Origin of the sequence: Erythrobacter colymbi, assembly GCF_002155685.1 — a bacterium.
GTDB classification, from domain to species: Bacteria; Pseudomonadota; Alphaproteobacteria; order Sphingomonadales; family Sphingomonadaceae; genus Erythrobacter; species Erythrobacter colymbi.
In genome coordinates, this window is sequence record NZ_MUYK01000008.1 from 1 (window position 1) to 54,773 (window position 54,773).

Here is a 54,773-nt window from a genome sequence, read left to right on the forward strand (position 1 = left end):
TGTCCGTCGTCAGAACATTTGGCACAGGTCGCGGCGTAAATTAGCGGAGTGCGGGCCTCGTCTGTTGTTGGGTTTTAGGCGGCGAGCTTACGGTGTTGCAAGCGCCGATGTTCAATGGTCTGTCGCTTGATCCTTTCGCGTTGTTTGATGATGGCTGGTGCCCTGCCGAAGTAGGCGTCTGCGGGCGTCACGTTGTTTAGGCTCTCGTGGTATCGGCGGTGGTTGTAGTGCTCGACGAAGGTCTCGATCTGGGCCTCAAGGTCGCCGGGCAGGAAGTAGTTCTCGAGCAGGATGCGGTTTTTAAGGGTCTGGTGCCAGCGCTCGATCTTGCCCTGGGTCTGGGGGTGCATCGGGGCGCCGCGCACGTGGCTCATCTTGTTGGCCTCGATGTATTCAGCCAGTTCGCCCGCGATGTAGCTGGGACCATTGTCGCTGAGCAGCCGGGGCTTGTGCAACACCGTGGCGCTGTCGCATCCGGATGCGACCAACGCTACATCCAGCGTGTCGGTCACATCCTCGGCCCGCATGTTGGTGCACAACTTCCAGGCGATGATGTAGCGCGAGAAGTCGTCGAGCACGGTGGAGAGATACATCCAGCCCCACCCGATGATCTTGAAGTAGGTAAAATCGGTCTGCCACATCTCGTTCGGCCGGGTCGTCTTGGTATGGAACGCATCAGCCGCTTTCACCACGACGTATGCCGGGCTGGTGATCAGATCGTGGGCCTTGAGCAGGCGGTAAACCGTAGCTTCGGACACAAAGTATTGGCGCTCATCGGTAAATCGCACCGCCAGTTCGCGCGGTGACAGCTCGGACTGCTCCAGCGCCATTTCGACGATCTGGTCCTGCACCTCGGGCGCGATCCGGTTCCACACCCGGCCTGGAGCCGATGGCCGATCCGCCAACGCCTCCGGGCCGCCTGCGAGGTAGCGGTCATACCAGCGGTAGAACGTCCGCCGGGCGATGCCGAGTTGGTCCAGCGTTCGCTTGGCAGGCAGGTGGGACTGCTCGACGATCCTGATGATCTCGAGCTTCTCGGATGCGGGATACCTCATTCTTCGTCGCCCCCATCCGCGATCATGCTTTTTTTGAGCAAACGGTTTTCCAGCGTCAGGTCGGCCACGCATTCCTTCAGGGCGCGGGCTTCGCGGCGCAGATCCTGCACCTCGCCAGTGGTCGCGGCACGGGCGGTATCACCGGCCAACCGGCGCTTACCTGCTTCCATAAACTCCTTCGACCAAGTGTAATACAGGCTCTGGGCGATGCCTTCCTTGCGGCACAGCTCTGCGATGCTGTCCTCACCACGCAGGCCGTCCAGCACGATGCGGATCTTTTCTTCGGCAGAGAAATGGCGCCGGGTTGCTCGGCGGATATCCTTGACCACCCGCTCAGCTGGGGCCTTCTTGGGAGGGGATTTTTTCACGGAGGGTTGGGTCTTCATCTTCGTTCCTTCGTCACTACGACGAAGCCCCAACCCTCCTTAAATCACAACCTCAAATCTGTGCCATTGGTGCTGACGGGGGACAGTTCGCGATATACTCCGCGCAATGACCCGCGCTTAGGTAAGCGTCTGAAAGGCGGGCACCATCATGGGCAAGCGCATCGATAATCAACTGACACCCGGGAGCGATCCGAGCTGCCCAAGATGGATGGCGACCGTAACCCTGAGGTCAGATGTAAGCGATGAAGAGTTCAACTTCTATGAGGCGGCCGATCGGAAATTTCTGACCGAATGCTGCATGGCCGGTGTGTTTCAGCAAAGTATCGGACCACGCGACTCCGACCTTCTTTACATGATTTTTGGGTCCACCGAACTCGCCGCCACAGCTCTGCTGGATCTTCCCGCAATTGCGGCCGATATAGCGGAACTGGCAGTAAACCGGTTGCGCTTTTTTGCGCAGTATGATGCATCCTCTCCGACAGAGGCTCGTCGGACCGGGGATGTGACGGGGCATGGGATTACCTGAACTGCAATGGCCGGGGCTCCGCGCTGCCGGTGACGTCGTCAGCAGCACGGGCGACGTGATCATCAGCCACGGCTTTCTCGATCATGAGGCAATGTCCGAGGTTCAGGCTTGTCTGCCGGAAAGGACTTTGCTGGTTTGCGTTCACCTTTCGGGCCGGATCTGGGTCGAAAATCAATATGAGTCTACTCTTTACAACGGCTGGGGAACGCCGGGTACCGCGAACATGGGTCTGGGCGGTATCGACTATGCGATCCGTTATCGTGCCGAGAATTGTCAGTTCGCGCGCATCCTGCTGTCCGAAAGAATGTTCGAACTGGCGCTTGGTGATGACTTCCGCCGAGGAGCGGTAGAGTTCATCGATCCGCAAAACGCCGCCGCGCCTGGCCTTGCGAGCATTGCCCGTCGCGCAGTCCTGCTCAAGGACGAGCTGCCAACCAACCGGCTGCTGGCGGATTCGGTCGGCTTTGCGGTAGCCGCCGAACTTCTCCATTCCTGGTCCAATGTCGATCGCCGCCAAGCGCAGCGCCGGATCCCGCACCATCCTCAACGCGAAAAAATGAGGCAGGTCGCAGACTATATCGAGGCCAATCTCTTCGGCCCGTTCGCCCTTTCGGAACTGTCAGCCGTCAGCGGACTGTCGCTTCCCCATTTCATGCGCGTTTTCAAAGCCGAGTTTGGCATGCCGCCCTATCGCTGGATCATCGAGCGCAAGATCGCTCGTGCCAAGTCACTGATCCGGGATAAGCCGATCTCGCTGACCGATCTGGCGCACTTGCTTGAATTCTCGTCGCTTCAGCATTTCTCGGCAGCATTCAAGAAATCGTGCGGGATGTCGCCCTCCGAGTATCGTGCGCAGGTGCGCAGAACCCACGATGATCGGATCATGTAACCCGATAGGATGATGAACGCGTGTCCGGGCGGCAGGCGATAAGCTGGTGACGGGGTCAGAGGGATCAGTCACCATGCAGAACAACTTTGAAGACGGGATTGCGGTCAGTTCGCTTGTCGCCCGTGAGGGCGCTTTGGCGTGCTGGGAGAGGGAGCGCTTCGGGCCGAGACCGCATGATGATGCGCAAGGTTGGTTGATTGTCGCCGCGCGTCGCAGCGCCGTGCTCCACCGGAGGACAATCGCAGGCACGGCAGAGCTTCACATGCGGGCAGGTACGGTTTCGATCCTGCGCCTTTCGCTCGGCGAGGATATCATTCTTCCTCCGGTCCCGCTCGGGCTTGTGACGGTTTTTCTCCCGGACGCAGCGGTACCGACGATCCTCCGGTCTGGCTATTCCCATAGCTTGCATGAAGTGTTCGGCCATCGCAGCGCGAACCTGGTGGCCGTGACGGCTTACATCGCAGATGGGCTGCTCAAGTCCGAGCCCGCGACGCCGCTGCATGCAGGCCTGCTCAAAAGTCTGATCAGCTGCGTTACCATGAGCGGCCTGCCCACGCAGTCATCTATGCTGGGGAACCAGCAGCCCGGGCGGATCCACATTACCCGGCGCAAGTTGAGCGATCTGGAACGGTTCGTGGCATCACACCTCGACCAGCCGATTGACGCGCTCGATCTGACGCGGGTGGCCGGCATGTCGATCGGGCATCTGTGCCGCGTCATGAAGAGCGACACGGGACTCACGCCGTATCAGTTTGTGCTCAGCATGAGACTGAAGCGCGCGCACGAGCTTCTTGCGACGAGCAACATGCCGCTGGTTGAGGTGGCGCTGTCCTGCGGATTTTCCAATCAGGCGCATTTCAGCGCGACGTTCAAGAAGAAGACCGGGCTGACCCCGGGGCAGTTCCGGAGAATTTCTTTCGCGGGCATGAGTGCCGGCGACACGCCAAACGAGAGCATGGCGGTGTTTGCCGCAGAATCCGCTCCGGCAATGGGTCATTCCCCGCAGGCATAGATGCTATCGCTGCAGGCGGTCTGCCGGAAAGCGCCTCGGCGCGGCATCTGAAGGTCACGGCAACACGCCGGGCCAACGAAAGGATGCTCCCGATGACAAGCTTCACCGTCCCCACCCGCGAAACCGTCAGTCAGGGCAATCAGGCCTTGTTCGACGCGCTCAAGGGCCAGCTCGGCTTCGTGCCCAATCTCTACGCCACCTTCGCGCTGTCGCAGAACGCGCTCGGCACCTATCTCGCGCTGCAATCGGCGAAATCGTCGATCAATGCCAAGTCGCGCGAGGTCGTGAACCTGGTGGTGAGCCAGTACAACGAGTGCCGCTACTGCCTCGCCGCGCATACGATGCTGGGCAAGATGAACGGCTTTTCCGACGCGCAGATCATCGAGATCCGCAAGGGGGCTGCGAGCTTCGATCCCAAGCTCGATGCACTCGCCAAGCTGACCCTCGCTCTGGTCGCCAACCGCGGCCATGCCGAAGACGCTGCGAAGGACGCGTTCTTCGCCGCCGGGTGGAGCGAGGAGAACCTCGTCGACGTGATCATGACCATCGGCGACAAGATCATCAGCAACTATCTGCACGCGGCGACCGACATTCCGGTCGATTTCCCCGCGGCCCCCGAACTGGACGTGGCGCTGGCCGCCTGACGCCCTGACCTGCCCCCTGCCGCCCGCGCTCCCCCTCCCCCCTCCCCGCGCGGGCGGCCCCCTCTTCTCTCTCCGACCCGAGCTGCCCGCGCGACCCTCCTCTCCCGGCGCGGGCAGCCGTCCCCCTGGAGCCCTGCCATGACCGCCACTCTCTCTCCCCCCGTCGCGCGGCATGGCAGGGCCCCTTTGTTTTCCCTTTCCCCGGTCGCCAGCGGCATCGCCGCAGGGCTATTCGCCGCGCTGGTGTGGTCGACCTTCATGCTTTTCGCCAAGGCCGGCACCACTGGCGGCCTTTTGCCGCAGGACTTCATCCTGCTGCGCTTCGGCACCGCCGCGCTGATCATGCTCCCCTGGCTGCTGCGCCACGATCCGCTGTGTCTCGGCGGGATCGGCTGGGGCCGCGCGGGGGTGCTGACGCTGCTGGCGGGCCCTTCGTTCATCCTGCTCGGCACCGGCGGCTATCTCTACGCTCCGCTCACGCATGGCGCGGTGATCCAGCCTTCGACCATCGCGCTGGCCTCGATGCTGGCCGGTGCGGTCCTGCTGCGCGAGCGTATCACCGGGGCCCGGCTGGTCGGGATCGCCCTGATCATCGGCGGCCTTGCGCTGATCGCCGGCCATGCCGATGCGATGGGCGGTGGAATGGTGTGGATCGGCGACCTCTTGTTCATCGCCGCCGGGCTGTGCTGGACAGGCTTCACCATCCTGATCAAGCGCTGGGAGCTCGATCCCCTGGCCGTGACGGCTGCGGTTTCGGTGCTCTCGGCACTGGTGGTTGTACCGACTATGCTGGTCGCAGGTGATCTCCACCGCCTCGCAGCGCTCACGCCCGGCATGTTGGCCGCGCAGGTGATCGTGCAAGGCGTGGCATCCGGCGTGATCGCGGTGATCGCCTTCGGCATCGCGGTGCGCCGTCTCGGAGCCGCGCGCGCCGGGCTGTTCCCGGCAATCGTCCCCGCGTTGACCCTGCTGCTCGGCAGCCTGTGGAGCGGCACTTTGCCTCAAGTTTTCGAAATCGCCGGGGCCGCGCTTGCCTCGATTGGTCTTCTCGTCGCAGTCGGGCTGCATCGCCCGGCCGCTCCCTCACCTGCTGCCGGAGGAACCGCGCAATGACCCATGACCCCCTGTTCCAACCGATCCGTTACGGTGCCATCGAAGCACCCAACCGCATCGTCATGGCCCCGCTGACCCGCACCCGCGCCAATGCCGACGACGCGCCGCACGAGCTCCAGCAGACCTACTACACCCAGCGTTCGACCGCCGGCCTCATCATCTCGGAGGCAACCCATATCTCGCAGCAGGGCAAGGGCTATGCGGGCGCGCCGGGGATTTACTCCGACAAGCAGGTCGAAGGCTGGCGCGGGGTGACTGAGGCCGTCCACGCCGCAGGCGGGCGGATGATGCTCCAGCTGTGGCACGTCGGGCGGCTCTCGCACCCCTCGCTGCAACCGAGCGGCGCGCTGCCCGTCGCACCGAGCGCGGTGGGCCTCAGCGGCCACGCCTTCACCTATGAAGGCCCGCAGGACTTCGTCGTCCCCCGCGCGCTCGAGACCGACGAGATTCCCGGGATTATCGAGGATTACCGCCGCGCCGCGATCAACGCCAAGGCCGCCGGGTTCGACGGGGTCGAGGTGCACAGCGCCAATGCCTACCTGCTCGACCAGTTCCTCCGCGACGGCACCAATCACCGCACCGACCGCTACGGCGGCAGCATCGAGAACCGCACGCGGCTGACACTCGAAGTGACCGACGCGGTGATCTCGGTATGGGGCGCGGACCGGGTGGGCATCCGCCTTTCGCCCTCGCTCACCATCAACGGGATGAGCGACAGCAACCCCGCGCCGCTGTTCGGATACTTGGCCGAGCAACTCGGCAAGCGCGGGCTCGCCTATCTCCACTGCGTCGAGCCGAGCGACCCTCGCGGCGATCCCTTCGACCGCATCGTCGACCCGCAGGTGGTGCGCAAGGCCTTCGGGGGCAACTACATCGCCAATGGCAGCTACACGGGTGAGCGGGCGCGGGCGGCTTTGCAGGCGGGCGAGATCGATGCGGCCTCCTTCGGGCGGCTGTTCATCGCCAATCCCGATCTGCCGCGCCGCCTGGCCGAGGACCTGCCGATGAACCCCCTCAACACCGCGCGCATCTACAGCGGCGGCGGGGACGGCTATATCGACTATCCCTTCCACGACTGAGATGGCGCCGCCGCGCCTCGTCACCCCGGCGCTCGCCGTGCTGGCGGTCGCCGCCTTCGCGGGCAATTCGCTGCTGGCGCGCGCGGCGCTGGGGGAGGGGGCGATCGGGGCAGGGAGCTTCACCGCGATCCGCCTCGGCGCGGGCGCTGTGGTGCTGCTCCCGTGGCTCCTGCGCGGGCCGCGCGCCGCGGCCTTCAGCCTGCGCGGCGCGCTCGCGCTGTTCGTCTACTGCGCGGCCTTCTCGTTCGCCTATGTCGAGCTCGGCGCGGCGACCGGGGCGATGGTGCTGTTCGCCGCGGTGCAGGCGACCGTGCTGGCGAGCGGCGCGCTGACGGGCCAGAAGGTGCGGAGAACCGACATTGCAGGCATCGCGCTGGCGCTGGCCGGTGTGGCGCTGCTGCTCGGCGCGCACCTTGCGCCCGGGCCCTTGCTGGCGACCGCGAGCATGATCGCGGCGGGGACCGCCTGGGGGCTCTATTCGGTGCTGGGCCGCAGCGCGCCCGATCCGGCGCGACGCACTGCCGGCAACTTCGTGCTCGCCGCGCTGCTCGCCGCCCCGCTGCCGCTGCTCGATGGCGGGACGGGGGTGACGGCGAGCGGAGCCGGGCTGGCGATCGTGTCGGGCGCGCTGACGTCGGGGCTCGGCTACGTCGTGTGGTACCGGCTGGTGCCACGCCTGCCCCACGCCGCGGTCGGCGCGGTGCAGCTCGCGACCCCGGTGGTCGCGGCGCTCGCCGCCGCCGCCCTGCTGGCCGAGCCGCTGACATGGCGGCTCGCGCTCGCCGCCGCGCTGATCCTGGGCGGCATCGCACTCACTCTCCGGCGCGGCTGATCAGCCCTCTTTCAGCACCTCGCCCACGAAGTCGGCAAAGGCGCGCGCCTTGGCGCTCGTCAGCCGCCCGCTCGGGAACAGTGCCCACAGGTCGATCGGCGGGAGCGCCCAGTCGGGCAAGACCTCGACCACCGCGCCGCTGGCAAGCTCGCGGGTGAACATCCACTCGGATGCCACCGCGAGCCCCATGTCGGCGAGCACCGCCGCGCGCAGGCCCTCCGCGGCTGTGACCCGCAGCCGGCCACCAACGCTGACCGAGGCCTCGGCCCCACCCGCGTGACGGAAGGTCCAGTGCGCGGCTTCGTATCGCGTATAGACCACCGCCTGATGGCCCGCGACATCGGCCGGATTTGCAGGCGTGCCCGCCCTGGAGAGATAGTTCGGCGTGGCGACCAGCGTGCGCCGCCCGGTGGCCAGCTTCCTCGCGATGGCAGAGGAATCCGGCAGCGCACCCATGCGCAGTGCGACATCCACCCCCTCTTCGACCATGTCGACGACCCGGTCGTCCATGATGAGTTCGAGCTCAAGATCCGGATGCTGGTCCATGAATGCTGGAAGCCGCGGGACGATGTGCAACCGCGCAAAGGTCGTCGCTGCGGAGATCCTGAGCCGCCCGGTCAGACCCCTGCCCTCGCCGCGCGCAGCAATCTCGGCCTCGTCCGCCTCCTCGAGCGCGCGCCGCGCCCGCTCGTAGTAGCGCTGTCCCGCCTCGGTCGGCGAGAGGCCCCGGGTGGTGCGCGTCACCAGCCTCACACCGAGCTGGTCCTCGAGCTGCGCGATCATCTTCGAGACCGCCGGCTGCCCGACATTGCCAAGCCGCGCGGCGGCCGAGAAGGACCCCGTGTCGATCACCCGCACGAAGGTCGCCATCGCCTGGAAACGGTCCATCCTCATTCCCCCCTGGAATAGATCATAGTGCCACGCCCCGCCTGCCCTGTCGCGCGGGAAATCGGCATCTGTCTTGTCAGAAGGCAGCACAACACGGCGCTGCCGAACACAAGGAACCTCCGGACATGATGCGCCAGGCCATTCAGGACGCTGCCTACACCTTGCAGATCACCGGCAGCATCACCGCCGCGATCCTCGTCGCCGCGGCCCCCATCGCCCACCGCATCTTCCATCGCTGACAAGAGGAGCACGACCATGATCGAAGTCTACGCATTCGCCACGCCCAACAGCGTCAAGGTCCCCATCGCGCTCGAAGAGCTCGGGCTCGATTACGCCCTCACCGGCGTCAACGTCCGCAAGGTCGAGCAGAAGGTGCCCGAGTTCGTGGCATTGAACCCCAATGCCAAGGTGCCGGTGCTCGTCGACGGGCCGCTGGTGCTGACCGAGAGCGCGGCGATCCTGATCTACCTCGCCGAAAAGACCGGCCAGCTCCTCCCCGCCGCAGGAGAGGCCCGCGCCCGGGTGTTCGAGCAGCTGTTCTTCCACGCCTCGGGCCTCGGCCCCGCTTTCGGCCAGGCCGGGTTCTTCAAGAAGCAGGCCGCCGAGCCCCAGCCGCTCGCCATTGCCCGCTTCGAGGCCGAGGCTGCACGCACCGCCGGGATGCTCGACCTCGCCTTGTCGCGGCACGAATTCGTCGCCGGCGACAGCTTCACCATCGCCGACATCGCCCATTTCGGCTGGCTGTGGCGCCGCGCCTTTGCCGAGGTCGACATCTCCGGCCTGCCCAACCTCAGCCGCTGGGTCGCCGCCACCGAAGCCCGCCCCGCGGTCCAGCGCGCCATTGCGCGCGTCGAAGCCCTCGTCCCCGCTGCCTGACCGATTTCCCCGAAGGAGAACTCCCATGAGCCTGCAAGACCGCCTCGATGCCTTCAAGGCAGAGTTCATCGCCGCCCGCCCGCCCGAGGTGCGCGCCACGATGGAACGCGCGACCGCCGAACTGATCGCTTCGGGCGCCGCCGGACGCGCATTGAAGGCCGGCGACCGTGCCCCTGCCTTCGCGCTGGAAGCCCCAGATGGCACGCCCGTCAGCTCAGCCGATCTGCTTGCGCAAGGCCCGCTGGTGGTGAGTTTCTACCGCGGGGTGTGGTGCCCCTATTGTAACATGGAGCTGCAAGCACTCGAGGCGGCGCGCGCGGAGTTCGAGGCGGCAGGCGCGAAGCTTGTCGCGATCTCGCCGCAGAATCGCGTTAACAGCCGCAAGTCGCTGCGCGAGAATGCGCTCGGCTTTCCGATCCTCTCGGATACCGGCAATACCGTCGCCGCCGCCTTCGGTCTGCGGTTCGCGCTGCCCGGCTATCTGGTCGAGCTCTACAAGTCGCTGGGCAACATGCTCCCGCTGTTCAACGGCGACGATAGCTGGACCCTGCCGATGCCCGGCCGCTTCGTGATCGGCTCGGACGGCGTGATCGCCTATGCCGAGGTCAATCCCGACTACACCCGCCGCCCGGAACCTGCCGACATGCTCCCCGCAATCCGCCGGGCGGCAGCAGCGGTCGCTGCATGATGGTCGCGCCCCGCACCTTCCTCGTTACCGGTGCCAGCAAGGGTATCGGCCGGGCGCTGGCAGAGCAGCTTGCCGGGGTCGGGCACCGGGTGGTGGGCATCGCACGCACGGCGGATGACCCCGGATTTCCCGGCACGCTCGTCCCGCTCGATCTCGCCGACAGCGCTGCAAGCGCGGAGGGATTGGCCGCGCTGGCTGAGGAATATGCCTTCGACGGGGTGGTCAACAATGTCGGTCTCGTCCGCCCGCAGCCCCTGGGAGCGATCGACCTCGACACGCTCGACGATGTGTTGCGGCTTAACCTCCACCCCGCGCTGCTCGCGGCGCAGGCGCTGCTGCCGGGCATGCGCGCGCGTGGCTGGGGACGGATCGTCAACATTGCCAGCCTGGTGGTGCTCGGCGCGCCCGAGCGCACCGCTTACGCCGCCGCCAAGGCCGCGCTGGTGAGCTTCGCGCGTAGCTGGGCGCTCGAGCTTGCGGGGAGCGGGATCACCGTCAACGCGGTTGCCCCCGGCCCGACCGAGACCGAGCTGTTCCGCCAGAACAATCCCCCGGGCAGCCCCGGCGAAGCGCGCTACCTCTCCGCCGTGCCGATGGGCCGCTTCGGCCGGCCGGAAGAAATCGCGGCGGCGGCCGGATTCCTGCTGTCGGACGACGCGGGTTTCATCACCGGACAGACCCTGTTCGTGGACGGCGGTGCCTCGATCGGGCGAAGCAGCCTTTGACCTCAGTATCGATAGCGAAGTCTCACGCGCTTGCGGACAGGCGCCCCTGTTGCTTGAGCCGACGACAGATCCTGCTCAATGCCACTGGTGTGACCCGAAGGTATGATGCGATTTCCAACTGCTCGAGACGATCCACCAGTGGCGCTTCGTCCTCGATCAGTGCGAGGTAGCGCTGCGCGTGACCCACTGCATCGCGGTGTCCCTTTTTGGAAAGGGCAGACGCCTACTTGAAAACATCCGCTCAGAACGCCGTGAGGCCCGAGCGGGATGCTAGGCAGCCTGCCCGAGGAGCCTCGACATATGGCTGCCCCGCCTGCGCAGGAATTCTGCAAGCCGTGCCGGGTACTCCGGCGACACCGCACTCTGCACCGAGGGGCGGCTTGCAAGGCGCATCCGCCATTCGCCGAGCATCTCAAGGCCGCAGACGAGATCCATCCCAAGCAGCGCCTCGAATGCATCGAGGTATCTGAACACGGGCGCGAAGGCGGCGTCGACAAGGCCGAACCGCTCCCCTCCGAACCACGGGCCGGCATGGGCCGCGTCGACCCTGGCGAACCGCAACCTCAACGCCTCGACCTTGGCTCCATAGCCGGCAGCATCGGGCGCAGCATAGAACCCCGCGATCTCGGCGAGCGTGCCCGAAGCGAATTCGACCCAAGCCCGGTGGCGAGCCCGCGCGAGCGGATCGTCAGGGAGCATGCGTCCCGGCGCGATCTCGTCGCAGAACTCGGCGATGACAGCGCTTTCGAAGAGGATGTGCTCGGTGCCCTCCCCGTCACGCACGCGAAGCAGCGGGGTCTTGCCCGTCGGCGAGATCGCGAGAAACCAGTCGGGCTTGGCGGAAAGGTCGATATCGACCCGGGTGAAGTCGATCCCCTTTTCATGGGAAACAATGGCAGCGCGCTGCACGTAGGGGCACAGATGATGGCTGACGAGCGTAAGGTGCATCATGGCAGAGCCTCCTTCAGGCGGTGCGCTGACCGAGATCGTGACCCCGGTCGAAGTGTTGCGAGAGCGCGAAGGCGCCGTCCCCCAGCAAGGCCTGGGCAACAGAGGCAACCAGCAAGAAAGCCGGATACTCCCAGCCTCCTCCCGGCGCGCTAAATACCCAACCATTGCCGAAGTGAACGAAGACGATGGCACCCGCGAGGAACGGCGTGAGCGCCGGCACCACGAAGCGGGTGCCAATACCCAGCACGAGCAGCACGCCTCCGATCGCCTCGGCCGCAAATGTCACATATGCGAGCGGTCCCGGCAGGCCGACGGAGTGGAAGAACGCGCTCGTGCCCGGCAAGCCGAAGGTCAACAGCTTCAGCAGGACCGAGTGCGCGATGAACATGATCCCAAGGCTGATGCGCAGCAGCGCGATGCCGTAGGGCTGATATGAGATTGATGACGTTGTCATCATGAGACTCCTGTCCAGTTACATGGCGGAATCTAGGGTCGGTGTTTCTGCAATGCTCATGGTGATTTCACCAAGCGGGCTTGCATGCCTGCAATGAATGCCTACCCTCTCCAGATGCTTGATGATTGGAACGACCTCAAACTGGTGCTTGCGGTTGCGCGAGAAGGTGCGCTGACCCGCGCAGCGACATCGCTGCAGATCGATCACTCGACCGTGTACCGCCGGCTGAAGGCGGTGGAACAGCGGCTCGGCACCAGACTCTTCGAGCGCAGCCCGGGCGGCGACTATTGCCCGACGCCCGCCGGCGCGCAGGTCGCTGCCGCGGCCGAACGGATCGAGGCCGAGACTCAGACACTCGATCGCGCAGTCTCGGGCCGCGACCAGCGGCTTTCCGGACGGCTGAAGGTCACTTCCTCCGAGACGCTCGCCTATCGCATGCTCACCCCCGAGATCGCCCGCTTCCGCGCCGCGAATCCCGGTATCCAGGTAGAGCTCGCCGTGGACAATCGCGTGCTCTCGCTCTCGCGGCGCGAGGCAGACATTGCCTTGCGGCCCATTCGCCCGCGCGAAAACGAGCTTTGGGGGCGAAAGATCGCCGACGTGGCCTGGGCCATCTACGCCGCCAAAAGCCTTGCGCCGACGGATCCGGCCGATCCTTTCGGAGGGCATCCGGTCATTGGCTGGGGCGAAGAGGTGAACAACATCGGCGCTGCAGACTGGGTGAACCGATCTGCGTCGAGCGAGCGAATCGTCTTTCGTTCCTCGAGCCTGGTGAACCAGTTTGTCGCCGTGCGTGCCGGGATGGGTGCTGCACTTTTACCCTGTTACCTTGGCGACGGCGAGCCGGACCTCCAGCGTATCGGCTATCCGCTGTCCGACCTGCGGGGCGAGATGTGGATCGTCACCCATTCAGATCTGCGGACAACCGCCCGCGTGCGAGCTTTCTTCGATCTCGTAGGCGAAGGATTGCTTGCAAAGCGTGCGATGTTCGAGGGGCTTACCGACACGATAACGGACAAGTGACCCCTTTCCGCATGGCGCGGACAACGCAAAGAGATACGCCATATCGCTGTCCGATCATCCACTCGGGTTCGATAGCTCTCTGCCCAAGGCCAGGAGTTCGAGTCCAAGAGCATCAACAGGTCCGATTCCGGCAGAGGCTGCCAGACTGGCCGACAATCGGGGTACCGGAACGCACTCGACCAACTCAATTGGTCGAAAGGGAGCAAGATGCGATCAAGCCACCGGCAACGGTGATCCGGCTTTCATTGATCGACAACAGACAGGCAAGTCACCCCAGCCTCGGCCTTGGCAAATTCACTTACGTCGACGAGCACAATGGCATCCACAAGGTTCGCGACGATCTCGGCGGTCCTTGAATGGGCAATCGGCATGATCGCCGTCCGATCGACGAGCAGGACATTCCCGGCAAAGGGTTCGGTATCGGCGATGTCCACGAACTGCATGGGACTGAAGATGGACGGATCCACCCATTGCCGGTTTCCGACGATAACGCCCGGGGCGACACACGTCACCGCTGTCTTGAGGTGCAACGCCTTCGTCATGGGAACGGCAACGACGTCATAGCCGAAGCAGCCGACCAGGGCTTTGAGTTGGTCGATACCCGCCCGGTTGCTGCGTGACGACAGGCCGACATAAAGCCGCTTTCCGACGCGCAAGATATCACCGCCCTCGAGGGTTCCGGGGGCCTCGATCGATGCGCTTTCGCGATCCAGGCCGAGTTCGCCGACGGTTGCGCCCCCCTCTGCTTCCCGCGATGCGACACCAAGGCGCATGGCGATGACGATCTCGGGCAAGCAGAGCAGCGTATCCTCGATGAACGCGCAATCGGGATGGCCCTCAAGCGCCGGAAACATGATGACGTCGGCGCCGGCATGGTGCAGCGCATCCGCATAGCTTTGGTGTTGCCGGACAGCGAGTTCCATATCGATGGGAGCGCGATCCATGAAGGTGAGTTCGCAGGCCGAGGCCATGTCAGGCGATGGCGTGCGAAGATAGGCCGTGATCCGCCGGGTCATGCGCAGCGCAACCAGTTGGCCCGGTCGAGCGCGGCTGCCGACCCCCGCGAGAGGGGATTGTCCGGCCGCTCGATCTCCCAGACAAGATGGAGCACCTTCCAGCCCGGCTCCGTCCGTAAAAAGGTGTAGTAGTTCACGCCGCGCTCGAAGATGGCTCCCCCGGGTTCGTGCCGGGACACGTAGGGACTGACCGCTGTCGCCAGCATGCCGCCAGTTTCATAGCCGGATATCACACCTTGATCGTAGAAATCGATCCGCCGAAACCGCTCGGATGCCCGCGCGAACCATTCCTCGACACTGAGGTTTCTGAAGTCGAGCGGGCCGCTGCGGCCGGAATAGACCGTCTGGACTCTGGCATCCGGCCAGAACAGCGATCTTGCGTCATCCCATCGCCTCGGACTGTCGGCGGGGCCGGAGACGATATCGTAGAGTGCAGCTATGATGTCCGCCGGATCCGGGCTTGCAGCGGGGGCGCGGCTCGTCATCGGTGGCTACCTGTCGTCATGATCAGCTTGCCGCCCGCATGCCCCGTCGCCAGGAGCCTGTGCGCCTTGCGCGCGGTATCGGCGGACAGCACCCCCATGTCCTGAATGCGCGGCGGCCGGATTAGCCCTGCATCCACTTGCGTACCCAGCCAGTCGAAACCCTTGCGGAAGAAACAAAGGGCGTCCCGGCCGACAAGGCGAGCGCCTGCACTAAGCTCGACGAAGTGGAAGGATAGCGAGCGCATGGACATCGGGCTGGCTGTCTCGTCCCACAGGTTCAGCGGGAAATCCGCAGGTTCCTCGACGATCGAGACGACATGGCCATCCACCGCAACGGTATCGAATGCCAGCAGCTTCATCGCACCGCCCACCGTGTCGAACGCAATGTGCGGGCGATGGCCTCCCGCGCGATCGAACACCGCCGCCGCGAGCTCCTTGCGGCTCAATCCGCGATATCGGACGATACGATCCGGATCGAGCCCCAGCTCATCGACAAGATAGGCAGCACTGCGATCGCTTCCCGCGGTTGCAACGATGGGGGAGGCTCCGGCGTGCTGCGCCAGCTGCACGATCATCGCGCCGACACCGCCGGCAGCCCCGGTCACGAGCACCGGCATGCCAGCCGCGACTTGGGCCTTCTCACACACGCACTTGTAGGCGGTCAGCCCGACGACGGGCATCGCGGCGGCCTCTAGTGCCGAAATCGTACGCGGCCGCTTGGCGACGAGCAGCGAGGGCAGACACAGATATTCAGCATAGCTGCCGTTGCTGGCAAGGCCGGCCTGGTAACCCCAGACCCTGTCACCGGATGCGAGATCACAGATCCCCTCGCCGATAGCGTCGATCGTTCCGGAAAAGTCGCGGCCCAGAACCGCAGGGAGTTTTTGTCCCAACTCGCCCCGCCGCCAGGCCAGATCAATCGGGTTGACTGACGTCGCCTCGATCCTGATCCGCACCTCGCCGGGGGCGGGATCGGGGATCGGCCAGTATCCGTCCTCCAGCACATCCGGCCCGCCGAACGCGCGGATTACGACAGCTTTCATCAGATCGTCCATATCCCGATCCTAAGGATGCCGCCCGTCACTCCCAAACGAGTAATCTTGCAGTTCAGATTAGTTTTGGTTATCTGAAGCGATGCGCGAAACAGCAAAGTCAAGGCTTCAATCGGTCTCGCTGGGTGCGCTGCGGACCTTCGAAGTCGCGTCGCGCCACCTGAGCTTCAAGGCAGCGGCAGGCGAATTATCCGTCACGCCGGCTGCCGTCAGCCAAGGGATCAGGACGCTGGAAAACCAGCTCGGCCTCCTCTTGTTCGAGCGTTTCAACCGTGCCTTGCGCCTGACTGATGCAGGCGCCTTGCTCGCGCGCGATCTCGGCCCCGCCTTCGAGCGGATCGAGGACATACTCTCGCAATTACCCCCCCGATCGTGATGCACCCGGCCGCCGGAATACCGTCCATCTGGATGTGCTGCCCTCATTTGCAGCGAAATTTCTCGCGGCAAGGCTTGCGGACTTTCACGCGTCGCACCCCGGTGTCGGGCTCAGCATCGAAGCGTCCGACCACTTGTCAGCGGACGGCATCAATCGCGGCTTCGATCTCGCCATTCGCTACGGGCCAGGGCCCTATCCTGGCGTTCATGCCGAACCGCTCGTGTCGGGCGGGAAAATGGTCGCCGTGTGCGCACCCCACATGATCGAGGAGGCCACGAAGGCCCTCGAAGGCCCCATCCAGGCCAATGCGCCGCTGATCCACACGTCCCGGCCGGAGGGTGCCGATCCCGATACATCCGCCTCCTGGCCGTCATGGTTCAAGACGCACGGCATTCCCCTGGCCGGGTCACTGGATTGCTATCCTTCATTCAGCAACGCGCATCTGGCGATCGACGCGGCGATCGCCGGTCAAGGCATACTGTTAGCGCCATACTTCCTGCTTGCCGACGATCTGACAGCAGGGAGGCTTGCTCTCGCGTCCGACAAGAGCATGACCGATCCGAGCACCCTGTGGCTGGTGCGACCGATTGAAAGGCGAGCGAAATCCGCCGTACAGGGCTTTATCGATTGGCTGACCCTGCGCCTTTCGACGGCCCTCGGCGTGTCTGGCCAGTGACGTCAGCGTGAACGCGCGGCCAGGATCGCCCGGTTGCGCTTGTCGAGCGCCATGAAGGACTTGAACGGCACCGCAGCCTCGTTCGTGTGTCCCTCGTGGCCGAGGCTCCAGAGCTGTTCGTAGAACCACGCCATCCCGGCAAATCCGTTGATCGCCTTCATCAGTTGTAGGCGCTTGAGGAAACCGAGCCAGCCCGGGATCACTTCAAGCCGGTCCTCATAGCGCGGCAATTGGGCAAGCCCTTCGATCAGGCGGCGCGGGGCATCGGTCATCACGCACATCGGGCGGCCGATGCCGATCACGTCCGCTGCCCCGCCCTCGATCGCCTGCGCCATCGCCGCCCGGCTGCGGAAGCCGCCGGTGACCATCAGCGGGATGCTGACTTCGGCCTGCATCGCCTGCGCGAAATCGACGAAGTAGGCCTCGCGCGCGGCGGTCGAGGGGGCGACGTTCTGTTGTTCGACCGCCTCCATCCCCTCGATCCCGAGCAGCTTGGGCTGTTCATAGGTACCGCCCGAAATCTCGATCAGATCGACCGAGGCGGCCTCCAGCCATTTGACCACCGTCAGGCTGTCGGCAAAGTCGAAGCCGCCTTTCTGGAAATCGGCGCTGTTGAGCTTGACCGCGACCGGGAAGGCCGGCCCGACCGCAGCTCGGACCGCAGCGACGATCTCAAGCAGGAAGCGCGCGCGGTTCTCAAGGCTCCCGCCGTAGTCGTCGGTCCGGTGATTGGAGCGCGGGCTGAGGAATTGCGAGACGAGGTATCCGTGCGCGGCATGGATCTGGACGCCGGTAAAGCCCGCGTCCTGACAGGCCTTGGCGGCAATCGCCCAGCGCGCGACAAGATCGCCGATCTCGGCAGTCGTGAGCGGCACGGGCTTGCCGAACTGCCCGCCGGGAAGCGCCAACTGCACGGCAGAGGCGGACTTCGGTGCCGGATTGACGGTCTTCTGCACCTGCCGCCCGCCGTGGCTGATTTGCGCCCACAGGTGGTTGCCGCCACGCGTCCCGGCCCTCGCCCAACCCGCGAGCGCGGCCGCCATCGCCGCGTCGGGGACGCGGTCGATCACGACATTGCCGGGGCGTTCGAGGTGGTCGCGATCGACAATGACATTGCCGGTGATGAGCAGCCCCGCCCCGCCATCGGACCACAGACCATAAAGCCGTTCGAGCTGCGCCGTCGGGATACCGTCCGGCGTGGCAAGTCCTTCGGTCATGGCCGCCTTCGCGAGTCGGTTGGGCAAGGTGGCGCCGCAGGGTAGCGTCAGGGGCGATTCGAGCATGCAAAGCCTTTCGAACAGGGCCGAACTGGCATGAGCTAAAGCGCTTTCGGCATCGGGAAAAGTGTTACTGGCCGGTCTGCTCGATGCTGTCGACAACTTTATGTAGCGAGCGCTTCACCTTGATTGTGATGGTTAACGGGCCTTCGGCAAGCCTTTCCAAATATTGCGGAAAAACTCGCGCGTTTACCCAAGATTATCCGTGAAATTCCGAGTTTCGCCCTGATCGATGCAGCTGGGCGAAAGGATGGAGCATGGCGAAGCGGACAGTTACGGCACGGATGCAAGAAATGACGGCAGCGCTGGTGGCCTGCCTGCTGCTCGCCGGCTGCGGCGGCGGAGACGAGGCCAGCGCGCCGCCCACGGCCGGTGCGGCGCCCGCGCCCACGCCTTCGACCCCGCCGGTCGCAGCGGCCGCGCCCATCGGGCAATGGCGCGAACTCATTCTCAACAACGACGGGTCGATCAACGCGGCTGAATATCGCCGCGTAGCCAATGCGTTCAACACGCCCGAGATCGTCAATTACCGGCTCGGCCCGACTGCCACCGACTTCGGGACGGCAGCAGAAACATCGACCGTCTTCTAGCCAGAGCCGAACGGGCTGTGGAAGGGCGGGGTCAATCAGGCGCTCGCCGATCGCTTCTGTGTGACCCCGGACAAACTCCCGCGCAGCGATGCCGAGGACCGGGCGCTTTACGGCGAGGGCTATTCCGGAGGCGGCGGCTGGCAGATGGCCGGGCAGATGCTGTTCAACCCCGATGCGAACGCACCGAGCGATTTCAGCGCAGGCGTCGCCAACATGCGCGCCTTCGATGGTGCAAGGGCGATCCGGGGCATCATCCCCGGAGTCGAGGCAACGGGGGGCGGCCAGACCGAGGCCCTCTGTCTGCGCATGCGGGCGGAATGGACGCCCGACTGGTGGAACCGCAACGGCATCTCCACGCCGACGTCAACGGCGATCCCGGGTCTGCGGCAACGATACCCTGACCTTCCGCTGCCCGCAGTTGCCACGGCGCGCGGCCAGATCCAGACCTCCGTGACCGGGTTTCTGGCCTTCCGCAATGGCGTGATCGCCGCCGCCGGGACGGGCAACGACAGTTACACCGGGATCGGCAACGAGGTTCTTCCCGTGCTGCAATTGCCCCCAGGCAAGGTTCCGACCGGGCTGGCGCTGTCCGGAATGAACGAGTTCCTGTTCGTGACCGTGTGGGATACCAACGCGGTCAAGGGCCAGCTGGCGGTGATCGCGGTCGGCCCTCAGGATCCCGCCAACATCGGACCTGCCGATACGGGACGCTTTGGCTGGGGCGTGCAGAGCTGGCCGACGATCCGCGGATTAAAGCTGCTCGGCTTCGTCGACCTGCCGATGGCGGCACCGACGAGCGTTTCGGTGGCGCTGTCCTCCGGCACGAAATCGTTCCGCGGCTACAACACCTGGCGCGGCCCCGAGCTGACAACGGATGCCGGCCGCGCCGAATGGAACGCGCGCAGCGTGCTCGATTACGACGCGTTCCTGCCGCAAGAGACGCATTGGAAGAACCTCGCCGCCGCCGGCTACGTCGCGGTCGGCTCCCGCGCGGAAAACAAGGTGGCGATTGTCGACCTGCGCCCGCTCCTGACCTTCTACCGCACCATGTATCTGACGACGCAGGCCAACTGGAACCAGACCGCGAACAGCAACCAGGGCCCGGGCGACAACCAGTGGCCCTATACCTTTGCCGCGCGGCCCGAGCAGATGCCGAAGGTACTTGGCACGATCGAGGTCCAGCAGCCCACCGCCGTCTTCGCCCGCCAGAAGCGGCTCGGCGCGAACGCGCGGTCGGGCCGGGTGGTGCAGGAGCGCTGGAATGAGCTCGGCAAGCGCCTGACCATCGCGACGATGGACGGCAAGATCCGCCAGTATGACGTGACCTCGCTCGTCAACCCCACTCGCACGCCGCAGATGCCGACCGCGACCATCGCGGAATGGCAGACCGGTGCCAATCCCGTCCAAGTTACGGCACCCATCGCGGGTGACTTCCTCAGCGACGATATCTTCGTCGTCAGCCGGGGGACGCGGCGCATCTATGTCAACGACTGGCGCGGCCAGCCGCTGGCGACCTTGCAGGATTCGCGGCTCGTGGACCCGGTCAACATCGCGATCGGCCCGAACTATGCCGGCTACGCTGGCAGCGGCGCCAACAACGCCCTCAACGTCCGTGCGCTCGCGGTGCTCGATTACAACGGCAAGATCGTCCACAGCTACGGCATGAACATCGGCAATTCTGCCGGTTGGCCTGCCGAGCAATGGCCCTTCCGCCCGCCAAGCGGCACGCAGGCCCAAACCTTTCAGTACGGCTTCGGCAACAGGCTGGCAGGCAAACCCTTCATGTTCAGCTTCGACGAAGTGATCTGACGCCCATGAACAGTATCGCGCAGCGTGCCGGAGCATGTATTGCAGCATTCGCCCTGACCTTTCTTCGCCCTGACCTTTCTTGCTGCCTGCGGCGGGGTCGACGGTGGGGGCGCACAATCGACCGCATCCGTCGGTGGAGCGGGCATGGATACCGGGAAGCAGGATTTCCTTCTGCTTTCCGGCAGCCCCGTGATCGCCGCCGCGCGTAGCCTCGGCAGTCCGGCGCGCGATATCGCCGGAGCGCGCCGGCCGCAGGGCGCGGGAGTCGATATCGGCGCTTTCGAAAGCTTCTCGGAAGGGCCGCAAGGGGGGACCGATCATCATGGCACGCGAAACCAACCGGGCAGGCTGTCCCGACCCGGACAAGGAACCGTCGGTCGTGGCCCTGCCCGGCGCCGCGCGCCAGCGGGTCCGGCAGGGGCCGCTTGCCAACACCTTTGTCGCCCGCACCAAGCTGTTGGCGGCGCGAGCCCGGTCAGAAATCGACTCCCAGGCTTAACTGCACCGCACGCGCATCGATGAAGCCGTAGACGCCGCTGCCAAAGACGTCCCAACCGAAGGTATTGGCGAGGTTGGTGGCGCTTAGTCGCGCCTGTGCAGGCACATCTCCGAGCCGGAAGCCGTAGCGCACGCCCGCATCGAAGACGGCCCGCGCCGGCACGCGCACGACATTGCTGCTGGTCGCCACGACCGAGGATTGCGCCCGCACTCCGGCGGACAGGGTGACGCCCTCGGCAACGGGCGGGCGCCAGTCGACAGCGAGGTTGAAGCGGCGGTCGGGGCGGCCCACCGCCTCGGTCCCTACCAGCCCCGCCTCCACCGCCGGGCCGCGCACCCTGGAATCGCCTATGATCGCGCCGCCCACCACATCGAGCCGCGGCGTGATCGCGCCCGACAGACTCACCTCGATACCCCGGTTTGCCGTGCTGCCGAGCTGGCTGAACGCACCCTGCGGGTCGAACTGGAAATAGGGGCGGCTCAGATCATAGGCTCCCACGATCAGGCTGAGACCGGGCTTCAGCTTCCAGCGCAAGCCGATATCGTATTGGCGGGTCCGGCTGGCGGGCAGCGGCGCGTTGCGGTTGGTCGCGCTGCCCGGCGCAGCGCCGCTGTCCTCCAGTCCCTCGGCATAGCTGGCATAGGCCGACAACCGCTCACCCAGCCGCACTGATCCGGTCGCGGTGAGCAGCACCGGGCTCGCCCTGCCGACCAAGGCCGCGCCGTTGCCGGGAACGGCGCGCTGGCGGTAAGCGGTCTTCTGGAGGCCGAGATTGAAGTCGACACCGCCCCGCCAGCTGAAGGCGTATCCTGCCGCGATCGTGCCCTGCCGGATCTGGTTGAGGTCCTGTGCTCCGAACGCGGGGGCCGGACGCGGCGCAGGCTGCGGCGCGCCGATTACGATCCGGCCCAGATCGACGAACTGGCTCCCGCCGAACAGGCGCTCGCGCAGGCGCCCGCGCAGCGACAGCGTGAAGGTGTGTCGCACATCGCCGCTGCCGAAAGCGCGGTCGAGCCGCAGCTCACCGCTGGTCGATCCGTTGCGCGCAGGCGGATCGGTGACGATCAGCTGGCTCGCGGTCGAATCGGGAGTGACGTCGAGATAGAGATTGGCGAAGCTCGCCGGGGCGTTGGAGACCGACCGGAATATCCCTGCCCGCAGCCGCCAGCCACCCTCCTGCCATTTGACGATCGTGCCAAAATTGAAGCGGTTGCGCGAATTCTCGGCCCAGTCCGGCCCGGTGAACAACAGGCGCGGGACGCGCGGGGGCAGGTATTCGCCCGAGGTGATATAATCGGGCGGGCTCTGTGCCTCGCGCATCGCCAGATAGGAGAAGAAGGGCACCACCTCGAGACTGTCCGAGGGTTTCCATTCGAAGGTCGCGCTTCCCGAGGCGATCCAGTCGGTGGTGCCGTTGCCATAGGCCTCGCGATAGGCCCCCGCGCCCAGCGCCGCGCCCAGGCGCGGGGAAAGCCGGACATCGGCGGTCGCTTCCGAGACCAGGAAGCCAAACGTGTCGGTCGAGGCGAACAGGCTGCGCCCCGGGTCTGCCGCAGGTCTGCGCAACCGGATGTCGACCACACCCGAGGGCGCAGGAAAGGCAAAGCCCTGCGCCGCGATCCCGACGCGGATCGTGGTGGTCGATCGCAGCAACGAAGAGGGCAGCGTGACCGGGTCGAAATAAAGATCCTCGAGCCGCACATTGCCCGCGTCCACGGCCGAAAATCCGCGCACATCATCCGAGCCGTAGAGCCCGATATTCTCGCGCCCGATGCTGGTGCCGAAGGCATCCTCGGCGGCCTGCAGCGCATTCTCGGTCGCGCGCTGGGCGTGGAGCGGCGCTGCGGCGACACCTGCGAGCAGCGCGGCGGCAATTGTTGATTTATTCATCGGAGAGGGATTCTGGCCTGTTGAACGAGGCGCTTGTTTCCCTCGCAAATCCTGCGATGACTATCGAATTGGTTCGCGATACATATGAAGAAAACTCAACGATGAACTCGCGTGCTTCGCTCAGTGTCTCGCTCAACGCACTGCGGGTGTTCGAAGCTGTGGTGCGGCTCGGCGGCGTGAACCCGGCCGCCGCCGAGCTGGGGCTGACGGCCTCGGCGATCAGCCACCAGTTGAAGGCGCTCGACGCGGCGATGCCACTGCCGCTGCTCCGGCGCGAGGGACGAAGGGCAGTGCCGACCGTCCAGGGTGCAAAGCTCGCCGCGCACCTGGGCGCTGCCTTCGCCGCGATCGACGTTGCCCTCGACGAGGTGCGCAGCGCACGGCAGGTGATGACGATCAGCGCCTATGACAGCTTTGCGGTCAACTGGCTGCTCCCGCGCCTTGCCCGCTTCACCGAATCCCGACCCGAGATCGATGTCCGTCTGGCGACGTCGCCGCGCCTGCTCGATCTCGAGCGTGAGCGGATCGATTGCGCGATCCGGCTCGGCCCGGGCGGATGGCCGGGGATCGAGGCACAGCTGCTGGTGCCACAGTATTTCGGCCCGCTGGTGCGCAGCGACCGGGCGGACGGTGCAGCGGTCCCGCGGATCGTGTGGGTGGGGAGCGAAGACGATTGGGACCCTTGGCCGCAATGGCAGCGGGGCGGTCAGGAAATCCGGGTGATGTCGCGCGAGCTGGTGATCGGAGCGGTGATGTCAGGCACGGGCATGGGCGTGCTCGACCTGGTCCTTATGTCGGACCGGATTGCCAACCGGGAGGTCACCGTGGCGGGTCCGCGTCATGCCTCGCCGTGGAGCTATTACCTCGCCCTCCCCGCCGGCCGCCCCACCCCGCCTCACGTCCGGGCCTTTGCCGAGTGGGTGCGCGAAGAGATGGCGCAGACCGAGCGGTTCCTGAGCGAAAATGTCGGGTGACGACGGCTTGATCATGTAACGGCGATGCCGCTGCGCCGTGCCGCATCGGTTCAGCCCGCGGGAAGCTTGAGGTAGAGCTCGCTCGATCCGATGTTGATGATCCCGGAAAAGCCGCTGAGGATGTCCTGCCCGACAACCCCGTCGATCTCGGTGCCCGTGGCCGCTTTCAGCCGCGCGACCACGCTGTCGAGATTGGTGCTGTAGACCTGCGTCAAGGGCACGGCCCGGCCGCCGAGCGCGATACTTTCGATCGGATGGCTGGTGATAGCGATATTGCCCCCGGCGCCCGCGCCCTGCTCTTCGTCGGTCGCTGCGCCGAGCCCGAACTTCGCCAGCCGGTCATGCCGCACCACCGTCGCACCAGCGCCGGAGTCGAGCACGAAGGTGCCAGCCTGTCCGTTGATCACCACATCGATGATCTCGTGACCAGTGGGCAGCTTGGTGAGCTTGAGGACCGTGAAGCCCTGGCTCGCGAGGAAGCGGCCGACTTCGCTCGGTTCGGGCGGTGCAGCCGGTGCGGGCGCAGGCAGGACCATGGCAAGGGCGACGAGGACAAGGGCAAAGGGACGCATGAAGAATACCTCACAAATAGGGAAGGAAGAAAGGATGGCCGACCGGCGGCACGGAGTGGTCAGATGATCTTGCGCAGGCTGAAGCTGATCACTCTGCCGAGCGGATCGAGATAGGCCGGCTGGTAGCTGAGCGGCACGGTGCCTGCCGCATCGCGCACCTGCGGGCGGGTGTTGAACAGGTTGGTGACCCCGAGCGACAGGCGGGTGCCCTTCAGCCATGCAGGGGGCTTCTTGCCGCCGACCGCTTCGGAGAGGTTGGCGAAGAGGTTGAAGTTGACGATCGCATAGTCGTCGAAGCGTAGGTCGCTCGCGGGCTGGCCCGGATCGCGCACGGCAGTCGCGCTGCGCCAGTTGGCAGAGACCCGCGCGCCCCAGCCGTTCTTGAACGCGCCCGCCTGGAGATCGACCTCGTGCCGCCGCCTGCCGCCGAGAAAATCGACCGCGCCGCCATCGAGCAGATCCAGCCGCGGGCCGCCGCGGCGCAAGGTGAGCTCGTCCTCGAGAAACCAGTTGTGATAGAGGCTGAGATATAGGCGGCTCGTCAGGTTGGCCGCCCCTTGCGCGGTTTCGCTTCCGGGTTCGGCGCGGACCACGGTGGCGTTCGGGAACAGCCGCTTCACCTCCGCCTCGCTGGTCACCACCTTCACCCGCGCATCGCGCAGGAAGTCAGGCACCTTGCCGAGCGGGCGGGTGAAATTGACGCCCCAGCGCAGCTGCTGCTGGCGCGCCTCGGCAAAGTTGACCGCGCGGGCATCGATCTGTTGCAGGCCGCCCGCCTGATCGCGGATAAAGCGCTCGGGAAAGGCCGTCTCGATCAGCGAAGTAAGGATTGGAAAGGGGGAAACCGGATTGTCGGTTCGGCTGCGCACGTAATCGGCGCTGATGCTGAAGTCGGTCTTGTCCAGTGGCCGCAGCGTCACACCGAGCCGGAACAGGCGGCGGTCGTCATTGGCAAGTGCAGGGTTGCCGCCGGTGACGCGGTTGATGTCGACCACTTCGCGGCGGACGAAGTCGAAGGTGCGAAGGTTTGGCGTGACCAGCGTCGGCCCGCCCAGCTGCTCGAGCGTCGGCGCACCCTCTTCGCGCGTGAACGAGGCGACGAGATCGATGGCCTTGGCCGGCGACCAGTTGAGACCGAAGCCATAGGTCCACAGCGTTCCCGCGTCCGACAGTCGGTCGTAGGCGACATTGGCACTGAGCGTCAGATTGCCAAGCGGCGATGCCTTCTCGTCGGTGCGGCTCAGAATGGGGATGGCGACATCCGCCTGCACGCCGCCCCGGTCGCGCGACAGATCGGCCAGCGTTGTGGCGCCGGCAAAGTTGGCCTGGCCGGTGAAGTCGCGGAACTCTCCCCCGATCCGCAGGCTTGCCGACAGCGGGCCCGCTGGCAGCGTCGCAACCGGCCCCGAAGCGAGGAAATCGGCATTGAACAGCGTATCGGTCGAGAGCGCAGCGTCGCGCCGTGACGGCGTATCCGCCGCATCGGTGAGCACCTCGCCCTCGGCCCGGTCGAAATTGCCGAGCGCGGTCCATTGCCACCGGCCAAGGCGGCCGCCGATGGTGGTGCCGAAATGCACCAGCGTCTGGTCGCTGTCGCGCCGCAGGATCCGCCCCTGCCCGCGCCCGAGCAAGCTCTCGTTGCGGCTGACGTCGACCCGCCCGTTGAGGGTTGCCGAGATGTCCTTGAGGACATGCCCGCTGAGCACGCCGTTGACGCCGAAGCGCTCGTTCTCGGGGAGCAGCGTGCGGACCTCGGCTAGCTCGGGGGTTGCAGCAAACTGCTGCACGTCGCGCTCGCTTTCGCGCAGGTTGTCCGCGTGCGAATAGGTCGCGCCGAGCGCGATGCGCGTGTCGCCGGCGATCCGCAGATAGTCGGCGTTGCCAATGGCGGTTTCCCGCCCGCCTTCGCCCGGGGTCAGAAAGCTCGCCTGCCCCACTTTCGACTGGTAGCGGGGGAAGGTGACGATGTTCACCACCTTCTGGTCCGCCCGGTAGCCATATTGCAGCGCGAGTTCTTCGGGGAAGATCTCCATGCGCTCGATCGCTTCGGAGGGGATCCGTGCGATCTCCGCGAAGTCGGAGACGCGCCTTCCGTTGAGCAGCGTCACCGGCGGTGCGTCACCCCGGCCGCGGTTGCTGGCGGTCTGCGAAGCGATGGTATCGAGCAGCGCGCCGATGTTCTCGGCCCCGAAGGCGCGGATGTCGAGCTGGCTGAAGCTGCGTTCGGGCGGAATATCGCTGTTCACCGAGCCACGCGGGCGCTCGCCCGACACGACGATGCTGTCGGAATTGGCCGACGCATCGCTTGCCGTAGCCGCGCTCTCGTCAGCCTCCGCCGTGCCCGCCGCCGCTTGCGCGGCCTCGCGCGCTTCGGGGGGGAGCTGATCACCAAATTGTTCGAGCAGCTTTTTGGCGAGTTCTGGCGGCAGGGGCTTGCCGTCAAGGGTCTGGACCCGCACCGTCGGCTGCGCTCCGGAGGTGCCGGGCGGGGGGAGCTGGTCCTTCAGCCGCTCCTCAATATGCTTTGCGAGCTCCGGGGGAAGCGGCTTGCCATCGGGTCCGTAGAAGACCCGCTTCGGCGGAGCTGTGGCTTCGCTTTCCCCTTCCAGCTTCGCGTCGCTTGCCGCCGGTGGCGCCTTCGTCTCTTCAGCCGCCTGCGCCAGGACCGCGCCCGGCGCCGTGCCCACCAGCAGTCCCGCCGCAATGCCGCACCATCTGCCTGTCACACCAAATCTCCAAGTTTGTGAACCTGGCGGGGACAAGAGCAGTCTTGCGTATCGACCGGATGGCGCGGGTGTAACGGCTCGTGATACGCCAATGCTACAAAGCCCTGCTATCCCGGCCGCCATGACGCCCCTGCCCGATTCCCCGAGCGCGATCCTCGTCGTCGACGACGATGCGAGCATTCGCGATGCGATCGCCGATTTTCTCGGGATGCACGGCTATGCGGTGCGCGCGGCGGAGAATGCGGCGGCCTGCGAGCGCGCGCTGGCGGCAGCGCCCGCGGACCTGATTGTGCTCGATGTCATGATGCCGGGCGAGGACGGGCTGTCGCTGTGCCGGCGGCTCGGCGCTAGCGGCACGCCGATCCTGATGCTCAGCGCGCTCGATGCCGTGACCGACCGGATCGTGGGGCTGGAGGTCGGCGCATGGGATTACATGACCAAGCCCTTCGAGCCGCGCGAGCTCTTGGCCCGGGTGCGGGCGCTGCTGCGACGTCCTACCACTGAACGCCTTGAGCCGATCGGTGGCGCTGGCGATGCTCTGACGTTCGCAGGCTGGTGGTTCGATGTCGAGCAACGACGCCTGCGCGATCCGTCCGGGTGCGCGCTTGTTTTGACCGAGGGCGAGCACGCGCTGCTCGCCGCCTTCGTCGGGCGGCCGGGGCGAATCCTGTCGCGCGATGTCCTGCTCGATCTTGCCCGCGGGGTCGATGCCGCGCCTTATGACCGCGCCATCGACATCGCTGTCAGCCGATTGCGGCGCAAACTCGCCGAAGCGGACCCGGCCCCGCTGATCGAGACCGTGCGCGGCGCGGGTTATCGGTTCCTTCCGACGGTGCAGCGGGCATGAAGCGCGCACCCAGCGCCCTCGTGTCGATCGGCGGCTTCGGGATCGCGGTGGCGGTGCTGAGCGTCACCGCCACAGCGGTCATCGTGCTCGCCGCGCCGCCGCCTCCGGCCACGCGGATCGTCGCGTCAGAGGCGGTTATGGCGCTGCGCAGCGAGACTACCGGGTTCGAGCGGCGCATCGCTGCCGCGCCGCCTTCGGGCGCTCGCATCCCCATGATCGAAGGCCTGCTTGCCGCCGAACTCGGCAGGCCCGCCGATGATCTGCGCGTGACACGGCTCGACGCGGCACCCGACGTCGCGGTCAGTGTCCGGACTATGCCGAAGGAGGAGGCAGTGCGCATGTTCGGCAAGGACCTGCCCGATACCATCGTTCTGCGCGAACGCGATATGGCGAAGCTCAAGGTGGTCGAACCAGCGGCCGCGACGGGGGCCTTGCGGCAGGTGCTGCTCGATCTGCCCCTGCCGGCCTATGCCGCCAGCCTGAAACAGCCCGACGGCCGTTGGCTCGTGGTCCGGCCTGCCGAGCCGTTCCTCGGCGGATGGCAACGCAGCATCCTCATCGCGCTGGCCGTGAGCCTGCTGCTGCTGGCCCCTCTCGCCTGGTTCTTTGCGCGGCGGCTGACCCGCCCGTTCCGCGCGCTGGCGGGCGCGCTGGGGAGCGATGCCTCGCTGATACCGCAGGAAGGCCCGCGCGAATTGCGCGAAGCGGCGGCCGCGATCGCCGTGATGCAGAACCGCCTGGCCGAAGAGGCGACCGAGCGGGCGCGCATGCTGACCGCCATCGCCCATGACCTGCGCACTCCTCTCACCGGTCTGCGCCTGCGGATCGAAGGCGTGCCCGAGCCGCAACGGGCGCGCATGGTGCATGATGTCGAGCGGATGCAGGCGATGATCGGCGAGGTGCTCAACTTCGCCCGCGACGCAGCCGCACCGGCCGCGCTGATCGACGTGCGCGCGGCACTCGAACTGATCGTGGACGAGATGGATGCAGGGCGAGGGATAATCCGGCTCGAACCGGGCGAGGACGGGCAGATCCGGGTCCCCGGGCCCGCCTTCCGCCGGGCGATCGAGAACCTGCTCAGCAATGCCGTGACCTACGCGGGTGGCGGCACGGTCGGTATCGCGCATTCGCAGGGTGAAGTTGCCATTTCGGTGCGCGACGAAGGACCGGGCATTCCCGAGACGGACCGGGAGCGGCTCCTGCGCCCCTTCGAACGCGGTGAAGCCTCGCGCAATCGGGACACCGGCGGGGCAGGCCTGGGGCTGAGCATCGTGCACAATTTCGCGGCGCAGCATGCTGGCGCCTTCGAACTACGCGATGCACCAGGCGGTGGAACAACAGCGATACTGCGTTTGCCGGCGGCGTGAACTCCAATCGCGGATCGGATTCGCGGATGGGGCCATCGGCCGATGATCCGCCTGCCTGCCGTTCACGGGAGAGAAAAGTGGTAGCGGAGGAGGGACTCGAACCCCCGACACGCGGATTATGATTCCGCTGCTCTAACCGGCTGAGCTACTCCGCCCCAAGGGCATCCGGCGGGTGGTCCGGCCGGATTCGGCTCCGGGTGTCGGCCCGGGCGAGGCGCGCACTTAGGGCGGGCGGCGCGCGGGGTCAAGCCCCGTTGGCGCGCGGGTTCTACAGGCGCGCGCTGCCCCGGAAGGCGCAGGCCTTGACCCGTTCCCACGGGCCGCCGCGATAGTGCCACAGCTCCAATGCGGGAAAGGCGAAAGGCGGCTTGGCCAGCCAAGGCGCGAGCAGCGCAGGAAGGCGCGACTGGAGCGCCCGCGCCTCGTCCTTCGTCACCTTGTTCTGGATCGTGATGTGCGGGCGCGGCTCAACCAGATCCTGCGCGGTGAGGCTGCCGTGGAAATGTTCGGCAATGCCTTCACGAAGCGCGAGAAGCTGCGGCGCCTCGAGCGCGATGGCCGTGCCGGTGCCGAGATCCATCACGCCCTTCACCGCCCCCTCGGGCGCGGCGAATTCGGCGGCGATCTTCGGGAGATAGTCCGCCAGCTCCTCCCGCAGCGAGGGCGCGAAGGCGTGGAACAGGGTCACGTGGGCGTGGAGATGGTTGCGCTCGGGCGGATAATGCGCGCGGCGCAGGCCCTCGGCAAAACCTGCAAGGTCAGGCGGCAGCGCGGCGGTGACGATGAACGGCTGGGGCATAGCCAGGTGGTCTGGTCCGCAAGCGATCCCGGATCAAGCCAGGGATCGCGGCCAGAGCCTTACATTTCGCCGCGATCCCTGCGGATGGCGTACCACTTGGCGACGTTGGCGTTGTGCTCTGCGAGCGTGTCGGCGAAGGCGTGCCCGCCCGTCCCGTCGGCGACCATGAACAGCGCGGCGGTCTTTTCCGGATTGAGCACCGCGGCGATGCTGGCGCGGCCCGGGTTGGTGATCGGCCCTACGGGCAGCCCGGTGCGGGTGTAGGTGTTGTAACCATTGACCGCGGTGATCTCGGACTGGTTGATCCGCCGCCCCAGCGGCTTGCCCTTGGTGATCGGGTAGATGATCGTCGGGTCCGCTTGCAGCTTCATCCCCGTCCGCACGCGGTTGGAATAGAGCCCGGCGACCATGCGGCGCTCTTCGGGCTTGCCGGTTTCCTTCTCGACGATCGAGGCGAGGATCAGCGCGTCGCGCATCGTGTCGACCGCGATGCCGGGCGCGCGCTTGGCCCATTCCTCGGCCAGCGCCTTGTCCATCGCCGCCTGCATCTGCTCGACGAGTTCCTTGCGCGATTGCCCGCGCTCGAAGCTGTAGGTGTCGGGCAGGATCGAGCCTTCGGGCGGCACGGGCACCTCGCCAGTCAGCAGGGGCTCGGCCATCAGCCGTTCCCACACGAGGATCGAGGGCATGCCTTCGGGGATGGTGACGAAGCGGCGGATCACGTCACCCGACTGGAAGGCGTCAAGGATGTCGCCTTGGCTCATGCCGGGCTTCAGCAGGAACTCGCCCGCCTGGATCGGGGCGTCGGAGCCGAAGATGCGCGCCTGAAGCGTGAAGCCGGAGGCCGAGGAGATCAGCCCCTCGGCCTCGAGCTTGGCGGCGACCGTGCCCACGGAGGCGCCTGCGGGGATCGTGAAGGGCGTGTCCTTCGTGATGGTGGCCGATCCGAGGAACGTCCACGCCAGCACCATCCCTGCCGCGGCAAGGCCCAGCACCAGCAGCACGAGACCCCGCACATCTTTCACGTTGTCAGTCGACCTTCTGCATGATGATCGAGGCGTTGGTGCCTCCGAAGCCGAAGGAATTGTTGAGAACCGCACGCACTTCCCTCTTCTTCGCCTTCAGGGGAACGAGGTCGATGCCCTCGGTGCCGTCATCGGGATCGTGAAGATTGAGCGTCGGCGGAACGATCCCGTCGCGCATCGCGAGGATGCAGAAGATCGCCTCGACTGCGCCCGCTCCGCCGAGAAGGTGGCCGATAGCGCTCTTGGTCGAGGACATCGACGCCCCGCCGAGATCATCGCCCAGCACGCGCTTGATCGCGGCGAGTTCGATGGTGTCGGCCATTGTCGAGGTTCCGTGGGCGTTGATGTAGTCAATGTCGCCCGGGCCGAGGCCGGCCTTTTTCAGCGCCATGCGCATCGCCAGTTCCGCGCCGCGGCCTTCGGGGTGCGGGGCGGTGACGTGGTAGGCATCGCCCGACAGGCCATAGCCGGTGACTTCGGCGTAGATCTTGGCGCCGCGCGCCTTGGCGCGCTCGTATTCCTCGAGCACCACCACGCCCGCGCCCTCGCCCATGACGAAGCCGTCACGGTTGCGGTCATAGGGGCGGCTCGCCTCGGTCGGGCGGTCGTTCATGCTCATGTTGAGCGCGCGCGCCTGCGCGAAACCGGCGATGCCGAGCGGGTTGATGGTGCTTTCCGCCCCGCCCGCCAGCATGATGTCGGCATCGTCCATTGCGATCATGCGCGCGGCATCGCCGATCGAGTGCGCGCCGGTCGAGCAGGCGGTGACGACCGCGTGGTTCGGGCCCATGAAGCCGTACTTGATCTGCACCTGACCGGTGATCAGGTTGATCAGGCGCCCGTGTACGAAGTGCGGGCTGACCCGGCCCGGGCCGCGTTCGTGGAGGTTGACGCTCTCGATCTCGATGCCCGGCAGGCCGCCTATCCCTGAACCGATCGAGCAGCCGGTGCGCTCCTTCTCGGCATCGGTCATGTCGGTGAGGCCCGCATCTTCCAGCGCCTGCCCGGCGGCGTCGATGCCGTAGACGATGAAGGGATCGACCTGGCGCTGGACCTTGTGGTCGACCCGCTTGTCGGGATCGAAGCCCCAGGGGTGGTCCTTGCCCTTCACCTCGCAGGCGATGGTGCACTTCTGGTTCGAGGCATCGAAGCGGGTGATCTGGCCCGCCCCGCTTTCACCGGCAATGAGGTTCGCCCACGAGGTCTCGACGTCCCCGCCGAGCGGGGTGACAAGACCGAGGCCGGTAACAACCACACGGCGCATATCATTCTCCAAAACGCACAACAGGCTCAACCCGTCCGGGCTGAGCCTGTCGAAGCCCCGTTCCGTCTTCCCGGCCCTAGGGCCGGAAAGCACCCTTCGACACGCTCAGGGCAACGGGAATGGTCGGGCAATCAGCCCTTGTGTTCTTCGATGTACTTGGTCGCATCACCGACGGTGGTGATCTTCTCGGCCGCATCGTCGGGGATTTCGACGCCGAATTCCTCTTCGAAGGCCATCACCAGTTCCACGATGTCGAGGCTGTCCGCGCCGAGATCGTCGATGAAGCTTGCATCCTGAGTGACCTTGTCAGCCTCGACGCCGAGATGCTCGACGACAATCTTTGCCACCCGGTCGGCAGTATCGCTCATGGTATTCCCTCTTGAAACTGGGGTTAGATAAGTCGCCCCCGCCCTAAAGAAGGGCGCGGGGATGTGCAAGTGGGCATGACGTTCACCGTCCACCGTCACCGTAATGAAGGACAAGTTGCTGCTCGGCCCTGAGGCGCGAGGCGATGCGGCCGAGGCCTTCCTGCGGTTCGAGCTTGCCGGGCTTGAGGTCGAGCGCGGCGCGATAGAACCGCTCGGCCAGCTCCAGCTCGCCCTCGCCCTCGCGGCACAGGCCGATGTTGAACAGGATGGTGATGCTCTGCGGATTGCTCGCCTCGAGCGCTGCGAAGGCGCGGCAGGCCCCTGCCACATCGTTCTTGGTGAGGCGCAGCGCAGCCTTGAACGCACTCTGGTCCGCCTTGCTCATCCCCTCGCGGCTTTCGAGCACGCGGATCGCCTCGGCACGGTATTCGGGCGCGAGATCGTGGCGCACCGCATCGGCAAAGCCGCGCGCCAGTTCCTCGACCATCGAATCGACCGAGGGGCTGCCCTTCTCGTCCTTGCAGAAGCGGCGGCCGGTGGTGGCGGTGTCGCCCTTGGCATAGAGCAGATCGCCCTCGCGCGCGACGAGGCGCACCTCGGGCCGCAAGGTCACCTCGCGCATCCGGCAGGGGTAGGTGACGGTCTTCTTCTCGCTGCACTTGCCGCGGTCGTCGCGGGCGGCGCATTCCTCGACATCCTTGGTGCCGTCGTCGCGGTCGCGCCATTCGACCTCGGCGATCCCGCGCATCACCGCATCGGGGCCGGCCTGCGCGGCGGGGGCCTGCGGGTTGCCATCGTAGGTGTAGCTGTCACCGAAAGCGGGCGCGGTAAAGGTCAGGGCGAAATAGGGCTGCCCCTCAATCACAGCAGAGCGCAAGGCGCTGTCGATGGCAAAAGCCAGCCGCTCGCCCCCGCGCCCCGAAAAGTCGGCAATCGCGATCGAGCGCGCGCGCGAAGGCGCATCGGTTCCGGCAGCATAAATGCCGGCAACGGGAAGCGTCTCGGCCTGCACACCCGAAGCGCCTAAGACCGCCGCCGCACAGAACACGGCACTGCGCACACCCGGCCGCATCACACCATCACCCGCAGCGCCATCGCGACGGTGCTCTTGTTGTAGACCTGCGTCAGCCGCACCAGCATCAGCGCTGCCTTGTTCTCGACCTGCAGGGGCATGGCGGAAATTTCGGTCACGAGGTTCTCCGGCGAGGTGCGCACGAGATCGGCATGGCACACGACATTGCAGATGCCCGGCAGCAGATCGACCACCTTCTGCGGATCGAGCTTGGCCAGCAGCAGCAGCAGATCGGGATCGAGCGGGGCGGCCGAGCGGCTGACATTGCCGAGCGCCTTCACCGCCGTGTCCAGCGTGTGCTCGCCCACGATGTTGAGCAGCGCGAGTCCCAGCACCAGGCTCTTGGTCTCGGCCGGGATATCGGTGCGGGCGTCGAGGTGCTTGATCTGCTCGGCCAGCGCCGCCTGCTCCTCCTCGGAGACGTTCTGCATCAGGTTGAAGCAGATGGCCGGCAGCGCGCCCTTGCAATCGTCGAAGGCGAGGCCGCGCATGATGTCATTGGTGCGGGTCGCGCGTGGAACCGCGCGGGCGCGGTCATAGGCACGGTCGAGCGCCTGGAGCAGGATCTGGAGAATGAGATTGGGGCCGACCGCCACGTCCTCGTCCCCGATCCGCACGGTGAACAGGCCCGAACGGAACAGCGCCATCGCCCCCAGCCCGGCGGTCAGCACATGGAGTTCGTCCGAGAGCCCGAGCTTCTCGGCCGGCACCAGATAGAAGGCGAGCGCCGCCGCCCCGCCATTGACCGCGATGTAGATGACCCCGGGCCAGCTTGCGAGCGGGGCGAAAGGCCGGTCGCGATAGCGTGCCATCATCTCGGTCGCGCCGACCGCGACACCGACCAGGGCGGTGAGCAATTGCAACGGATCGACAGGGGCCGGGTTCGCAGGCGAAAACCAGCCGAGCAGCGCCGCCAGCGCGCCCACCAGCACCACAGCAAGCACCCCTGCCACCACCGCAGGCGGCAGCATCGGTTTCTTCGCCTGTTCGACCGCGTCCATCATTCCCCCCCCGAGGCGAAAAGACTACATCTTGGCAATCTGCGAATATTTGAACGCGCGCTGGCCGATCGCGGTCAGGATCATGCGCTTGTCCTGTCCGTGGCATTCGAGCAGCGCTTCGTCCTGCATGGTCTGCAAGGGGGCTTCGAGAGCGTCCTGCTCGACCCCCAGTTCCTTGCCGATGGCGTCGACCGTCAGTCCGCCCTTGCGGCCGATCAGATCGAGGATCTGGGTCCAGGCGACGCTGTCATCGGCGGTTTCGGCCGCCGGTTCTGCCGCTTCGGCTGTGGCGGATTGCTCGGGCCGCAGCGGCGGAACGATGGGCGGGTTGCTGGCCGGATGCTTCAGAAATTCGGTCGAGCCCTTGGTCGCGCGCTTGAAGATCGACATCACATGTCTCCTTCCCACGAGGATAGAGCGCCCTCGGGAAGAATCCAAGCGACTTGTCGCGCGCTAAGGCTTAGCCCGCGGGCTTCGCCTGAGGCTCGACCACGCGCAGGTGCAGCTCGCGAAGCGCCCGCGGCTCGGCCGGGGACGGTGCGCCCATCAGCAGGTCCTCGGCGCGCTGGTTCATCGGGAAGAGCGAGATTTCGCGCAGGTTCTTCGCGCCGCACAGCAGCATGATGATCCGGTCGACGCCCGCAGCCATCCCCCCGTGCGGCGGCGCGCCGTACTGGAAGGCGCGGTACATCCCGCCGAAGCGCTCCTCGACATCCGCCTTGGACAGGCCGACGATCTCGAAGGCCTTCACCATCGTCTCGGGCTTGTGGTTGCGGATCGAGCCGGATGCAATCTCGTAGCCGTTGCAAACGAGATCGTACTGGAACGCCTTGATGGTGAGCGGGTCCTGCCCCTCCAGCGCCTCGATCCCGCCCTGCGGCATCGAGAAGGGGTTGTGGCTGAAGTCGACCTTCTTCTCGTCCTCGTTCCATTCGTAGAACGGGAAGTCGACGATCCAGCACAGCTCGAAGCGGCTCTCGTCGATGAGGCCCAGCTCCTCGCCCACGCGAATGCGCGCGGCACCGGCGAGCTTGGCGGCGTCGGCTTCCTTGCCCGCGGCGAAGAACAAGCCGTCGTTCTCGCCAAGGCCGAGCTCGGCATAGAGCTGCGCCATGCGCTCGGGCCCGTGGTTCTTGGCGATCGGGCCGCCGAATTCGCCGCCCTTGCGGGTCACATAGCCGAGGCCCGCGTAGCCCTCCTTGCGCGCCCAGTCGTTCATGTCGTCGAAGAACTTGCGGCTCTTCTCGTGGGTCGCGGGCGCGGGGATGACGCGCACGACGCCGCCGCCGCCGACGATCTTTTCGAACAGGCCGAAGCCCGACTGCGTGAAGTGCGAGGAGACGTCGCTGATGATCAGCGGGTTGCGCAGATCGGGCTTGTCGCTGCCGTACTTCAGCATCGCCTCGTCATAGGGGATGCGCGGGAACTGGCCCGAGGGGGTCACGTGCTTGTCGCCCGCGAAGGCGGCGAAGGAGCCCTGGACCACGGGCTCCATCGTCTCCCACACTTCTTCCTGGGTGACGAAGCTCATTTCGAGGTCGAGCTGGTAGAACTCGCCCGGCAGGCGGTCGGCGCGCGGGTCTTCGTCGCGGAAGCAGGGGGCGATCTGGAAGTAGCGGTCGAAGCCCGCGACCATCAGCAGCTGCTTGTACTGCTGCGGCGCCTGCGGGAGCGCGTAGAACTTGCCCGCATGGATGCGGCTCGGAACGAGGAAGTCGCGCGCGCCTTCAGGGCTCGAAGCGGTGAGAATGGGCGTCGAGAACTCGTTGAATCCGGCCGCGTTCATGCGGCTGCGCATGTCGGCGATCACCGCCACGCGGGTCATGATGTTCTTGTGCAGCGTCTCGCGGCGCAGGTCGAGGAAGCGGTACTTCAACCGGATATCCTCGGGGTAAGGCTGCTCGTCGGCGACCGGCATCGGCAGCTCTTCCGCCGCGCTCTGCACGGTGACACCGCGCGCGAAAACCTCGATCTCGCCGGTTGCAAGGTTGGCGTTGACTGTCCCGGCAGCACGCGCCTTCACCGTCCCCTCGATGGTGACGACGCTCTCCACGCGCAGGCCCTCAAGCACCGGCAGCGCCGGGCTGTCGGTATCGGCCACAATCTGCGTGATCCCGTAATGATCGCGCAGGTCGACGAACAGCACGCCGCCGTGGTCGCGCTTGCGATGGATCCAGCCCGACAGGCGGACGGTCTCGCCGACGTTGCCGGAAGAAAGCTGTGCGCAAGTGTGCGTGCGATAGGGGTGCATCTAAACTCTTGTCCTGTTTGCGGCTAAGACGCTAGGGCGCGCTCGCGCGGCGCTGCTCGAAGCATCGGCTCCGTCGTCGGCGCGCTAACAGGGCAAGCCTCGCACTTTGTCAAGCGGTGCGGGCTTACCGGGATCGATCCCGAGGGCGGCACTCCGCCCGGCAATGCGAAAAGAAGACATGAAAATCCATCCGCTGATTACCACCACCGAGGCCCTCTCCGACCTCTGCGACCGCCTCGCGAAGTCCGATTTCGTCGCGGTCGATACCGAATTCATGCGCGAGAACACCTATTGGCCCGAACTCTGCCTGGTGCAGATCGCCAATACGGAAGAAGCCGCCGCGATCGATCCGATGGCCGACGGGATCGACCTCACGCCGCTGCTCGACCTGATGTGCAACAACGAGGACGTGCTCAAGGTCTTCCATGCCGGCGGGCAGGATGTCGAGATCATCGTCAACCTCACGGGCAAGACCCCGCACCCGATCTTCGACACCCAGATCGCGATGATGGCGATCAGCCAGTCCGAACAGATCGGCTATGCCAACCTCGTCGAGACCTGGGTCGGCCTCACCATCGACAAGGGTGCGCGCTTCACCGACTGGAGCCGCCGCCCGCTGACCGAGCGGCAGATCGAATATGCCATCGGCGATGTGACCCACCTCTCCGCGATCTTCCCCAAGATCCTCAAGAAGCTGATCAAGACCGGGCGCGGCGTGTGGCTGGACGCGGAGATGGAAAAGCTGGCGGACCCCGCCAACTACCTCACCGATCCCAACGTCGCCTGGAAGCGCATCCGCCAGCCGGGCCGCAATCCGCAGGTGCTCGGGCGGATGAAGGCGCTCGCCGCATGGCGCGAGGCCGAGGCGCAGCACAAGAACATCCCGCGCGGCCGGATCATGCGCGACGAGACCCTCGCCGACATCGCCAGCCATCCGCCCAAGGCGCAGGCCGACCTTGCCAAGGTGCGCGGGCTTTCGGCGGCGTGGAAGGACAACGACATCGGCAAGCGGCTGATGAAGGTCCTCGCCGAGGCCGAGCCTCTGCCCAAGAGCGAGATGCCCGAGAAGATCAAGCAGGGCGCACCGCTGGGCAAGGAAGGCGCGCTCGTCGCGGACCTCCTGAAGCTCCTCCTCAAGATCCGCGCCCGCGAGATCGACGTTGCCCCGCGCCTGCTTACCCGCGCCGACGAGATGGAAGCGCTCGCCGCGGGCGTGCGCGATCTGCCCGTGCTGCAAGGCTGGCGGTTCGAGGTGTTCGGCAAGGATGCGCTCGACCTCGTCGAGGGCAAGCTCGCCTTCGCGGTCGAGAAAGGGCGGCTCAAGATGACCCATATCGACGACGTGGTGGTGCCGGAATCCGCGCCCGACACGCTGGCGGCGGAGTGAATAGCCACCTCCCCGTTCAGGCTGAGCTTGTCGAAGCCCTGCACTTCTTCTCGAACCGAAGCCTGAAGTGAAAAACGGCCCTTCGACAAGCTCAGGGCGAACGGATTAAGGAGGTAACGCCATGTCCACCTACCTCCCCACCATCAAGCAGCTGCAATACCTCGTGGCGCTTCACGAGCACGGGCATTTCGGCAAGGCGGCGGACGCCAGCTTCGTCTCGCAATCGACGCTCTCGGCGGGGATCCGCGAGCTTGAATCGCTGCTCGGCGTGACGCTGGTCGAACGCTCGCGCCGCGTGGTGCGCTTTACCGCGCTGGGCGAGCAGGTGGTGGCCAAGGCCAATCGGCTTCTGCGCGAGGCGGAGGAGCTCGCCGATCTCGTGCAGGCCTCGGGCAAGCCGCTTTCGGGCGAATTGCGCATGAGCGTGATCCCGACCATCGCCCCCTTCCTGCTGCCGCGCATCCTGCCCCGGCTGAAGCGGGAGCGCCCCGATCTCAAGCTGATGCTGCGCGAGGAGACGAGCCACGACGCGCTCGAATCGCTCTCCCACGGGCGGGTCGATTGCGTGCTGCTGGCCCTGCCATTCGACACCGGCGATGCGGCCATTGCCCATATCGCCGACGACCGCCTGTTCGTGGCCTTCCCGAAGGACGACCCGCGCGATCCGCCCGCCTCGATCAAGCCCGAGATGATCGATCAGGGGCGGCTGCTGCTGCTGGAGGATGGCCACTGCCTGCGCGACCATGCGCTGGCCGCCTGCAACCGCGCCGAACTGCGCGCCAGCGCGGCGATGATCGGGACGAGCCTGCACACGCTGGTGCAGCTGGTCGACAATGACCTCGGCCTCACCATGCTCCCCGAAATGGCGCTGCGGGCGGGCATCCTTGCGGGCACCGAAGTGGTCGCACGCCCCGTCGACAGTCCCACCGCCAAGCGCGAGATCGTGCTCGCCTGGCGCAAGAACTCCCCGCGCGAGGCCGATTTCCAGCTCCTCGCCGAGGAACTGCGGGCGGGCTGAAGCCGTTGGCGCGGCAGGCGAAAGCGGTTAGGCTGCATCCATGACCGCGCCTGACGAGGAGCCCCTCCCCTACCCCGCCGCCCCGAGCCCGCGCACGGCGGGAGCGGGGTTTCTGCTGGCGATCCTCGCGCTGCTGCTGGGCGGTCTGCTGCTGCTCAACAGCGGATCGCTCGAAGCCTCCTATGCGGGCATCGCCTTCATGGGTCTGATCCCCTTCGCGATCGGCGCGCTGATCACGGGCGCGGGGCTACAGATCTATTCGCACTACGGCTGCATCGCCGCGCCGGTGCTGATCTTCGCCATCATCTTCGCGCTGATGCATTTCACCGGGCAGGAGGGGCTCGTCTGCATCCTGATGGTGCTGCCCCTGTGGCTGGCGGCAGGGCTCGGCGGCGGGCTGGCGACGTGGATCATCCACCGCCGCCAGCGGCGCGCGGCGCAGGCCGAGGGCACGACCCGGGTGCAGGCATTGGCGCTCGCCGCCCTGCCCTTCGCGCTGCTTTATGCCGAGGAAGCGAGCCCGCCCGCGTGGGAGGAGCGCAGCGTGGTGCGCCATGTCGATATTGCCGCGAGCGCCGGGGACGTCTGGCCGCTGCTGCTCTCCATTCCCGCTGTCCGCGAGGACGAGGGGTTAGCCACCTTCACCCACGACATCGCCGGCATCCCCCGACCCGCCGCAGCGCGGCTGGTGACGCGCGATGGCCGGCTGGTGCGCGAGGGCCGCTGGGGCGGCGCGATCCGCTTCGAGGAGCGCGTCACCACGCTCGAGCCCGGCCGCCGCATCGCATGGGATTTCGCCTTCCCCGACAATTCGGTGCAGGCCTATACCGACCGGCACATTTCGCCCGACGGCCCGATGCTCAAGATCGCCCGCGGCGGCTATACCCTCACCCCGCTGGCGGACGGACGGGTGCGGGTGACGCTTTCCACCACCTACGCGATGCGCAGCCGCCTCGGCTGGTACGCGGCGCTGTGGGGCGAGCAGATGCTCGGGGATGTCGAGGACAACGTGCTGGCGATCATCAAGGGCCGCGCCGACAAAGCGGGCGCATGATCCTGCCGCTTCGTCCGACCTTGCTTGCCTTCGCGGGGCTGCTGGCCCCGGCTGCACCCGCGCTGGCCGAGCCTGTCAGCCTCACCCCGCTCGTCAACATCCGCCTGCAGCGCGAGACCGCCGCGCAGGACGATCTGCCCGAAAGCGCCGAGGCACTGATGGTGCGCCTGCGCGCCGGGGCCGAGGCGAAGGCCGGGCGCTGGAGCGTGAGGGTGGAGGGGCAAGGCAACCTCGCCATCGTCGAGGATTACAACAACGGCCTCAACGGCAAGGCCGAGCGGCCGATCGTGCCCGATCCGGAAAACATCGCCCTCTATCAGGGCTTTGTCCGCTACACCTCGCCCGCGCTCACAGCCACGCTCGGGCGGCAGGAGATCAGCCTCGACGATGAACGCCTCGTCGGGGTCGCGCCGATCCGGCAGAACGCGCAGACCTTCGATGCGGCGCGGGTGGTGTGGAAGCCGGCAGCCGATCTCAAGCTCGACGTCAGCTATGCGTGGAGCTTCCGCACCATATGGGGGATCGACGGCACGGGCGCGCGCCAGCAGGCGGTGGGCGGGGACAAGGTCTTCGTCAATGCCGCGTGGAAGAGCCCGGCAGGCACGCTCACGGGCTTTGCCTACCTCGTCGAGCTCGACGAGGCGGCGGTGCAGAACTTCCGGCTCTCCAGCCAGACCTACGGGGTGCGGCTGGCAGGCGCGCAGACAATCGCAGCGAACGCGAGCCTGGGCTACACCGCCAGCTACGCGCGCCAGTCGGACTATGGTCGCAACCCCAACGACTATGCCGCCGATTACTTTCAGGCCGAGGGCGCCTTCGAGCATCGCGGGTGGCGGCTGGCGGCGGGGTTCGAAAGCCTCGGCGCCGATAGCGGTCAGCCCTTCGCCTCGTTCCAGACGCCGCTGTCCTCGGGGGTCAAGTTTCTGGGGCTGATCGGGCGCTTCCTGCCCACCCCGCCCGATGGCGTGCGCGATTTCAACGCGACCGCCGCGCACAGCTTCCCAAGGGTCGGCCCGTTGCAGAACCTGCGCCTGCAAGCGGTGTTGCGCCACTTCACCTCGGACCGCAACGCGCGGGTCTACGGCAACGAGGTCGATCTGCTGGCGAGCGCGAAGTGGGGCCGCACCGCGCTCTCGCTGCGCTATGCCAATTACGTGTCCGAAGGCTTCGGCAGCGATGCCCAGCGACTGCTGGCGCAGGTGGAGTGGGCGCTCTAGCCGCGCCTCAGCATTCGGTCAGCGCGAGGCTCATGGCGAGGGTCGCGCCGATCGCCAAGCGCAGGCTGCGGCGCGGTGGCGGGGGCAGGCGCACGGGGGCCGCGGCGGCGAGCGCGCGGATGTCGTAGGTGGCGAGCAAGGTCAGATCGCCGAGCTGGCGCCGTTCCATGTCGCCGACGAGGCCGTGGACGTCCTCCGCCAGCAGCTCCGCATCGCCGATCAGCGCCGAGGCGCGGGTGAATTCCCCGCGCGCGATCGCGTCGCGCGCCTCACCCTGAAGCCGGCGCGCGTGATCCGCCAATTGTCCGACATAGTCGCCCGATCCGGGCTGCGGCTCCGTGTCCATAGGAGACGGTGTAACCTGAAGCGCCGCCCGCCTCAATCCATATGCTTGAGGCCGACGCGCAGGTAATCCCATCCCGTGATCAGCGTCAGCGCCGCGGCGGTCCACAGCGAGACGAGGCCGACGAGGTGCACCCAGCTGTCCGCGACCGACCCGCAGCCCTCGAACACCGACTGGCACGGCGGTCCGTGGACCGCGCCGCCGAGGATAAGCGCGCCCAGCGCCACCAGCTGGAAGGTCGTCTTCCACTTGGCGAGCGCCGAAACCGGGACCGAGACCTGGATCCCGCCCAGAAACTCGCGCAGGCCCGAGACCGCGATCTCGCGCACGAGGATCACCAGCCCCGCGATCACGTGGACGTCGCCCGCATAGGGCCCGCGCAGATAGCCCTGTGCGGTCAGCACCAGGATGACCGCGGCGACCATGATCTTGTCGGCGATCGGATCGAGGAAGATGCCCAGCTTCGAGACCGTTCCCTGCGCGCGCGCCAGATAGCCGTCGAAAAAGTCGGTGATGGCGATGATGCAATAGAGCACGAAGCCCACCAGATAGCCCGCGCGCCATTCGGGCCACCACAGGAAGAACGCCAGCAGCGGCACCGCGAAGATGCGTGACAGCGTGAGGATATTGGGCAGGCTCGACATGGTGTGTGACCCCCGCTCTAGCGCCGGATGGCGCGCGGCAAAAGCCCTCCCCGCACGCATCCCCTCCCTTTGCGCACTTGTGTAAGCCGCCCCTGCCGCTATGTCGCGGGTAACGAACAGGGAAGCGACAGCGTACACCACGCATGACCACATCACTCGATCTGATGCGCAAGCGGCGCTTCCTGCCGCTGTTCCTGACCCAGCTCCTGAACGCGCTGAACGACAATCTCTACAAGAACGCGATGGTGCTGTTCATCGTGTACCAGCTGTATGATTCGCCCGAGATGGAGACGCTGATCAGCGGCGTCGCCACCGCGCTGTTCGTGATCCCCTTCGTGCTGTTCTCGGCCACCTCGGGCCAGCTTGCCGACATGCGCGACAAGACCAAGATCATCCGCTGGATCAAGTTTGCCGAGATCATCATCATGATTGTCGGCGGCATCGGGCTGATGATGGCCGCACGCGGCGTGGCGGTGGAGACCGTCGCGATCCCGCTGATGTTCCTCGCGCTGTTCGCGATGGGGCTCCATTCCACATTCTTCGGCCCGATCAAATACGCGATCCTGCCCCAGCACCTCGAAGAGGACGAGGTGCTCGCGGGCACGGGCCTGGTCGAGGCGGGGACCTATGTGGCGATCCTTGCCGGCATGATCCTCTCGGCGATCTTTACCGTCGAGGAGAGCACCATCGCCATCATCGTCTTCGCGCTGATCGGCTATGTCGTGTGCCGCCAGGTGCCGCCCGCGCCCGCGCAGTGCGAGGACACCAAGATCGACTGGAACCCGATCCGCGCCTCGAAGGACCTGATCGCCTTTTCCTTCGGCAATCCCGAGCTGCGCTATTCGGTGCTCGCGATCAGCTATTTCTGGGCGATTGCCGCGATCCTCGGCACCCAGTTCTTCCCCCTCGCCAAGAACGTGCTTCTCGCCGACAAGCAGGTGGCGATGGTGCTGCTGGTCGCCTTCTCGGCCGGCATCGCGATCGGATCGGTGGCGATCAACGCGCTGCTGAAGGGCGAGATTTCCGCGCGCCATTCCGCCGTATCGGTGCTGGTGATGGGCGTGCTGCTGATCACCTTCTACCTCGAATGCCGGATGTGGAACCTGACCCCGGCGGCAGGCGGGCTGTTCTCGGTGCCCGAATTCCTCGAACAGCCGCTCGCGCTGGTGCTGATCGCCAACCTGCTGCTGATCGCGGTGGCAGGCGGCATGTTCGTGGTGCCCCTCTACGCCTTCCTGACGACGCGGGTCGACAAGTCCGAAGCCTCGCGCTCGGTCGCGGCGAACAACTTCGTCTCCTGCGTGTTCATGGCGGTGGGCGCAGGGGTTGCCGGCGTGCTCGGCTTCTTCGGCATCCCGCTAGAGGAACAGCTGCTGCTCAGCCTGTTCCTGTGCATCGTCTCGGCACAGCTCTCGCGCAAGCTCTACAAGGTCGAGCAGCAGCGCCCGGCCGAGGTTGCCGCCCAGATCTAGATAATGAAGGCGAACACCGCGAGCGTCAGCGCCACATAGGTGCTGGCGACCCCGCGCACGTCTTCCATCGTCAGCCGCCACAGGCTCTCCGCCGGAATCGGGATCAGGTCGCGCTTCACGTGCGGCGGCAGGCTGGCGCGGAACCAGTGGCGGGCGGTCTCGTCAGTGAGGACCAGGCTGCGACGCATTTTGCGATTCTCCCGAAGGTCAGGTGCCCAGTTTTAAGACTTTCTTAACCATTGGAAACGCTTTGCGGCGAGTGTGTCACAGCGTGGGACAGGCCGTGCCGGGCTGTGGACCCGGCCAAAGGTGCCGCTCCCCGTTTGCACCCTCGCCCGCGCGCCGTTAGAGGCTCGGGATTGGACGACGGGAGAGCTTTTCACATGACCGATTCCACCCGCACCGCAGCTGCGCTGCTGGTCGATTGCCTTGCCACGCAGGGCTGCGAGCGGATCTTCACCGTGCCGGGGGAAAGCTTCCTCGCCGTGCTCGATGCCCTGCCCGACCGGCCGGAGATCGAGGTCGTCACCTGCCGCCAGGAAGGCGGGGTCGCCTTCATGGCCTGCGCCGAAGGGGCGATGAACGCGGCCGGATCGGGCCGCCCGGGGGTCGCCTTCGTCACTCGCGGCCCGGGCGCGACCAATGCCTCGATCGGCGTCCATGTCGCGCATCAGGATTCGCAGCCGATGATCCTGTTCGTCGGCGATGTCGCGCGCGGGATGCAGGGGCGCGAGGGCTTTCAGGAGGTCGATTTCACCGCCTTCTTCTCGCCCATCTGCAAGTGGGCCGCGCGGATCGACGATCCCCTGCGCATCCCCGAATATATCGCGCGGGCCTATGCCGTGGCGATCAGCGGGCGGCCCGGCCCGGTGGTGCTCGCCCTGCCCGAGGACATGCTGGTCGAGCACGTTCCCGCCAGCCTCCAGCCGCGCCCGATGGCGCTGCGCCCGGCACAGGCCGTGTGCCCCGATGCGATGCGCGCGCTGTTCGACATGATCGGTGACGCCGCGAGCCCCATCGCGATCATCGGCGGCGCGGGGTGGAACGCCAAGGCGCGGGCCTACTTCCAGCAGTTCGCCGAGAGCATCGGCCTGCCGGTGGCGACCGCCTTCCGCCGTCAGGACGCGATTGCGCCCGACAGCCCGGTCTATGCCGGCAACCTCGGCTATGGCCCCAACCCCAAGTTGGTCGAGCGGGTCAAGGCCGCCGACCTCGTGATCGCGGTCGGCGCGCGGCTCGGCGAGGCGACCACCGACGGCTACGAGGTGCCGACGCTCGAGCACCCCGGCCAGACCCTCGTCCACATCCACCCCGATCCCGAGGAACTTGGCCGCGTCTATCGCACCGACCTCGCACTGTGCTGCTCCATGGACGAATTCGCCGAATGTGCGGCGCTGTGGGATCACAGCGACATCATCCCCTTCGACGCCGGGGCCGAGGCGCACGCCGAATGGCTCGCCTGGGCCACCCCGCAGCCGTCAGACGCCGCGATTGATCTGGGCGCCTGCGTGGCGGCGATGCGCGGAAGCCTGCCGGCCGACACGATCATCTGCAACGGCGCAGGCAATTTCGCCGGCTGGTGGCACCGCTACTGGCGTTATGCCGCCTATCCCGGCCAGCTCGCACCGACCTGCGGGGCGATGGGCTATGGCGTGCCCGCGGCGGTGGCGGCGGCGCTCAAGCATCGTGACCGCACCGTGGTTGCCGTGGCGGGTGACGGGGACTTCCTGATGAACGGGCAGGAACTCGCCACCGCCGCGCAATATGGCGCGAACCTGATCGTGGTAGTGGTCGACAACGGCGCCTACGGCACGATCCGGATGCATCAGGAGCGCGAATATCCCGGCCGCGTGTCGGCCACGCAGCTCGCCAATCCCGATTTCGCGATGCTGGGCGCGGCCTTCGGCGCGTGGAGCACGCGGGTGGAGACGACCGAAGGCTTCGTCGCCGCGCTGGAAGAGGCGAAGGGTCGCAGCGGCATCCGCCTGATCCACGCCGTGACCGATCTCGAACGCATTGCCGCAAGCGGCGCGACGATCAGCGGCCTGCGCGCAAGGGCGAACCGGACGGCCTGATTCCCGCGCCGGTCTCGCAGGGGTCCAGATCGCGTTTCGCGCGGCCCAGACTCCCGCCAGACCGCGCCAGACCCCCGTCAGCGCGATGTTTTACGTGAAACATCGCGGCGCCGGCGGGTCAGCCTTGGGCCATCTCGCAGATCACCGCCCATTCCTCCGGCGTCACCCCGCAGACCGACAGGCGCGAGAGACGGATGAGCTGCATCTCGGCCAGCCGCGGCTCGGCCTTGATCGCGGCAAGGGTGACGGGCCTTGCGAACTTCGATTTGGCCTTCAGCTTCACCGCCGCCCACTTGCCCGTCTCGTCGGTCGGATCGCCGATCCCGGAGACGGTGATCTCGGCGATCCCGACAATCTCGAGCCCCTCGCGGGAGTGGTAGAAGAACGCCTCGTCGCCCGGCTGCATCGCCATTAAATTGTTGCGCGCCAGATAGTTACGCACGCCGTCCCACGTCCCCTCGCCCTCGGCGACTAGGTCGTCCCAGCTGTATTTGAAGGGTTCGGATTTCATCAGCCAATAGGCCATCGGTGGGCGTGCTCCTGCGTGGTGGACGCGCCCCGATAGCCCGCCCGCCCCCGCTTCGCCAAGCCCCGGCGGTTAACCCGATCTTTAGCGCATTCTGCGAGGAATCGCCCAGAACGAAGGAGAGGCGGCGGGGCCCACAGGCCGTCCTCCCCCAAGGGACAAGGCAAAGGTTTTGACGGATCACACGCCAGACAACCCGCTGAAAGCCGCCGAACGCGACATCATCGCGCTCGGCATCGCCGCGGCTGCCGTGATCATGCTGATCGGCACCGGCGGCTCGGTCCTGCCCCAGGCGGTGCGCGCGCTGTTGGGGGAAGGCGGCCGGCCCGACGTGCTGCTGGTCAATGCCCTACTCCTCAACATCGCGCTGATCATCTTCGGCTGGCGCCGCTACCGCGAGCTGACCCGCGAGATCGAGGTCCGCCGCCAGGCCGAAGCCCGCGCGCAGATGCTCGCCGCGACCGATCCGCTCACCCAGTGCCTCAACCGCCGCTCGATGCTCGAGGCGACCGAGGAGCTGCGCGCCCGCGCTGCGGTGCGCGGCGAGGCGGTGGCCTATTGCATGGTCGATCTCGACAATTTCAAGCAGATCAACGACATGCACGGCCATTCCGCGGGCGATGCCGTGCTGGTGATGATGTGCGACCGGATCCGCACCCTGCTCCCGCGCGAGGCGCGGCTGGCGCGGCTCGGGGGTGACGAATTCGCCTTCGTCATGCCCTATCCCGCAGGCCACGCCGACCGGGTCGACGATCTCGTCATCCGCCTGTTCGAAAGCATGGCCCAGCCCTTCCGCATGCCCGAGCTGACGGTCGATCTCACCATGTCGATCGGGCTGGCCGCGGACCATGATGCGGACGGGACCATCGGCCTCGTGGTCGATGCCGCAACGCTGATGCATCGTGCGGACATGGCGCTATACCATGCCAAGAAACAGGGGCGGAACAGATACTTCTGGTTCGAAGCGAGCATGGAGAGCGAACTGCGCTTCCGCAACCAGCTCGAAACCGGCATCCGCCGCGGCCTCGCGCGCGGGGAGTTCGTGCCCTTCTACGAACAGCAGGTCGATCTCGAAACCGGCGCGCTGGTCGGCTTCGAGATGCTCGCCCGCTGGCGCTCGCCCCAGCTCGGGCTGATCAGCCCCGACATCTTCGTGCCGATCGCCGAGGAGATCGGCCTCATCAACGATATGTCTGAACGCCTGATGGAACAGGCCTTCGCCGACGCGCGCGAATGGGACGATGCGCTCACGCTCTCGATCAACATCTCGCCCGTGCAGCTGCGCGATCCGTGGTTCGCCCAGCGCCTGCTGAAGAAGCTGGTCGCGGCCAACTTCCCGCCGCGCCGGCTCGAGATCGAGATTACCGAAAGCTGCCTGCACGAGAACATCGGCCTCGTGCGCTCGATGATCATGTCCCTGCGCAACCAGGGCGTGCAGATCAGCCTCGACGATTTCGGGACGGGCTATTCGAGCCTCGAACAGCTGCGCAACCTGCCCTTCGACCGCATCAAGATCGACCGCAGTTTCGTCAGCGAGCTGAAGGAACCGGGCAACCGCTCGCGCATCGTCGAGGCGATCATCTCGCTCGGGCGCGGGCTCGATCTGCCGCTGACGGCCGAGGGCGTCGAGGACGAGGAAATCCTCAATGCGCTGAAGGCGATGGGCCGCCTCAAGGCGCAGGGCTATTTCTACGGCCAGCCCGAAGATGCCGATGCGGTGCGTGCGCGCCTCAGGGCAGCGGGCAAGCTCACCGGCGCGCCGGGGGATCCGGCCGCGCAGCAGCGCGCGGGCGGTGAGGACGGCCCGACGCTCTACCGCATCGCCCGTCCCTGATCGTCGCCCCCGCAGGCGCGGGACTGGACGCGCGGCCCTCGCGTGCATAGATGCACCCGCGTGAGCCAGACGATCCCCTTCATCAAGATGCACGGCCTCGGCAACGACTTCGTCGTGCTCGACGGGCGGGAGACGGCGCTGCCCGCGATGACCCCCGCCGTGGCGCGCGCGCTGGGTGACCGGCGCACAGGGATCGGCTTCGACCAGCTGATCCTACTGGAGCCGAGCGAAACGCAGGATTTCCGCGTCCGCTTCTTCAATTCCGACGGCAGCGAGGCGGGCGCCTGCGGCAATGGCAGCCGCGCGATCGCCCTGCTCCACGGCGCGCCCGCACAGGTCGAGACCGCCGGCGGGACACTCAGCCTCGAGCCGCTCGAGGGCGGCGCGCGGGTCGACATGGGGAGCCCACGCTTCGATTGGGATGCGATCCCGCTCGCCTATGCGATGGACACCTTCGCCATGCCGGTCGGGTGGGAGACGCTGGAAGGGCCGATGGCGGTCAATGTCGGCAATCCGCATGCGGTGTTCTTCGTCGAGGACGCCGATGCGGTGGACCTCGAAGCGCTCGGCCCCGTGATCGAGCATGATCCGGTTTTCCCCGAGCGGGTGAACGTCAATGTCGCCAGCCTTGCCGGGCCCGATCACCTCCGCTTGCGCGTCTGGGAGCGCGGCGCAGGCCTTACCCGCGCCTGCGGCACCGGCGCCTGCGCCACCGCCGTCGCCGCGATCCGCAAGGGGCTGGTGCAAAGCCCGGTGCGCGTCACCCTCCCGGGCGGCGATCTCGTGATCGCATGGCAGCCGGGCGGCACGATCCTGATGAGCGGCCCCGCAACCGAAAGCTACCGCGGCAGCTTCCGCTGGGACGACTACGCTTGAACGCAGCCGCTCCCGCCGCGCCGACCATCATCAGCCTCGGCTGCCGCATGAACATCGCGGAGAGCGAGCGGATGCGCGCGATGCTGGCGGGAGAGGAGAACCTCGTCGTCGTCAATTCCTGCGCCGTCACCGCCGAGGCGCTGCGCCAGACGCGGCAGGCGATCCGCCGTGCGCGCCGCGATCACCCGGCCGCACGCCTCGTCGTGACGGGCTGCGCGGCGGAAATCGACCGTAGCTCCATCGGCGCGATGGACGAGGTAGATGCGCTGGTCGCCAACGCTGCCAAGCTCGATCCGAGGGCATGGAACGTGCCCGGCGAAGCGCCGCCCCTTGCCCCTGCGCGCACCCGCGCGTTCGTCACGGTGCAGAACGGCTGCGACCATGCCTGCACCTTCTGCGTCATCCCGCAGGGTCGCGGGGCGAGCCGCTCGCTCACCGTGCCGCAGGTGCTGGCCGAGGTGGAAGCGCACCTCGCAGCCGGCACGAAGGAAGTCGTGCTGACCGGTGTCGACCTCACCTCGTGGGGCCATGACCTGCCCGATGCCCCGCGGCTCGGCACGCTGGTCGCCGCGATCCTTGCCGCTTTCCCTGCCCTCCCCCGCCTGCGCCTGTCTTCGGTGGACGGGGTGGAGATCGATCCGTTGCTGTTCGAGCTGCTGGCGGGCGAGGAACGGGTGATGCCGCACCTCCACCTCTCGCTCCAGCACGGGGCCGACCTGATCCTCAAGCGCATGAAGCGGCGGCACTTGCGCGGCGATGCCGTGGAACTGGTCGCGCGCCTGAAGGCGCAGCGACCCGACATCGCCATCGGCGCGGACCTCATCGCGGGCTTCCCGACCGAGGACGAGAGCCACCATCAGGCGAACCTTGCGATCATCGACGAACTCGACATCGTCCACGCCCACATCTTCCCCTACTCGCCCCGCCCCGGCACCCCCGCCGCGCGGATGCCGCAGGTGCCGCGCGAGGTGGTGAAGGCCCGCGCCGCCGACCTGCGTGCGCGTGCTGCCGACCGCCGCGCCGCGTGGCTCGCCGGGCTTGTGGGCGAAACGCTCCCCGTCCTCGCCGAAAGGGGCGGCACGGGCTATGCCCCCAACTACGCACCCGTCGCCCTGCCCACCGGCACGGCGGCTGGCATCATCATCGACGTGACCCCATCGGGCCTCAGGGAGGGCCTGCTCGCATGAGTGAAACCAGCTGGACCCAGCGCCTGTTCGGAGGCTTCGCCAAGACCTCCGAGCGGCTGAGCGCCAACCTGCCCGGCAGCAGCGGCGGGAGCGCGAAGCTTGACGACAAGACGCTCGACGAGGTCGAGGACGCGCTGATCCTCTCCGACCTCGGCCCGTCCGCCGCCGCCCGCATCCGCGCGCGCCTCGCCGAGAAGCGCTTCGGGCTCGAAATCACCACGCGCGAATTGAAGGAAGCCGTAGCCGAGGAAATCGCCGCGATCCTGCGTCCCGTGGCCAAGCCGCTCGAAATCACCGCCTTCCCGCGCCCGCAGGTGATCCTCGTGATCGGGGTCAACGGCTCGGGCAAGACCACCACCATCGCCAAGCTCGCCCACCTGTTCCAGGAGGACGATTATGGCGTGCTGCTGGCCGCGGGCGACACGTTTCGCGCGGCCGCCATCGGCCAACTGGCGACCTGGGCGGGGCGCATCGGCGTCGATCTGGTGCGCGGGCCCGAGGGCGGCGATCCGGCGGCGATCGTGTTCGATGCGGTCCGCCAAGCCACCGACACCGGGATCGATGCGCTGATCGTCGACACCGCCGGCCGCCTCCAGAACAAGAAGGAACTGATGGAGGAGCTGGCCAAGATCCGCCGCGTCCTCGGCCGGCTCAATCCCGAGGCGCCGCATGATGTGGTGCTCGTGCTCGATGCCACCAATGGCCAGAATGCGCTGTCGCAGATCGATGTGTTCAAGGAAGTCGCGGGCGTCACCGGGCTCATCATGACCAAGCTTGACGGCACCGCGCGCGGCGGCGTGCTGGTCGCGGCGGCGGAGCAATATGGCCTCCCCATCCACGCCATCGGCGTCGGCGAGAAGATGGAGGACCTCAGGCCCTTCGACCCCGACCTCGTCGCCCGCGTGATCGCAGGGGTGGCGTAAAAGTCCTCGTCATTGCGAGGAGCCGCAGGCGACGAAGCAATCCATCGACCATTCACAAGCGGCAAACTAAGGGCCATGGATTGCCGCGCGGCTGCGCCGCTCGCAATGACGAAGAAAGAGACATGAGCGAGAACGAAACCAAGAAGGCCGCATCCAGCTGGCTGGGCGTCGCGGTCGATTACGGCCCGCTGCTGGTGTTCCTCGGCGTCTATCGCTGGAACTCGCCCGCCGAGCCCAATGCGGTGAGCGAGCTCGCCGCGATCGTCGCGGGCACCGCCGCCTTCATGGTCGCCGCGGTCGCAGCCCTTGCGATCTCGAAGTGGCGGCTGGGCAAGGTCTCGCCGATGCTGTGGTTCTCGACCGCGCTGATCGTGGGCTTCGGCAGCCTCACCATCTTCTTCGGCGACCCGACCTTCGTGCAGCTGAAGCCGACGATCATCTACGCGACCTTCGGCGTGGCGCTGCTCGGCGGGTTCGTGATGGGCAAGGCGCTGCTGCGCATCCTGCTGGAAGCCGCCTTCGAGGGGCTCTCCGAGGAAGGCTGGCTCAAGCTGTCGCGCAACTGGGGCGTGTTCTTCCTCGTCCTCGCCGTTCTCAACGAAGTCCTGCGCGCGCAGATGGACTTCGAGGGCTGGCTTTGGGCGAAAATCTGGGTGTTCCTTCCGCTGACCTTCCTCTTCACGCTCAGTCAGGTGCCAATGCTGATGAAGCACGGCCTGAGCCTCGAGGACGCGAAAGACGAAGCGCTGAAGGACGAGCCGCCGACGGGCTAAGCCCCTAGATCTCCACCTGGCTCCCCAGTTCGACCACGCGGTTGGTCGGCAGGCGGAAGAAGGCCATCGCGCTAGCGGCGTTCCTCAGCATCCACGCGAACAGCTTCTCGCGCCAGATTGCCATGCCGGGCTTGCTCGAGGGGAGCAGCGTCTGGCGCGACAGGAAGAAGCTCGTCTGCATCATGTCGAACGCCCCGTCGCACAGGTCGAGCGTGCTCAGCAGCTTGGGCACGTCGGTTTCCTCGAGGAAGCCGCAATAGATCGTCACGCGGTAGAACCCGTTGCCGAGGCTCTTGCATTCATAGCGCTCGGCCTCGTCGACATAGGGCATGCCGCGCACCTGCACGGTCAGGATCAGCACGCGTTCGTGCAGCACCTTGTTGTGCTTGATGTTGTGCAGCAGCGCGCTCGGCACGCCCGAATTGCTCGAGGCCATGAACACCGAGGTGCCCGGCACGCGGGTCGAGGAATTGTGCGCGCTCTTGGCGAAGATCTCGATCGGGAGCGAGCCTTCGGCCATGCTCGCGCGCATCAGCTCGCGGCCCTTCGACCAGGTGGTGAGCAGCGTGAAGATCGCAAAACCGATCAGCAGCGGCACCCAGCCCCCGCTCGGCACCTTGATGAGGTTCGCGCCGAAATAGGCGACGTCGACGATAAGGAAGGCCACCACCAGCGGCAGCGCCTTCCACACCGGCCAGCGCCACAGGCTGAACAGCACGGCGGCAAGCAGCAGGGTGTCGATGAACATCGCCCCCGTCACCGCGATGCCATAGGCCGCCGCAAGCGCGCTCGAGGACTGGAAGAACAGCACCAGCAGGATCACCATGATCATCAGGCCCCAGTTGATCGTGGGGATGTAGATCTGCCCCGCCGCGGCGGCGCTGGTGTGGCGGATTTCCATGCGCGGGATGAAGCCAAGCTGGATCGCCTGCTGGGTCAGGCTGAACGCGCCCGAGATCACCGCCTGGCTGGCGATGATCGTGGCGAGCAGCGCGAGGATGATCACCGGCACGCGCACGATGTCGGGGATCATCAGGAAGAACGGGTCCTTGATCAGCGCGGCAGCCTCGGCTGGCGAGGACTGCGACAGGATCAGCGCGCCCTGCCCCATGTAGTTGAGCATCAGCGCGGGGTAGACGAAGGTCAGCCACGAAATGCCGATCGGCTTGCGGCCGAAGTGCCCCATGTCGGCATAGAGCGCTTCCGCCCCCGTTACCGCCAGCACCACGCTGCCAAGCGCGACGAAGGCGACGAAGCCGTCGCTCTCGAAGAACTTGAGCGCGTTCAGCGGATTGATCGTGTGCATGATGATCGAGGGATCGGCGCTCAGATGCATCACACCGAGCACCGCGAGCATGCTGAAATAGGTCAGCATGATGGGGCCGAACAGCTTGCCCACGCGGTCCGTGCCGCGCGACTGAATCGCGAACAGGCCGAACAGGATCGCCACCGCGGTGGGCACAATCCAGGGTTTGAAGCCCGGGACGATGTATTGCAGACCCTCGGTCGCGGAAAGCACCGAGATCGCGGGCGTGATCATGGAGTCGCCGTAGAACAGCGCCGTGGCGAAGACACCGAGCAGGATCAGCGGGCCGGTCCACGCCTTGGTCGCCGAGGTGCGCTTGATCAGGGCGAGCAGCGCCAGGCTCCCGCCCTCGCCGCCATTGTCGGCGCGCATGATGGTGAGGACGTATTTGACCGTCACCACCATCATCATCGACCAGAAGACGAGGCTCAGTACCCCGTGGATATGGTCAACGTCCGGAGAGATGCCGGGCGCGCCGTGGTGCGAGGCGAAGGTTTCGCGGAAGGCGTAGAGCGGGCTGGTGCCGATGTCGCCGAACACCACGCCGATTGCGCCCACCGCGAGCGCTATCGGAGAGCCGGTGTGGCCATGGCCATGACCGGAAGAGGCGTCGGCGGTATCGGCTGCGGTATTCATCATCGGATTTCCCGTATCCCCCCGGTACTGCCCATCCGGCGCGAGACTCGCAGCCGGCAAGGCGGCGCGCCTAGCACCGCACGTTCGCACCTGCAACACTTCCCCGACAGGTGACAAGGGGCAGTCTTACGGGGGGAACCTATTGTCCTTGCAGCATCGGGGCGCGCGCGATCATGTCGTCGAGCTGCGCGACTTTCGCCGCCAGCCCCTCGCGCCACGGCGCATCGGGGGGCGAGCGGTCGAGCAGGCCCTTCCAGACATTGCGCGCTGCGACGATCTCGCCGCTCTGGGCATAGGCATTGCCGAGGAAATAGGCAGCACCCGGGTGGCGCGGATCGATCGCTTCGGCGCGGGCGAAGGCCTGCACCGCGGCGGGCGTGACGAAGCCGTCGGCATGGCCGACCAGCGCCAGCGCGAGCGCCAGC

At 66.5% G+C, this 54,773-nt stretch carries 55 protein-coding genes, 1 tRNA gene and 1 pseudogene (1 of these 57 running past the window's edge); 31 read left to right on the forward strand and 26 right to left on the reverse strand.

Annotated features, from left to right (window positions below; genetic code table 11):
* Positions 1-74: 74 nt before the first annotated feature.
* Positions 75-1,441, reverse strand: a protein-coding gene (locus BZF57_RS14385) for an IS3 family transposase (protein WP_120222458.1) whose coding sequence is annotated in 2 segments (ribosomal slippage) — positions 75-1,090 and positions 1,090-1,441 — 1,368 coding nt in all. Because the reading frame shifts where the segments join, the coding sequence is not laid out codon by codon here.
* Positions 1,442-1,589: 148 nt separating this feature from the next.
* Here BZF57_RS14385 and BZF57_RS14390 point away from each other — a divergent pair.
* The 7 genes from BZF57_RS14390 to BZF57_RS14420 all read left to right on the forward strand — a co-directional run bounded on the left by BZF57_RS14390 (position 1,590) and on the right by BZF57_RS14420 (position 7,536).
* Positions 1,590-1,967, forward strand: coding sequence for a hypothetical protein (locus BZF57_RS14390; RefSeq protein WP_143738507.1), 378 nt, complete (start codon positions 1,590-1,592; stop codon positions 1,965-1,967).
* Positions 1,954-2,856 carry a helix-turn-helix domain-containing protein gene (locus BZF57_RS14395; protein ID WP_086739202.1) on the forward strand — a complete coding sequence of 301 codons (903 nt, stop codon included), beginning with the start codon at positions 1,954-1,956 and terminating at the stop codon, positions 2,854-2,856. Before BZF57_RS14390 ends, BZF57_RS14395 begins: the two co-directional genes overlap by 14 nt.
* A gap of 73 nt (positions 2,857-2,929) precedes the next feature.
* Entirely contained in the window at positions 2,930-3,868 is a 939-nt protein-coding gene (locus tag BZF57_RS14400; protein ID WP_086739204.1) for a helix-turn-helix transcriptional regulator, read from the forward strand.
* A 92-nt stretch (positions 3,869-3,960) separates the two neighbouring features.
* Positions 3,961-4,512: a carboxymuconolactone decarboxylase family protein gene (locus tag BZF57_RS14405; protein WP_086739206.1), complete on the forward strand. Its 552-nt coding sequence runs from the start codon at positions 3,961-3,963 to the stop codon at positions 4,510-4,512.
* A 186-nt stretch (positions 4,513-4,698) separates the two neighbouring features.
* Complete coding sequence (locus BZF57_RS14410; protein WP_086739208.1) at positions 4,699-5,625, forward strand: DMT family transporter; 927 nt, start codon at positions 4,699-4,701, stop codon at positions 5,623-5,625.
* Complete coding sequence (locus tag BZF57_RS14415) at positions 5,622-6,704, forward strand: alkene reductase (protein WP_086739211.1); 1,083 nt, start codon at positions 5,622-5,624, stop codon at positions 6,702-6,704. The genes BZF57_RS14410 and BZF57_RS14415 overlap by 4 nt, the downstream gene beginning before the upstream one ends.
* Before the next feature lies 1 nt (position 6,705).
* Positions 6,706-7,536 carry an EamA family transporter gene (locus BZF57_RS14420; RefSeq protein WP_086739213.1) on the forward strand — a complete coding sequence of 277 codons (831 nt, stop codon included), beginning with the start codon at positions 6,706-6,708 and terminating at the stop codon, positions 7,534-7,536.
* On the opposite strand, the gene BZF57_RS14425 is transcribed toward BZF57_RS14420, so the two are convergent.
* Entirely contained in the window at positions 7,537-8,424 is an 888-nt protein-coding gene (locus tag BZF57_RS14425; RefSeq protein WP_086739215.1) for a LysR family transcriptional regulator, read from the reverse strand.
* 255 nt (positions 8,425-8,679) lie between these two features.
* Between BZF57_RS14425 and BZF57_RS14430 the strand changes: the two genes are divergently transcribed.
* Genes BZF57_RS14430 through BZF57_RS14440 form a run of 3 tightly spaced genes read left to right on the forward strand, consistent with a single transcriptional unit; the run spans position 8,680 to position 10,713 of the window.
* Positions 8,680-9,300 (forward strand): glutathione S-transferase family protein, encoded by a 621-nt coding sequence (locus tag BZF57_RS14430; protein ID WP_086739218.1) that lies wholly within the window; start codon positions 8,680-8,682, stop codon positions 9,298-9,300.
* A gap of 25 nt (positions 9,301-9,325) precedes the next feature.
* Positions 9,326-9,988 (forward strand): peroxiredoxin-like family protein, encoded by a 663-nt coding sequence (locus BZF57_RS14435; RefSeq protein ID WP_086739220.1) that lies wholly within the window; start codon positions 9,326-9,328, stop codon positions 9,986-9,988.
* Positions 9,985-10,713 carry an SDR family oxidoreductase gene (locus BZF57_RS14440; RefSeq protein ID WP_240506002.1) on the forward strand — a complete coding sequence of 243 codons (729 nt, stop codon included), beginning with the start codon at positions 9,985-9,987 and terminating at the stop codon, positions 10,711-10,713. Before BZF57_RS14435 ends, BZF57_RS14440 begins: the two co-directional genes overlap by 4 nt.
* Before the next feature lie 270 nt (positions 10,714-10,983).
* Here BZF57_RS14440 and BZF57_RS14445 read toward each other — a convergent pair whose 3' ends face one another.
* Both BZF57_RS14445 and BZF57_RS14450 read right to left on the reverse strand, forming a co-directional pair.
* Positions 10,984-11,664 (reverse strand): glutathione S-transferase family protein, encoded by a 681-nt coding sequence (locus tag BZF57_RS14445; RefSeq protein WP_086739222.1) that lies wholly within the window; start codon positions 11,662-11,664, stop codon positions 10,984-10,986.
* 13 nt (positions 11,665-11,677) lie between these two features.
* Positions 11,678-12,121 carry a DoxX family protein gene (locus BZF57_RS14450; RefSeq protein ID WP_086739225.1) on the reverse strand — a complete coding sequence of 148 codons (444 nt, stop codon included), beginning with the start codon at positions 12,119-12,121 and terminating at the stop codon, positions 11,678-11,680.
* Positions 12,122-12,232: 111 nt separating this feature from the next.
* On the opposite strand from BZF57_RS14450, the gene BZF57_RS14455 reads away from it, so the two are divergent.
* On the forward strand, positions 12,233-13,141 hold the full coding sequence (locus tag BZF57_RS14455) for a LysR family transcriptional regulator (protein WP_086739377.1): 909 nt from the start codon (positions 12,233-12,235) through the stop codon (positions 13,139-13,141).
* A 242-nt stretch (positions 13,142-13,383) separates the two neighbouring features.
* On the opposite strand, the gene BZF57_RS14460 is transcribed toward BZF57_RS14455, so the two are convergent.
* The 3 genes from BZF57_RS14460 to BZF57_RS14470 are packed head-to-tail and all read right to left on the reverse strand — an operon-like array spanning position 13,384 to position 15,697.
* Positions 13,384-14,157, reverse strand: coding sequence for a dimethylarginine dimethylaminohydrolase family protein (locus BZF57_RS14460; protein WP_086739226.1), 774 nt, complete (start codon positions 14,155-14,157; stop codon positions 13,384-13,386).
* Positions 14,154-14,642, reverse strand: a complete 489-nt coding sequence (locus tag BZF57_RS14465; protein WP_086739228.1) for a hypothetical protein — start codon at positions 14,640-14,642, stop codon at positions 14,154-14,156. Before BZF57_RS14465 ends, BZF57_RS14460 begins: the two co-directional genes overlap by 4 nt.
* Positions 14,639-15,697: a quinone oxidoreductase family protein gene (locus BZF57_RS14470; protein ID WP_086739230.1), complete on the reverse strand. Its 1,059-nt coding sequence runs from the start codon at positions 15,695-15,697 to the stop codon at positions 14,639-14,641. The genes BZF57_RS14465 and BZF57_RS14470 overlap by 4 nt, the downstream gene beginning before the upstream one ends.
* A 79-nt stretch (positions 15,698-15,776) precedes the next feature.
* On the opposite strand from BZF57_RS14470, the gene BZF57_RS14475 reads away from it, so the two are divergent.
* Positions 15,777-16,070, forward strand: a complete 294-nt coding sequence (locus BZF57_RS14475; RefSeq protein ID WP_086739232.1) for a LysR family transcriptional regulator — start codon at positions 15,777-15,779, stop codon at positions 16,068-16,070.
* Positions 15,985-16,746: a LysR substrate-binding domain-containing protein gene (locus BZF57_RS14480; protein ID WP_086739234.1), complete on the forward strand. Its 762-nt coding sequence runs from the start codon at positions 15,985-15,987 to the stop codon at positions 16,744-16,746. Before BZF57_RS14475 ends, BZF57_RS14480 begins: the two co-directional genes overlap by 86 nt.
* A 2-nt stretch (positions 16,747-16,748) precedes the next feature.
* Here the strand turns inward: BZF57_RS14480 and BZF57_RS14485 are convergent, their stop codons facing one another.
* Positions 16,749-18,029, reverse strand: coding sequence for an NADH:flavin oxidoreductase/NADH oxidase family protein (locus BZF57_RS14485; RefSeq protein ID WP_086739236.1), 1,281 nt, complete (start codon positions 18,027-18,029; stop codon positions 16,749-16,751).
* Between the two features lie 251 nt (positions 18,030-18,280).
* On the opposite strand from BZF57_RS14485, the gene BZF57_RS14490 reads away from it, so the two are divergent.
* From BZF57_RS14490 to BZF57_RS21140, 4 genes and pseudogenes are all read left to right on the forward strand, one after another.
* The gene (locus BZF57_RS14490; RefSeq protein ID WP_143738510.1) at positions 18,281-18,613 is read left to right on the forward strand and encodes a hypothetical protein; all 333 of its coding nucleotides are present in this window, start codon (positions 18,281-18,283) and stop codon (positions 18,611-18,613) included.
* A gap of 60 nt (positions 18,614-18,673) precedes the next feature.
* The gene (locus tag BZF57_RS14495; protein ID WP_086739240.1) at positions 18,674-20,422 is read left to right on the forward strand and encodes an NHL repeat-containing protein; all 1,749 of its coding nucleotides are present in this window, start codon (positions 18,674-18,676) and stop codon (positions 20,420-20,422) included.
* 144 nt (positions 20,423-20,566) lie between these two features.
* Positions 20,567-20,698: pseudogene (locus BZF57_RS21785) on the forward strand (choice-of-anchor Q domain-containing protein); the annotation flags it as partial.
* Between the two features lie 46 nt (positions 20,699-20,744).
* Complete coding sequence (locus tag BZF57_RS21140) at positions 20,745-20,921, forward strand: hypothetical protein (RefSeq protein ID WP_156076260.1); 177 nt, start codon at positions 20,745-20,747, stop codon at positions 20,919-20,921.
* Here the strand turns inward: BZF57_RS21140 and BZF57_RS14500 are convergent.
* Positions 20,898-22,811 (reverse strand): TonB-dependent receptor domain-containing protein, encoded by a 1,914-nt coding sequence (locus BZF57_RS14500; RefSeq protein ID WP_086739242.1) that lies wholly within the window; start codon positions 22,809-22,811, stop codon positions 20,898-20,900. The two genes, BZF57_RS21140 and BZF57_RS14500, sit on opposite strands and share 24 nt — an antisense overlap.
* Positions 22,812-22,912: 101 nt before the next feature.
* Here BZF57_RS14500 and BZF57_RS14505 point away from each other — a divergent pair, with 101 nt between their 5' ends.
* Complete coding sequence (locus tag BZF57_RS14505) at positions 22,913-23,785, forward strand: LysR substrate-binding domain-containing protein (protein ID WP_162291020.1); 873 nt, start codon at positions 22,913-22,915, stop codon at positions 23,783-23,785.
* Positions 23,786-23,835: 50 nt separating this feature from the next.
* On the opposite strand, the gene BZF57_RS14510 is transcribed toward BZF57_RS14505, so the two are convergent.
* Together BZF57_RS14510 and BZF57_RS21270 are read right to left on the reverse strand one after the other, a co-directional pair.
* Positions 23,836-24,357, reverse strand: a complete 522-nt coding sequence (locus tag BZF57_RS14510) for a retropepsin-like aspartic protease (RefSeq protein ID WP_162291021.1) — start codon at positions 24,355-24,357, stop codon at positions 23,836-23,838.
* A gap of 59 nt (positions 24,358-24,416) precedes the next feature.
* On the reverse strand, positions 24,417-27,083 hold the full coding sequence (locus BZF57_RS21270; RefSeq protein WP_162291022.1) for a TonB-dependent receptor domain-containing protein: 2,667 nt from the start codon (positions 27,081-27,083) through the stop codon (positions 24,417-24,419).
* A gap of 121 nt (positions 27,084-27,204) precedes the next feature.
* Here BZF57_RS21270 and BZF57_RS14515 point away from each other — a divergent pair, with 121 nt between their 5' ends.
* Both BZF57_RS14515 and BZF57_RS14520 read left to right on the forward strand, forming a co-directional pair.
* Entirely contained in the window at positions 27,205-27,930 is a 726-nt protein-coding gene (locus tag BZF57_RS14515) for a response regulator (protein ID WP_086739248.1), read from the forward strand.
* The gene (locus BZF57_RS14520) at positions 27,927-29,297 is read left to right on the forward strand and encodes a sensor histidine kinase (RefSeq protein ID WP_086739250.1); all 1,371 of its coding nucleotides are present in this window, start codon (positions 27,927-27,929) and stop codon (positions 29,295-29,297) included. The genes BZF57_RS14515 and BZF57_RS14520 overlap by 4 nt, the downstream gene beginning before the upstream one ends.
* Positions 29,298-29,375: 78 nt before the next feature.
* Here BZF57_RS14520 and BZF57_RS14525 read toward each other — a convergent pair.
* The 9 genes from BZF57_RS14525 to aspS all read right to left on the reverse strand — a co-directional run bounded on the left by BZF57_RS14525 (position 29,376) and on the right by aspS (position 37,077).
* A tRNA-Met gene (locus tag BZF57_RS14525) sits at positions 29,376-29,452 on the reverse strand.
* A gap of 113 nt (positions 29,453-29,565) precedes the next feature.
* Positions 29,566-30,096: a 2'-5' RNA ligase family protein gene (locus tag BZF57_RS14530; protein ID WP_086739252.1), complete on the reverse strand. Its 531-nt coding sequence runs from the start codon at positions 30,094-30,096 to the stop codon at positions 29,566-29,568.
* 59 nt (positions 30,097-30,155) lie between these two features.
* Entirely contained in the window at positions 30,156-31,112 is a 957-nt protein-coding gene (gene mltG, locus BZF57_RS14535; RefSeq protein ID WP_086739254.1) for an endolytic transglycosylase MltG, read from the reverse strand.
* A gap of 13 nt (positions 31,113-31,125) precedes the next feature.
* Positions 31,126-32,385: a beta-ketoacyl-ACP synthase II gene (gene fabF, locus BZF57_RS14540; protein WP_086739256.1), complete on the reverse strand. Its 1,260-nt coding sequence runs from the start codon at positions 32,383-32,385 to the stop codon at positions 31,126-31,128.
* A 131-nt stretch (positions 32,386-32,516) separates the two neighbouring features.
* Positions 32,517-32,753 (reverse strand): acyl carrier protein, encoded by a 237-nt coding sequence (locus tag BZF57_RS14545; protein WP_017666217.1) that lies wholly within the window; start codon positions 32,751-32,753, stop codon positions 32,517-32,519.
* 82 nt (positions 32,754-32,835) lie between these two features.
* Positions 32,836-33,825: a hypothetical protein gene (locus BZF57_RS14550; RefSeq protein WP_086739258.1), complete on the reverse strand. Its 990-nt coding sequence runs from the start codon at positions 33,823-33,825 to the stop codon at positions 32,836-32,838.
* Positions 33,825-34,829: a hypothetical protein gene (locus tag BZF57_RS14555; protein ID WP_086739260.1), complete on the reverse strand. Its 1,005-nt coding sequence runs from the start codon at positions 34,827-34,829 to the stop codon at positions 33,825-33,827. The genes BZF57_RS14550 and BZF57_RS14555 overlap by 1 nt, the downstream gene beginning before the upstream one ends.
* Before the next feature lie 21 nt (positions 34,830-34,850).
* The gene (locus BZF57_RS14560; protein ID WP_086739263.1) at positions 34,851-35,216 is read right to left on the reverse strand and encodes a MarR family transcriptional regulator; all 366 of its coding nucleotides are present in this window, start codon (positions 35,214-35,216) and stop codon (positions 34,851-34,853) included.
* A gap of 70 nt (positions 35,217-35,286) precedes the next feature.
* Positions 35,287-37,077 carry an aspartate--tRNA ligase gene (gene aspS, locus BZF57_RS14565; RefSeq protein WP_086739265.1) on the reverse strand — a complete coding sequence of 597 codons (1,791 nt, stop codon included), beginning with the start codon at positions 37,075-37,077 and terminating at the stop codon, positions 35,287-35,289.
* Between the two features lie 178 nt (positions 37,078-37,255).
* On the opposite strand from aspS, the gene rnd reads away from it, so the two are divergent.
* The 4 genes from rnd to BZF57_RS14585 all read left to right on the forward strand — a co-directional run bounded on the left by rnd (position 37,256) and on the right by BZF57_RS14585 (position 41,753).
* Positions 37,256-38,464 (forward strand): ribonuclease D, encoded by a 1,209-nt coding sequence (rnd, locus tag BZF57_RS14570; RefSeq protein WP_086739267.1) that lies wholly within the window; start codon positions 37,256-37,258, stop codon positions 38,462-38,464.
* A 121-nt stretch (positions 38,465-38,585) separates the two neighbouring features.
* Positions 38,586-39,482: a hydrogen peroxide-inducible genes activator gene (locus tag BZF57_RS14575; protein ID WP_086739270.1), complete on the forward strand. Its 897-nt coding sequence runs from the start codon at positions 38,586-38,588 to the stop codon at positions 39,480-39,482.
* A 40-nt stretch (positions 39,483-39,522) separates the two neighbouring features.
* On the forward strand, positions 39,523-40,536 hold the full coding sequence (locus BZF57_RS14580; RefSeq protein ID WP_086739272.1) for an SRPBCC family protein: 1,014 nt from the start codon (positions 39,523-39,525) through the stop codon (positions 40,534-40,536).
* Positions 40,533-41,753 (forward strand): alginate export family protein, encoded by a 1,221-nt coding sequence (locus BZF57_RS14585; RefSeq protein ID WP_086739274.1) that lies wholly within the window; start codon positions 40,533-40,535, stop codon positions 41,751-41,753. Before BZF57_RS14580 ends, BZF57_RS14585 begins: the two co-directional genes overlap by 4 nt.
* A 7-nt stretch (positions 41,754-41,760) precedes the next feature.
* Here the strand turns inward: BZF57_RS14585 and BZF57_RS14590 are convergent, their stop codons facing one another.
* The gene (locus tag BZF57_RS14590; RefSeq protein WP_086739277.1) at positions 41,761-42,099 is read right to left on the reverse strand and encodes a hypothetical protein; all 339 of its coding nucleotides are present in this window, start codon (positions 42,097-42,099) and stop codon (positions 41,761-41,763) included.
* 32 nt (positions 42,100-42,131) lie between these two features.
* Complete coding sequence (pgsA, locus tag BZF57_RS14595) at positions 42,132-42,740, reverse strand: CDP-diacylglycerol--glycerol-3-phosphate 3-phosphatidyltransferase (protein WP_086739279.1); 609 nt, start codon at positions 42,738-42,740, stop codon at positions 42,132-42,134.
* 143 nt (positions 42,741-42,883) lie between these two features.
* Here pgsA and BZF57_RS14600 point away from each other — a divergent pair, with 143 nt between their 5' ends.
* Positions 42,884-44,212 carry an MFS transporter gene (locus tag BZF57_RS14600; RefSeq protein WP_086739281.1) on the forward strand — a complete coding sequence of 443 codons (1,329 nt, stop codon included), beginning with the start codon at positions 42,884-42,886 and terminating at the stop codon, positions 44,210-44,212.
* Here BZF57_RS14600 and BZF57_RS14605 read toward each other — a convergent pair.
* Entirely contained in the window at positions 44,209-44,400 is a 192-nt protein-coding gene (locus BZF57_RS14605) for a hypothetical protein (protein WP_086739283.1), read from the reverse strand. The two genes, BZF57_RS14600 and BZF57_RS14605, sit on opposite strands and share 4 nt — an antisense overlap.
* 195 nt (positions 44,401-44,595) lie before the next feature.
* On the opposite strand from BZF57_RS14605, the gene BZF57_RS14610 reads away from it, so the two are divergent.
* A complete protein-coding gene (locus BZF57_RS14610) occupies positions 44,596-46,287 on the forward strand; it encodes a thiamine pyrophosphate-binding protein (protein ID WP_086739285.1) in 1,692 nt (563 codons plus the stop codon).
* Positions 46,288-46,405: 118 nt separating this feature from the next.
* Here BZF57_RS14610 and BZF57_RS14615 read toward each other — a convergent pair whose 3' ends face one another.
* Positions 46,406-46,813: an EVE domain-containing protein gene (locus BZF57_RS14615; protein WP_086739287.1), complete on the reverse strand. Its 408-nt coding sequence runs from the start codon at positions 46,811-46,813 to the stop codon at positions 46,406-46,408.
* Positions 46,814-46,985: 172 nt separating this feature from the next.
* Between BZF57_RS14615 and BZF57_RS14620 the strand changes: the two genes are divergently transcribed.
* From BZF57_RS14620 to BZF57_RS14640, 5 genes are all read left to right on the forward strand, one after another.
* Positions 46,986-48,647, forward strand: a complete 1,662-nt coding sequence (locus BZF57_RS14620) for a putative bifunctional diguanylate cyclase/phosphodiesterase (protein WP_086739289.1) — start codon at positions 46,986-46,988, stop codon at positions 48,645-48,647.
* An 87-nt stretch (positions 48,648-48,734) separates the two neighbouring features.
* Positions 48,735-49,523: a diaminopimelate epimerase gene (gene dapF, locus BZF57_RS14625; RefSeq protein ID WP_240506006.1), complete on the forward strand. Its 789-nt coding sequence runs from the start codon at positions 48,735-48,737 to the stop codon at positions 49,521-49,523.
* Positions 49,520-50,710, forward strand: a complete 1,191-nt coding sequence (locus tag BZF57_RS14630) for a MiaB/RimO family radical SAM methylthiotransferase (protein ID WP_276206635.1) — start codon at positions 49,520-49,522, stop codon at positions 50,708-50,710. The genes dapF and BZF57_RS14630 overlap by 4 nt, the downstream gene beginning before the upstream one ends.
* On the forward strand, positions 50,707-51,633 hold the full coding sequence (gene ftsY, locus BZF57_RS14635) for a signal recognition particle-docking protein FtsY (protein WP_086739295.1): 927 nt from the start codon (positions 50,707-50,709) through the stop codon (positions 51,631-51,633). The genes BZF57_RS14630 and ftsY overlap by 4 nt, the downstream gene beginning before the upstream one ends.
* Before the next feature lie 122 nt (positions 51,634-51,755).
* Entirely contained in the window at positions 51,756-52,406 is a 651-nt protein-coding gene (locus tag BZF57_RS14640) for an inner membrane-spanning protein YciB (RefSeq protein ID WP_086739297.1), read from the forward strand.
* Between the two features lie 4 nt (positions 52,407-52,410).
* Here BZF57_RS14640 and BZF57_RS14645 read toward each other — a convergent pair whose 3' ends face one another.
* Together BZF57_RS14645 and BZF57_RS14650 are read right to left on the reverse strand one after the other, a co-directional pair.
* Positions 52,411-54,351, reverse strand: a complete 1,941-nt coding sequence (locus tag BZF57_RS14645; RefSeq protein WP_086739299.1) for a potassium transporter Kup — start codon at positions 54,349-54,351, stop codon at positions 52,411-52,413.
* A 136-nt stretch (positions 54,352-54,487) separates the two neighbouring features.
* Positions 54,488-54,773, reverse strand: the final stretch of a protein-coding gene (locus BZF57_RS14650; RefSeq protein ID WP_086739301.1) for a tetratricopeptide repeat protein. The gene runs 362 nt beyond the window's last position; the window shows 286 of its 648 coding nt (coding positions 363-648); the start codon falls outside the window, past its right edge; the stop codon is at positions 54,488-54,490.

Coding starts and splice junctions, on each gene's coding strand:
- BZF57_RS14390 (WP_143738507.1), top strand. CDS start 1,590: ATGGGCAAGCGCATCGATAATCAACTGACACCCGGGAGCGATCCGAGC.
- BZF57_RS14395 (WP_086739202.1), top strand. CDS start 1,954: ATGGGATTACCTGAACTGCAATGGCCGGGGCTCCGCGCTGCCGGTGAC.
- BZF57_RS14400 (WP_086739204.1), top strand. CDS start 2,930: ATGCAGAACAACTTTGAAGACGGGATTGCGGTCAGTTCGCTTGTCGCC.
- BZF57_RS14405 (WP_086739206.1), top strand. CDS start 3,961: ATGACAAGCTTCACCGTCCCCACCCGCGAAACCGTCAGTCAGGGCAAT.
- BZF57_RS14415 (WP_086739211.1), top strand. CDS start 5,622: ATGACCCATGACCCCCTGTTCCAACCGATCCGTTACGGTGCCATCGAA.
- BZF57_RS14420 (WP_086739213.1), top strand. CDS start 6,706: ATGGCGCCGCCGCGCCTCGTCACCCCGGCGCTCGCCGTGCTGGCGGTC.
- BZF57_RS14425 (WP_086739215.1), bottom strand. CDS start 8,424: ATGGACCGTTTCCAGGCGATGGCGACCTTCGTGCGGGTGATCGACACG.
- BZF57_RS14430 (WP_086739218.1), top strand. CDS start 8,680: ATGATCGAAGTCTACGCATTCGCCACGCCCAACAGCGTCAAGGTCCCC.
- BZF57_RS14435 (WP_086739220.1), top strand. CDS start 9,326: ATGAGCCTGCAAGACCGCCTCGATGCCTTCAAGGCAGAGTTCATCGCC.
- BZF57_RS14440 (WP_240506002.1), top strand. CDS start 9,985: ATGATGGTCGCGCCCCGCACCTTCCTCGTTACCGGTGCCAGCAAGGGT.
- BZF57_RS14445 (WP_086739222.1), bottom strand. CDS start 11,664: ATGATGCACCTTACGCTCGTCAGCCATCATCTGTGCCCCTACGTGCAG.
- BZF57_RS14450 (WP_086739225.1), bottom strand. CDS start 12,121: ATGATGACAACGTCATCAATCTCATATCAGCCCTACGGCATCGCGCTG.
- BZF57_RS14455 (WP_086739377.1), top strand. CDS start 12,233: ATGCTTGATGATTGGAACGACCTCAAACTGGTGCTTGCGGTTGCGCGA.
- BZF57_RS14460 (WP_086739226.1), bottom strand. CDS start 14,157: ATGACCCGGCGGATCACGGCCTATCTTCGCACGCCATCGCCTGACATG.
- BZF57_RS14465 (WP_086739228.1), bottom strand. CDS start 14,642: ATGACGAGCCGCGCCCCCGCTGCAAGCCCGGATCCGGCGGACATCATA.
- BZF57_RS14470 (WP_086739230.1), bottom strand. CDS start 15,697: ATGGACGATCTGATGAAAGCTGTCGTAATCCGCGCGTTCGGCGGGCCG.
- BZF57_RS14475 (WP_086739232.1), top strand. CDS start 15,777: ATGCGCGAAACAGCAAAGTCAAGGCTTCAATCGGTCTCGCTGGGTGCG.
- BZF57_RS14480 (WP_086739234.1), top strand. CDS start 15,985: ATGCAGGCGCCTTGCTCGCGCGCGATCTCGGCCCCGCCTTCGAGCGGA.
- BZF57_RS14485 (WP_086739236.1), bottom strand. CDS start 18,029: ATGCTCGAATCGCCCCTGACGCTACCCTGCGGCGCCACCTTGCCCAAC.
- BZF57_RS14490 (WP_143738510.1), top strand. CDS start 18,281: ATGGCGAAGCGGACAGTTACGGCACGGATGCAAGAAATGACGGCAGCG.
- BZF57_RS21140 (WP_156076260.1), top strand. CDS start 20,745: ATGGCACGCGAAACCAACCGGGCAGGCTGTCCCGACCCGGACAAGGAA.
- BZF57_RS14500 (WP_086739242.1), bottom strand. CDS start 22,811: ATGAATAAATCAACAATTGCCGCCGCGCTGCTCGCAGGTGTCGCCGCA.
- BZF57_RS14505 (WP_162291020.1), top strand. CDS start 22,913: ATGAACTCGCGTGCTTCGCTCAGTGTCTCGCTCAACGCACTGCGGGTG.
- BZF57_RS14510 (WP_162291021.1), bottom strand. CDS start 24,357: ATGCGTCCCTTTGCCCTTGTCCTCGTCGCCCTTGCCATGGTCCTGCCT.
- BZF57_RS14515 (WP_086739248.1), top strand. CDS start 27,205: ATGACGCCCCTGCCCGATTCCCCGAGCGCGATCCTCGTCGTCGACGAC.
- BZF57_RS14520 (WP_086739250.1), top strand. CDS start 27,927: ATGAAGCGCGCACCCAGCGCCCTCGTGTCGATCGGCGGCTTCGGGATC.
- BZF57_RS14530 (WP_086739252.1), bottom strand. CDS start 30,096: ATGCCCCAGCCGTTCATCGTCACCGCCGCGCTGCCGCCTGACCTTGCA.
- fabF (WP_086739256.1), bottom strand. CDS start 32,385: ATGCGCCGTGTGGTTGTTACCGGCCTCGGTCTTGTCACCCCGCTCGGC.
- BZF57_RS14545 (WP_017666217.1), bottom strand. CDS start 32,753: ATGAGCGATACTGCCGACCGGGTGGCAAAGATTGTCGTCGAGCATCTC.
- BZF57_RS14550 (WP_086739258.1), bottom strand. CDS start 33,825: ATGCGGCCGGGTGTGCGCAGTGCCGTGTTCTGTGCGGCGGCGGTCTTA.
- BZF57_RS14555 (WP_086739260.1), bottom strand. CDS start 34,829: ATGATGGACGCGGTCGAACAGGCGAAGAAACCGATGCTGCCGCCTGCG.
- BZF57_RS14560 (WP_086739263.1), bottom strand. CDS start 35,216: ATGTCGATCTTCAAGCGCGCGACCAAGGGCTCGACCGAATTTCTGAAG.
- aspS (WP_086739265.1), bottom strand. CDS start 37,077: ATGCACCCCTATCGCACGCACACTTGCGCACAGCTTTCTTCCGGCAAC.
- rnd (WP_086739267.1), top strand. CDS start 37,256: ATGAAAATCCATCCGCTGATTACCACCACCGAGGCCCTCTCCGACCTC.
- BZF57_RS14575 (WP_086739270.1), top strand. CDS start 38,586: ATGTCCACCTACCTCCCCACCATCAAGCAGCTGCAATACCTCGTGGCG.
- BZF57_RS14580 (WP_086739272.1), top strand. CDS start 39,523: ATGACCGCGCCTGACGAGGAGCCCCTCCCCTACCCCGCCGCCCCGAGC.
- BZF57_RS14585 (WP_086739274.1), top strand. CDS start 40,533: ATGATCCTGCCGCTTCGTCCGACCTTGCTTGCCTTCGCGGGGCTGCTG.
- BZF57_RS14590 (WP_086739277.1), bottom strand. CDS start 42,099: ATGGACACGGAGCCGCAGCCCGGATCGGGCGACTATGTCGGACAATTG.
- pgsA (WP_086739279.1), bottom strand. CDS start 42,740: ATGTCGAGCCTGCCCAATATCCTCACGCTGTCACGCATCTTCGCGGTG.
- BZF57_RS14600 (WP_086739281.1), top strand. CDS start 42,884: ATGACCACATCACTCGATCTGATGCGCAAGCGGCGCTTCCTGCCGCTG.
- BZF57_RS14605 (WP_086739283.1), bottom strand. CDS start 44,400: ATGCGTCGCAGCCTGGTCCTCACTGACGAGACCGCCCGCCACTGGTTC.
- BZF57_RS14610 (WP_086739285.1), top strand. CDS start 44,596: ATGACCGATTCCACCCGCACCGCAGCTGCGCTGCTGGTCGATTGCCTT.
- BZF57_RS14615 (WP_086739287.1), bottom strand. CDS start 46,813: ATGGCCTATTGGCTGATGAAATCCGAACCCTTCAAATACAGCTGGGAC.
- dapF (WP_240506006.1), top strand. CDS start 48,735: ATGCACGGCCTCGGCAACGACTTCGTCGTGCTCGACGGGCGGGAGACG.
- ftsY (WP_086739295.1), top strand. CDS start 50,707: ATGAGTGAAACCAGCTGGACCCAGCGCCTGTTCGGAGGCTTCGCCAAG.
- BZF57_RS14640 (WP_086739297.1), top strand. CDS start 51,756: ATGAGCGAGAACGAAACCAAGAAGGCCGCATCCAGCTGGCTGGGCGTC.
- BZF57_RS14645 (WP_086739299.1), bottom strand. CDS start 54,351: ATGATGAATACCGCAGCCGATACCGCCGACGCCTCTTCCGGTCATGGC.